The organism is Peribacillus frigoritolerans, from assembly GCF_001636405.1.
Taxonomy (GTDB): domain Bacteria; phylum Bacillota; class Bacilli; order Bacillales; family DSM-1321; genus Peribacillus; species Peribacillus frigoritolerans.
This window is the reverse complement of record NZ_KV440950.1, coordinates 5,286,262-5,343,932: the sequence shown is the minus strand read 5'-3', so window position 1 is coordinate 5,343,932 and position 57,671 is coordinate 5,286,262. Positions and strand designations below refer to the sequence as shown.

Annotated in this window: 40 protein-coding genes and 2 riboswitches (1 of these 42 running past the window's edge); of the genes, 29 read left to right on the top strand and 11 right to left on the bottom strand. The window is 41.1% G+C overall.

Going from position 1 to position 57,671, the window contains the following annotated elements:
• Nucleotides 1-259: 259 nt before the first annotated feature.
• Nucleotides 260-1,186 (bottom strand): cation diffusion facilitator family transporter, encoded by a 927-nt coding sequence (locus tag A6755_RS25110; RefSeq protein WP_063592320.1) that lies wholly within the window; start codon nt 1,184-1,186, stop codon nt 260-262.
• A 975-nt stretch (nt 1,187-2,161) separates the two neighbouring features.
• On the opposite strand from A6755_RS25110, the gene A6755_RS25105 reads away from it, so the two are divergent.
• Nucleotides 2,162-2,566, top strand: a complete 405-nt coding sequence (locus A6755_RS25105; RefSeq protein WP_244889715.1) for a hypothetical protein — start codon at nt 2,162-2,164, stop codon at nt 2,564-2,566.
• Between the two features lie 566 nt (nt 2,567-3,132).
• On the opposite strand, the gene A6755_RS25100 is transcribed toward A6755_RS25105, so the two are convergent.
• The 5 genes from A6755_RS25100 to A6755_RS25080 are packed head-to-tail and all read right to left on the bottom strand — an operon-like array spanning nt 3,133 to nt 8,062.
• A complete protein-coding gene (locus tag A6755_RS25100; protein ID WP_231688433.1) occupies nt 3,133-4,458 on the bottom strand; it encodes an MFS transporter in 1,326 nt (441 codons plus the stop codon).
• A gap of 31 nt (nt 4,459-4,489) precedes the next feature.
• Complete coding sequence (dgoD, locus tag A6755_RS25095; protein WP_063592319.1) at nt 4,490-5,638, bottom strand: galactonate dehydratase; 1,149 nt, start codon at nt 5,636-5,638, stop codon at nt 4,490-4,492.
• Between the two features lie 51 nt (nt 5,639-5,689).
• Nucleotides 5,690-6,316: a bifunctional 4-hydroxy-2-oxoglutarate aldolase/2-dehydro-3-deoxy-phosphogluconate aldolase gene (locus A6755_RS25090; RefSeq protein ID WP_063592318.1), complete on the bottom strand. Its 627-nt coding sequence runs from the start codon at nt 6,314-6,316 to the stop codon at nt 5,690-5,692.
• Between the two features lie 13 nt (nt 6,317-6,329).
• Nucleotides 6,330-7,283 (bottom strand): sugar kinase, encoded by a 954-nt coding sequence (locus tag A6755_RS25085; RefSeq protein ID WP_063592685.1) that lies wholly within the window; start codon nt 7,281-7,283, stop codon nt 6,330-6,332.
• Nucleotides 7,284-7,300: 17 nt separating this feature from the next.
• Nucleotides 7,301-8,062 carry an IclR family transcriptional regulator gene (locus A6755_RS25080; protein WP_063592317.1) on the bottom strand — a complete coding sequence of 254 codons (762 nt, stop codon included), beginning with the start codon at nt 8,060-8,062 and terminating at the stop codon, nt 7,301-7,303.
• A 593-nt stretch (nt 8,063-8,655) separates the two neighbouring features.
• Between A6755_RS25080 and A6755_RS25075 the strand changes: the two genes are divergently transcribed.
• The 7 genes from A6755_RS25075 to A6755_RS25050 all read left to right on the top strand — a co-directional run bounded on the left by A6755_RS25075 (nt 8,656) and on the right by A6755_RS25050 (nt 19,223).
• Nucleotides 8,656-9,387, top strand: a complete 732-nt coding sequence (locus tag A6755_RS25075) for a GntR family transcriptional regulator (protein ID WP_063592316.1) — start codon at nt 8,656-8,658, stop codon at nt 9,385-9,387.
• Nucleotides 9,380-10,924 carry a gluconokinase gene (gntK, locus tag A6755_RS25070; protein WP_063592315.1) on the top strand — a complete coding sequence of 515 codons (1,545 nt, stop codon included), beginning with the start codon at nt 9,380-9,382 and terminating at the stop codon, nt 10,922-10,924. Before A6755_RS25075 ends, gntK begins: the two co-directional genes overlap by 8 nt.
• An 18-nt stretch (nt 10,925-10,942) precedes the next feature.
• The gene (locus A6755_RS25065) at nt 10,943-12,289 is read left to right on the top strand and encodes a GntP family permease (RefSeq protein ID WP_063592314.1); all 1,347 of its coding nucleotides are present in this window, start codon (nt 10,943-10,945) and stop codon (nt 12,287-12,289) included.
• A 77-nt stretch (nt 12,290-12,366) separates the two neighbouring features.
• Nucleotides 12,367-13,770: a decarboxylating NADP(+)-dependent phosphogluconate dehydrogenase gene (gnd, locus tag A6755_RS25060; RefSeq protein WP_034306198.1), complete on the top strand. Its 1,404-nt coding sequence runs from the start codon at nt 12,367-12,369 to the stop codon at nt 13,768-13,770.
• A 6-nt stretch (nt 13,771-13,776) separates the two neighbouring features.
• Nucleotides 13,777-13,899, top strand: a complete 123-nt coding sequence (locus A6755_RS28050) for a hypothetical protein (protein ID WP_262871041.1) — start codon at nt 13,777-13,779, stop codon at nt 13,897-13,899.
• Between the two features lie 1,408 nt (nt 13,900-15,307).
• Complete coding sequence (locus tag A6755_RS25055) at nt 15,308-16,000, top strand: coiled-coil domain-containing protein (RefSeq protein ID WP_063592313.1); 693 nt, start codon at nt 15,308-15,310, stop codon at nt 15,998-16,000.
• A 37-nt stretch (nt 16,001-16,037) separates the two neighbouring features.
• The gene (locus A6755_RS25050) at nt 16,038-19,223 is read left to right on the top strand and encodes a biotin/lipoyl-containing protein (RefSeq protein ID WP_063592312.1); all 3,186 of its coding nucleotides are present in this window, start codon (nt 16,038-16,040) and stop codon (nt 19,221-19,223) included.
• A 118-nt stretch (nt 19,224-19,341) separates the two neighbouring features.
• Here A6755_RS25050 and A6755_RS25045 read toward each other — a convergent pair whose 3' ends face one another.
• From A6755_RS25045 to A6755_RS25035, 3 genes are read right to left on the bottom strand one after another with little or no spacing between them, the layout of a single operon-like run.
• Nucleotides 19,342-20,556, bottom strand: coding sequence for a Ger(x)C family spore germination protein (locus A6755_RS25045; RefSeq protein WP_063592311.1), 1,215 nt, complete (start codon nt 20,554-20,556; stop codon nt 19,342-19,344).
• A complete protein-coding gene (locus A6755_RS25040) occupies nt 20,540-21,646 on the bottom strand; it encodes a spore germination protein (RefSeq protein WP_063592310.1) in 1,107 nt (368 codons plus the stop codon). Before A6755_RS25040 ends, A6755_RS25045 begins: the two co-directional genes overlap by 17 nt.
• Before the next feature lie 26 nt (nt 21,647-21,672).
• Nucleotides 21,673-23,238: a spore germination protein gene (locus A6755_RS25035; protein WP_376708711.1), complete on the bottom strand. Its 1,566-nt coding sequence runs from the start codon at nt 23,236-23,238 to the stop codon at nt 21,673-21,675.
• A gap of 684 nt (nt 23,239-23,922) precedes the next feature.
• Here A6755_RS25035 and pbp4b point away from each other — a divergent pair.
• Entirely contained in the window at nt 23,923-25,296 is a 1,374-nt protein-coding gene (gene pbp4b, locus A6755_RS25030; protein ID WP_063592308.1) for a penicillin binding protein PBP4B, read from the top strand.
• A 32-nt stretch (nt 25,297-25,328) separates the two neighbouring features.
• Here the strand turns inward: pbp4b and A6755_RS25025 are convergent, their stop codons facing one another.
• Complete coding sequence (locus A6755_RS25025; RefSeq protein WP_063592307.1) at nt 25,329-25,511, bottom strand: hypothetical protein; 183 nt, start codon at nt 25,509-25,511, stop codon at nt 25,329-25,331.
• Between A6755_RS25025 and A6755_RS27830 the strand changes: the two genes are divergently transcribed.
• The 6 genes from A6755_RS27830 (at nt 25,505) to A6755_RS28045 (ending at nt 33,936) form a co-directional block, all read left to right on the top strand.
• On the top strand, nt 25,505-25,795 hold the full coding sequence (locus A6755_RS27830) for an iron chelate uptake ABC transporter family permease subunit (RefSeq protein WP_063592306.1): 291 nt from the start codon (nt 25,505-25,507) through the stop codon (nt 25,793-25,795). The two genes, A6755_RS25025 and A6755_RS27830, sit on opposite strands and share 7 nt — an antisense overlap.
• Before the next feature lie 407 nt (nt 25,796-26,202).
• Nucleotides 26,203-26,652, top strand: a complete 450-nt coding sequence (gene hutP, locus A6755_RS25015) for a histidine utilization transcription antiterminator HutP (protein WP_034306183.1) — start codon at nt 26,203-26,205, stop codon at nt 26,650-26,652.
• 114 nt (nt 26,653-26,766) lie between these two features.
• On the top strand, nt 26,767-28,284 hold the full coding sequence (hutH, locus tag A6755_RS25010; protein WP_034306584.1) for a histidine ammonia-lyase: 1,518 nt from the start codon (nt 26,767-26,769) through the stop codon (nt 28,282-28,284).
• Between the two features lie 321 nt (nt 28,285-28,605).
• Complete coding sequence (locus A6755_RS25005) at nt 28,606-30,003, top strand: amino acid permease (protein ID WP_082196652.1); 1,398 nt, start codon at nt 28,606-28,608, stop codon at nt 30,001-30,003.
• Between the two features lie 992 nt (nt 30,004-30,995).
• A complete protein-coding gene (locus A6755_RS25000; protein WP_034306177.1) occupies nt 30,996-32,201 on the top strand; it encodes a quaternary amine ABC transporter ATP-binding protein in 1,206 nt (401 codons plus the stop codon).
• Nucleotides 32,202-32,205: 4 nt separating this feature from the next.
• On the top strand, nt 32,206-33,936 hold the full coding sequence (locus A6755_RS28045) for a glycine betaine ABC transporter substrate-binding protein (protein ID WP_034306175.1): 1,731 nt from the start codon (nt 32,206-32,208) through the stop codon (nt 33,934-33,936).
• Between the two features lie 79 nt (nt 33,937-34,015).
• On the opposite strand, the gene A6755_RS24990 is transcribed toward A6755_RS28045, so the two are convergent.
• The gene (locus A6755_RS24990; RefSeq protein ID WP_034306173.1) at nt 34,016-34,198 is read right to left on the bottom strand and encodes a hypothetical protein; all 183 of its coding nucleotides are present in this window, start codon (nt 34,196-34,198) and stop codon (nt 34,016-34,018) included.
• A gap of 311 nt (nt 34,199-34,509) precedes the next feature.
• Between A6755_RS24990 and A6755_RS24985 the strand changes: the two genes are divergently transcribed.
• The 14 genes from A6755_RS24985 to ptsG all read left to right on the top strand — a co-directional run.
• Nucleotides 34,510-35,424: a nucleoside hydrolase gene (locus A6755_RS24985; RefSeq protein ID WP_063592684.1), complete on the top strand. Its 915-nt coding sequence runs from the start codon at nt 34,510-34,512 to the stop codon at nt 35,422-35,424.
• A gap of 541 nt (nt 35,425-35,965) precedes the next feature.
• Entirely contained in the window at nt 35,966-36,256 is a 291-nt protein-coding gene (locus A6755_RS24980; protein WP_034306171.1) for a WXG100 family type VII secretion target, read from the top strand.
• Nucleotides 36,257-36,351: 95 nt separating this feature from the next.
• Nucleotides 36,352-36,591 (top strand): ESX secretion system protein YukD, encoded by a 240-nt coding sequence (gene yukD / locus A6755_RS24975; protein WP_053537134.1) that lies wholly within the window; start codon nt 36,352-36,354, stop codon nt 36,589-36,591.
• Between the two features lie 70 nt (nt 36,592-36,661).
• Nucleotides 36,662-38,005 carry a type VII secretion protein EssB gene (gene essB / locus A6755_RS24970; RefSeq protein ID WP_063592305.1) on the top strand — a complete coding sequence of 448 codons (1,344 nt, stop codon included), beginning with the start codon at nt 36,662-36,664 and terminating at the stop codon, nt 38,003-38,005.
• 30 nt (nt 38,006-38,035) lie between these two features.
• The gene (essC, locus tag A6755_RS24965) at nt 38,036-42,517 is read left to right on the top strand and encodes a type VII secretion protein EssC (RefSeq protein WP_063592304.1); all 4,482 of its coding nucleotides are present in this window, start codon (nt 38,036-38,038) and stop codon (nt 42,515-42,517) included.
• Entirely contained in the window at nt 42,510-45,437 is a 2,928-nt protein-coding gene (gene esaA, locus A6755_RS24960; protein WP_063592303.1) for a type VII secretion protein EsaA, read from the top strand. Before essC ends, esaA begins: the two co-directional genes overlap by 8 nt.
• Nucleotides 45,424-45,906 carry a type VII secretion protein EssA gene (gene essA, locus A6755_RS24955; RefSeq protein WP_084738118.1) on the top strand — a complete coding sequence of 161 codons (483 nt, stop codon included), beginning with the start codon at nt 45,424-45,426 and terminating at the stop codon, nt 45,904-45,906. The genes esaA and essA overlap by 14 nt, the downstream gene beginning before the upstream one ends.
• Before the next feature lie 803 nt (nt 45,907-46,709).
• Nucleotides 46,710-47,666 carry an AAA family ATPase gene (locus A6755_RS24950; RefSeq protein ID WP_063592302.1) on the top strand — a complete coding sequence of 319 codons (957 nt, stop codon included), beginning with the start codon at nt 46,710-46,712 and terminating at the stop codon, nt 47,664-47,666.
• A gap of 38 nt (nt 47,667-47,704) precedes the next feature.
• Complete coding sequence (locus A6755_RS24945; protein ID WP_174878770.1) at nt 47,705-48,859, top strand: DUF58 domain-containing protein; 1,155 nt, start codon at nt 47,705-47,707, stop codon at nt 48,857-48,859.
• Nucleotides 48,856-51,057, top strand: coding sequence for a DUF4129 domain-containing transglutaminase family protein (locus tag A6755_RS24940; RefSeq protein ID WP_063592300.1), 2,202 nt, complete (start codon nt 48,856-48,858; stop codon nt 51,055-51,057). Before A6755_RS24945 ends, A6755_RS24940 begins: the two co-directional genes overlap by 4 nt.
• A 36-nt stretch (nt 51,058-51,093) precedes the next feature.
• Nucleotides 51,094-51,195: riboswitch (purine riboswitch) on the top strand.
• A 141-nt stretch (nt 51,196-51,336) separates the two neighbouring features.
• On the top strand, nt 51,337-52,893 hold the full coding sequence (gene guaA, locus A6755_RS24935) for a glutamine-hydrolyzing GMP synthase (RefSeq protein WP_034306157.1): 1,557 nt from the start codon (nt 51,337-51,339) through the stop codon (nt 52,891-52,893).
• A gap of 224 nt (nt 52,894-53,117) precedes the next feature.
• Nucleotides 53,118-53,219, top strand: a riboswitch (purine riboswitch).
• Between the two features lie 104 nt (nt 53,220-53,323).
• Entirely contained in the window at nt 53,324-54,655 is a 1,332-nt protein-coding gene (locus tag A6755_RS24930) for an NCS2 family permease (RefSeq protein ID WP_034306155.1), read from the top strand.
• 153 nt (nt 54,656-54,808) lie between these two features.
• Nucleotides 54,809-55,651, top strand: coding sequence for a glucose PTS transporter transcription antiterminator GlcT (gene glcT / locus A6755_RS24925; protein ID WP_034306152.1), 843 nt, complete (start codon nt 54,809-54,811; stop codon nt 55,649-55,651).
• A 213-nt stretch (nt 55,652-55,864) separates the two neighbouring features.
• Nucleotides 55,865-57,671: the 5' portion of a glucose-specific PTS transporter subunit IIBC gene (gene ptsG / locus A6755_RS24920; RefSeq protein WP_063592299.1), read on the top strand. Its footprint extends 263 nt past the window's final position; the window shows 1,807 of its 2,070 coding nt (coding positions 1-1,807); it begins with the start codon at nt 55,865-55,867; its stop codon lies off the right edge, out of view.

The following is a 57,671-nucleotide window of genomic DNA, read 5'->3' as shown; positions in this document are numbered from 1 at the left end:
ATGGAGCATAAATTAGAAAAAAACTAAACATGTTACAGCTAAGATAAGTAAAATGTTTATTCAAGTATTTGGTGCGATTCTGTAATGCGTTAGCCGATGATTGAAGCAGTCTTTAAGGCAGCATTTTTTATGCAACTATCGGGGCAGTTAGTTTAAAAAGAGACGCGTTTTTGCTGGTGGTTACCCCTAATGCACATGAGGTCCGTGGCTCTTTAAACAAACATACTGCCGCCGTACGAGCCTGCTTACTACCTTGTTTTTAGTCCGCCCATTCAACATCGGTCGTGAACACAATTGTTAACCATCGATCAGTACTTTCCTCGCCGATGGCATTACCGATTTCATCACGGATTGCGTCCCACTCTTCAAGGCATTTAGCCGGCCACCCGCCAGGCACAATAAAGTATAGTTCAATTTGTTTTCCCCGGCCAACCTTTGCGACGTAAGCTCGGTAAGAAACGAAGTCGTAGCGCTTCACAAAGTCCTGTGCGACCTCGTCCACATGCTGCTTGAGTGATTGAGGGGTGATCAGCAGGACATCCGCCAAGGCCCGCTTTACCGTTGAAATCGGCAGCGGAATAATTACCAAACAGATCAGTACAAGTACTGCCGGATCAATATAGGGTGTAAGCCATTCCAAATTCGTTCCTTCAAAAGCGTATCCGATGCAAAACGCGATCAAGAGCGCAGCGGTTATGCCACCGGTCATCATCCAGGCCTTAGCGTCAAGGGCAACAAAATCCGAGCTAAGTGTCTTGTTTAAGCGTGTTTCGAAAATCGCCATGGAACAGCAAGCGATCATCGTCACAACGGCATAGACGATGGCGAAACCGAACTCGAGATTGCGGCCGCCCGTCAGAAGACTACCAATTGCATTAATCAACGCATAAACGGCCGCCCCCATGAGCATGACACCGTTGAGACCAAGGACGATTGGCTCCAAGTGCCAAAATCCCATTGTGAAGCGTTCACTCAATTTACCATTCTGCCTATTCGGTGCAGTGGACGAGGTAATCAACTTTGAGACAATGAGCGCCAAGACGCTCATGATTGCATCGGTCAGAGAATAGAACCCATCAAAGGTGATAGAGAACGACCCTGATAGCAGGCCGAAAATGATCCCAAAGCAAGCAACGAAGATAGTAACGCCAATGGAGACGCGAAGTATTCTTTGTTCGGTATTCATTTTTTTTCCCCCTAGGATTGCAGCCAGAATAGCCGTAGTAGCGTTTCCTCTACTGGACGCCTACTTTAAGTGAAAACATCGCCATTATCTGCTCTTTAATATAATCTCCCAACCTTTCAAGTATCATTTTTGTCTTAAGGTTCAGAGTTTATACACCCTAAAACTTTCGTGTTCTTGACTGGTTTTTGGTTTGTAAAAATCGATTAGTCTAATTTGCCTCGAACAGAGATAACTTAAAACTACTTTAAATATGTTAAACGATGTGCAACCATTGATTTAACAGTGATTGTCAATTTGTCATATACAAATTATTACATAAGTGGACATAGAGTGGAAGAGTTGGTTGACTAAAAGGTACATGGTATGCAAAAAGTGCCTTGGGGCATTGAATTAGCTGAGCCTATGAAATTAAAAAGACGAATTAATAAAAGGAGTTAAGGTATCATGAAAGGAGTTTGATTTAACTCAAACTCCAGTTATGGATCGTCAAGATTGCAATCTTGAAGTTGGCAATGAAATTAAAATACATTTAACTAAAACTAAGTAGACGCGTGTTTCCTTGATTCTTTAGTAAAAAGCTTCATTTTACTAACTGTTCAAATTAGCGGTGCTGGTGCAAAGGGGCGAAAAACATTTGACTCGATGATAAACAGAAAATGTGTATGAAAATGGTAACGAAGCCACAATTAAATGGGATATTTGGACATAGCAGACCATAATAGGTAACATCAAGCTGGTATTAGCCAATCGCGTATGGTTAAGCCAAAGTTGAGGTGTCGTATCTTGTAGATAGGGTCTATGCAAGAAAAGGAAGGTAAGCGAATAGATGATCTAATCCTATATGGAAACAGAAGAATGGAAAAGGAAATCTTATCGCTATCCCTAACAACTTCAGGATAGGTTATACTTATCTAAACACAAAATTTTAGGTCAGGTAGACTACAGATACAACGAGTTATAGAAAAAAGGCCCGATATGCGACGTGGTATACAACTGAATGAACGAGCTTTCTCTTCCAAGAAAGTGGCAGAAGAAGTGGGGATTGCAACTCCCACTGTTCGAAAGTATGGTCAAATCTTGGAGCGGAATGGATATGAGTTTTTGAAGGATGGAGATCGACGTATCTTTGTTCAATCTGACATCGTAGCGCTTATAGCGCTACGCGATACGGACAAACCCCTAGACGATACAGCTAAAGACCTTGTATATCAACAAAAAGAAAGATTAGAAGGATCGAATGAAACACAGATAGCGATACCCGATACATATGAAAAAAATTCATTTGCAAGTTATATCGTCCAGCGATATGAAACAAAAAAAGTACCGATCAATCCCTGTTCTGGAGGAACTCTAGTAAGGATGACTCTTGTTTTTGAGTAAAAGTTCTTATCCTTCTCAACTCGCATTAACCCATGTTCTCATTCAATTAAAAGAGAGCTGGATTATTAACCCAATAAACTTGCAGCTACGTGTGAAATGAGCATCTACCTGACAAACGATATGTCACATTCAAATTTCAACAATTTCCCGAGAAATAACTACAAATTCTGAGCGGATATCGACAAAATTAGAACGCTTATTGAGTAAATTTGATATCTATGGAGTTTTTTTAAAAACTTATATACATGTTGCAAAAGAGGATTCCTTTATCGAGCATAACGTAGAGCTTACTATTAATGAAGTTAATGCATTGGTGAAAATCATTACCAAATGAGGCCGGTTTTTTCATTAATACTGTGGGATAACGGTTGTGGAAATGGAAAAAATTGATGGTGATTCGTTTTACATAATACTCCTTATCGGATTTTTGCAAAAAGCTAGTCTTAGCAATAATTACTGCATTTAGCTTCTATATTATTTAGCTTATCTGACAAACAACAAAGCAGTGATCCCAATTTTCGGGTGCACTGCTTTGTTGTTTGTTTAGGTATTCTACGCATTCATCATTAGCTTGATAACTTGTTATCATTCGTTAAATCAAAATCCACATAATCCTGAACCCTTTCGATTTTGCCAACCAAGAAAATGTAGGACAGGGCTCCAGCAAAGGTTATACAAGCAATAAAGGTAAGTGCAGGAGCAAAATCACCGCCCTTTGCCAGGAAGCCAATCACAATCGGTATAATGATGGATGCTGTACCACCAATGAAGTTGAAGGTACCTCCAGCAATCCCAATCAGCCTTTTTGGGGCAAGCAATGAAACAAACACCCAGGTGATTGAAGCGAAACCGTTTCCAAAAAAGGCGATACACATGAATAAAATAACTAGATTAGTATTGTCAACGAAATTCGCTCCAATGATTGAAGTGGAAAGCAATAATCCTGATATTACAGGAACTTTCCTTGCAATATCTGCCGATACTCCTTTTTTAACAAGGAAATCGGATAGGAAGCCTGCTAGTAAAACTCCGACAAATGCCGCTAAGAATGGTAAGGAAGCCAGAAGACCAGACTTAATGAATGTTAAGCCTCTGTATTCAACAAGGTAAGTAGGGAACCATGTTAAGAAAAACCATAATGTGGAGGCTACTGCAAACTGTCCTATATATATTCCCCATAGTTTTCTGCTTGTCAGAACAGCCAAGAAATCTTTTTTACCTATTTTTCTAACAGGTGAATCATCATTTCGAGAAGAAGATTCAATGATAGCTCCACCTTTTTTGATATAATCCATTTCAGCCTTGTTTATGCTCTTACTATGCTGTGGATCTCTATATAAAACATACCATAAAATGGACCAAGCCACCCCTATGATCCCTGTTATAATAAAAAGCCCACGCCAGCCTACGGACTGCTGGAGAAACACTAATGTTGGAGTTAAGAAAGCCAGGCCTACAAATTGACCGGATGTGTAGATGGAGATGGCTCTTGCTCGTTCATTTTCTGGAAACCAGCTTGCCGCAACCTTACTGTTGGTCGGGAAGGCAGGAGCTTCGAACGCTCCAAGTCCGACCCGTAACAAGAAAAATCCTGAAAACCCGCTTGCAAATCCCTGTAGAAGCGTTGCGATGGAAAATCCCGCAATTCCGTATGCGTGAGTTCTGCGGTTCCCTAGTTTTTCTAAAATCCACCCGCCTGGAATCTGCAAAGCACAATAAGTCCAGCCGAACGCAGAAAAGATTAACCCCATACTTACGGAATCCAATCCTAGTTCTTTTGAAATAAAAGGTGCTGCTATGGAAATATTGCTTCGATCCATGTAGTTAATAATTACGGTGAAAAATAGCATCATTACAATTCCGTAACGAACTTTTGTCATTTTCTTATTCACTGTACTCACCTTTTTCATTTGGGATTTTCTTTTACCACTCCGCGATACTACCGTCCTTGTGTCTCCAAACAGGGTTTCTCCAATTATGACCAATCTCCGTCATTTTTCTCACATGGTCCTCATTTATCTCAATTCCCAGTCCTGCCCCATCCGGAATTTTCACATAGCCTTCCTCGTATTTGAACACTTGATTATCAACTATGTAATCCAGCAAATCACTACCTTGGTTATAATGAATGCCTAGGCTTTGTTCTTGGATAAATGCGTTATGGCAAGTAGCATCCACTTGTAGACAGGCTGCCAAAGCAATCGGTCCTAATGGACAATGAGGAGCGGCTGCCACATCAAAAGCCTCAGCCATCGAGATGATTTTCTTACATTCTGTTATTCCCCCAGCGTGCGATAAGTCAGGCTGAATAATATCAGCATATCCATCTGTCAGCAGCTTTTTAAAATCCCACTTAGAGTACATTCTTTCACCGGTTGCAATCGGAATCGCAGTATGATTCACAATATCCCGCAAAGCTTCATTATTCTCTGGTAATACAGGTTCTTCAATGAACATCGGTCTGTATGCTTCCAGCTCTTTTACAAGGATTTTGGCCATTGGTTTATGGACCCTTCCGTGAAAGTCAATTCCGATTCCAATATGTGGGCCTACCGATTCACGTACAGCAGCAATTCGCTCCATCACCTGATCGATTTTTTCATAAGAGTCAACATATTGTAGTTCTTCAGTCCCATTCATTTTAACCGCTGTGAATCCCTTAGATACAACTTCCTTAGCTGCTTCACCAACATCGGAAGGGCGGTCTCCGCCAATCCAAGAATAAACCTTAATAGAATCTCTGGCTTTTCCTCCAAGTAGCTGGTGGACCGGGGCGTTATAATATTTCCCTTTGATATCCCAAAGAGCTTGATCAATCCCGGAAATCGCACTCATTAAGATTGGGCCTCCACGATAGAATCCTGCTCTGTACATGAGATTCCAATGGTCTTCAATATTAAGTGGATCTTTACCAATTAGATTTTCCATTAATTCATCAACTGCAGCTTTTACAGTTGCCGCTTTTCCCTCAATTACGGGTTCTCCCCAGCCAACAATGCCTTCATCTGTTTCAATTTTTAAAAATAACCAACGAGGTGGTACTTGGAATAATTCATAGCTTTTAATTTTCATTGTTAATCTCTCCCTAGTAGTTTTTGCGGTGATTGATAGACATCTATGATTTTAAGATCGAATAGCAGAAACAAATGATTTAGCTTTTTGCGTCAATGCCGCTAAATACTTTTCGTTTACTTCCTGTTTTGCGTCGACAAGCGAGCTGCCAATTCCGAAACCAACAACTCCAGCTTTTTGGAACTCGGTTATATTGTCTAAAGTAACTCCCCCTGTAGGTAAAAGAGGGATATGAGATAACGGACCCCGAATATCTTTAAAATAATTGGGACCGACACTTGCCGGGAAAACCTTGATAATATCTCCTCCATTTTCATATGCTGTTAGAATTTCCGTAGGGGTGAAAGCCCCTGGTATACTAACTGCACCATATCTTTTCGTCATTTTAATGGTTTCTAGATGTACGGTTGGAGATAAGATGAATTTTGAACCTGCGAGTAGGGCTGCCCGGGCTGTTTCAGGGTCTAATACCGTACCAGCACCCACCACCATTTCCTCGCCAAGCTCTTGAGAAATTAGTTCAATAGATTCTAGTGCATTAGGGGAGTTAAGAGTGATCTCAATTAATCTGACACCACCATCCCGTAAGGCCTTTGCAATTTTTAATGTATCCTCTGGCATTGCCCCTCGGACAATGGATATGATTTTATTTTCAAAAATTTGAGTAAGCGTATTCATTCTGAACACTCCTTTAACGGATTACATCCTCTTTATTGGTTAGGTTCATATATTCTTCAAGTGTTTCTTTATCTGGAAGCCCTTCAATGTCACCATCTACAGATGTAACAATTGCTCCTATCGCACAACCACGTTTTACCGCTTCGTGAATGGGGATTTCATCCAATATTCCCGATAATACGCCGGCAGCGAATCCATCGCCAGCTCCAATGGGATCGATTACCCTTTCGACTTGATAAGGCTGAACATAACCAGAAGTATCAGAAGTGGAATAGTATGCTCCCTTTTCTCCCAGTTTCACTATTGCCATTTCGGCACCTAATTGTTTACATTCTTTCGCTATCTCTTCACAATCTGTTGACTTGAATAAGTAGTATCCTTCCGAGATTCCTGGAAGAATGATATCGGACTTTGCTGCTATTTCCAATAACGTTTCTCTCCCAGTTTTATCATCAAGAAGCGTCTTCCGTACATTGGGGTCAAATACGATTTTTTGACCATTTTTCTTGGCAAGCTCTATTGCATGTAAAACGGTGTTTTTACAAGAATCACTAAGTGCAGGTGTTATTCCAGTAAGATATAGGAATTTTGCTTTGGCTAAATAGCTTTCTTCCATATCTGCAGGGACCATTTTACTGGCAGCAGATTGATTTCGGTAATAGAAGACTCTTGAACTATTGATAGTCGTTCTTTCTCTTAAAAACAAACCCGTGGGTGCGCTTTCATCTTCTTTTACAAAAGAAGTGTCTACGCCTTCCCCCCGTATTTTTGAAAGGATACGTTTTCCAAGCTCATCCTTGCCTACTCTGCTCATCCATCCCGTTTGATAGCCAAGTTTCGCTAATCCAATAAGTGTATTTGTTTCAGCACCGGCAACTCTCGAAGTGAAATTCCGGTTGTATCGTAATTGACCTGTTTCTTCAGCAGAAAATATGATCATCGTTTCCCCTAAACTTACAACATCCATATGAACACCTCGTTTCATTAAAACTGACTATTCCCTGCATTTCCAATACTGGTTGCAATGTCTTTTGCCGTGGTAATCAATTTTTCTACGATAAAATCCTTTTGCTTAATCATCCTATCCTTTGGACCTGCAACACTGACGGCTGCTTGAATGGTATGGTTGCTTCCGTAAATCGGAGCGGCAAGGCAAAATAAACCATCTTCATTTTCCTCATCATCTATTGAATAACCAAGCTCATTAAACAATGTTAGCTGCTGCTCAAGCCTCTTTTTGTCTGTGATGGTATGCTCGGTGATAGGGCGTAATTCAAGATTATCCAGGATAGTAGTCCTTTGTTGCTGAGGTAAAAAGGCCAAAAAAGCCTTTCCGAGACCTGTGCAATATAAGGGTTTTTGACTTCCAGGCTGTGCAGTAGTACGAATAGAACGGTTGTTATCAATTTTCGCAACATATACCAGTTCATTCTCTGATAACACGGCCATGAACACCGTTTCTTGAACATCCTCCATCAATTTTTTTAAATAAGGCATCCCTTGTGAGGAAATATCCAACGAATCCATGGCAGCGCTGCCAATTTGAATCAGCTTTGGTCCTAACTTATATTTATTAAAGGAATCGAGAGAGAGATACCCTTCATTTAACAACGTTCTAATGAGACCAGAAGTACTGCTTTGTGGAAAAGATAAGGATTCACTAATTTCCTTGATTGTTAAACCATGCTGATTCTGGCTTAATAATTCAAACACTCTTAAAACTCTTTCTGCAGATTTAACGGACATTTGTTTACTCTCCTTTAAATCACATATATGATTTGGTATCCTGTATGTGATTTGATGATTTAATATTATCATAGGGAAGCTAAATATCAAGATTTAAATTTACAATTTTCTAAAAATAATAAATTTTAAGAATTAAAATAATTTAAGTAATAGGTTAACACGGATGCTTTGATCCCGAGGGGCAACGGAAGAAGCTAAGACCGTAGGTCCAAGCTTTTTTTAGTGAGATAAAAATGGGGGCATTGAAAAGCTTCAATAAATAGACTGGTCAGTTGATTGTTTATGAGATGGAGTCTATGAAAAGCAGTATTAAACCTCGAGTTGAAGGAACCTACATCTCTTTTGATGTATCAGAGGGAAGGCTTTAAAAAATTTCTGGAAAAGGAGTGAAGCGCTTGGTGGGAATGCAGTGAAAAAAATAATACCAGGTATTCATTTATAAGTTATTTTGCCCCAGAACCTTCTAAACTCCCAACAAACTTGGAGTATATTGGCAAGAACCCGGTTGAATTCAAAAAGCTTGCATTATTTATTATGATTATTATAAAATACTTGTATACAAGTGTACTTGAACTCTATAAGAAGGTGAATTTATGGCTGAATCAAAGGAATTTCTTTATCCTGTAAAATGGCTTTCAAAAGCTTCAGCTGGCGATCGCGTTACATCCGAGCTTAGAATGCGTATTATTTCGGGGATGATTGAAAGCGGTGCCATCCTTTCTGAAAATAAATTAGCTGCTGATTTCGGCGTAAGCCGCTCACCCGTTCGTGAAGCGTTAAAAATACTGGCCTCTGAAAATATCATCCGATTAGAAAGAATGGGTGCGGTTGTCATTGGTTTAACAGAAAAAAAGTATGCAGAAATTTATGATGTACGTATTCTCATTGAAACGTTTGTATTTGAACGTCTAGTGAGGATGAACACGAATGAATTAGTAATGGAACTTAGTAAAATATTGGGAATGATGAAAGTGTCCATAAAATACCTGGATGCGGATGAGTTTTCCTATCAGGATGTTCTATTCCACGAAACGATCATTCGCTCCATCGATCATTCCTACATCCTGATGATCTGGGATAATTTAAAACCTGTAATGGAAAGTTTGATTCTTCTATCCATGCGCAGCCGTTTTAAAGAAAAGTATGAAGACTTTACACGGATCATAAATAATCATCAGCTGTATATTGATGCGATCAAAACAAAAGATCGAGACATCATGATTAAGTCGTTACATGAAAACTTTGATGATGTTCAAGGAAAAGTTGAAGACTTATGGATGGCTCAACAGATGCTTTCAAAAGGAGTCGAACAAGAAAATGACTAGCTATATGTTAGGAGTAGACATCGGTACAACAAGTACAAAAGCTGTATTATTCACGAAAAAAGGCGATGTCATCCAGCAAGAGAATATTGGCTATCCTCTTTACACACCGGATATGACAACGGCGGAACAAGACCCTGAGGAGATTTTCCAGGCTGTTCTGAAAGCCTTTTCAAATATAACGAAGCAGCATCCAGATAAAAAACCATCATTTATTTCATTTAGCAGTGCGATGCATAGTGTTATAGCTATGGATGAAAACGACCAGCCGCTAACCTCTTGCATCACTTGGGCAGATAATCGCAGTGAAGCTTGGGCCCATAAAATAAAGGATGAATTAGATGGGCATGAAGTTTACAAGCGAACCGGAACACCGATTCACCCGATGTCACCATTATCCAAGATTACCTGGATCGTGAATGATCACCCGGAGATCGCAACCAATGTTAAAAAGTATATCGGGATTAAAGAATATATCTTTAAAAAGTTCTTTGATCAATACGTTGTCGATTATTCCCTTGCTTCATCCATGGGCATGTTGAATCTCAAAAACTTGGATTGGGATGAGGAAGCCCTAAGAATTGCTGGAGTAACGCGTGATCAATTATCTGAACTCGTACCAACAACAAAGACCTTTAACAACTGTGACGCGGATTTAGCCAAACAGATCGGGATTGACCCACAAACACCATTTGTCATTGGGGCAAGTGATGGTGTCCTTTCAAATCTAGGTGTAAACGCTATCCGGAAAGGTGAAATCGCTGTCACGATCGGGACAAGCGGTGCGATTCGGACAATTATTGACGAACCGAAAACAGACGAAAAAGGAAGAATCTTTTGCTATGCCTTAACGGAAAAGCATTGGGTGATTGGCGGGCCGGTAAACAATGGGGGGATGGTCCTTCGCTGGATTCGCGATGAATTTGCTTCTTCCGAGGTGGAAACAGCTAAAAGACTCGGAATCGACGCTTATGAAGTCTTGACCAAGATTGCCGAACGGGTAAGACCGGGCGCTGATGGATTGTTATTCCATCCATATCTTGCAGGTGAACGTGCACCATTATGGAATCCGGACGTAAGGGGTTCATTTTTCGGATTAACGCTGTCGCATAAGAAAGAACATATGATTCGAGCGGCGCTAGAGGGAGTCATTTACAATTTATACACCGTATTTTTGGCCTTAACCGAATGCATGGACGGTCCCGTGACCCGAATTCAAGCTACGGGAGGATTCGCAAGGTCGGATGTTTGGCGACAAATGATGTCCGATATCTTCGAATCGGAAGTCGTGGTTCCAGAAAGCTACGAAAGTTCGTGCCTTGGTGCTTGTATATTAGGGTTATATGCAACTGGGGAAATTGATTCCTTCGAAGTGGTTTCTGAAATGATAGGCAATACCCACAAGCACACACCGAAAGCTGATTCTGTAAATGAATACAGGCAGCTGCTGCCGATTTTCATTAACCTATCAAGGGTATTGGAAAACGAATATACACAGATTGCGAATTACCAAAGAAACTTAATAAATGCTGCAAAGTAAAGACATGGGGGGATTACAATGCCATTAGTCATTGTCGCTTTAGGAATTGTCGCTTTATTAATTTTAATAATGGGCTTAAAATTAAACACCTTTATTTCCTTGATCATTGTATCGTTTGGAGTGGCTTTAGCACTTGGGATGCCGCTTGACGGAATTGTCAAAACCATTGAAGCTGGATTAGGCGGAACACTCGGCCACTTAGCGTTAATCTTTGGACTTGGGGCGATGTTAGGTAAGTTGATCGCAGATTCGGGCGGAGCGCAACGCATTGCCATGACCCTTGTTAAGAAATTCGGTGAAAAGAATATTCAATGGGCAGTCGTGGCAGCATCATTCATTATCGGTATCGCATTATTTTTTGAAGTGGGATTAGTATTATTGATTCCAATCGTATTTGCGATTTCAAGAGAATTAAAAGTTTCGATATTGTATCTTGGCATTCCAATGGTGGCGGCATTATCCGTAACACACGGTTTCTTACCGCCGCACCCAGGACCAACCGTCATCGCTGGTGAATATGGCGCAGACATTGGTCAAGTTTTACTTTACGGCTTCATCATTGCAGTTCCAACCGTTATTTTAGCTGGACCAGTATTTACGAAGATAGCGAAAAGATTAGTACCTGAATCATTTACGAAAACAGGCAGCATTGCCTCATTAGGGGAACAAAAATCTTTTAAACTTGAAGAAACACCTGGATTTGGAATCAGTGTATTTACTGCATTACTTCCGGTTATATTAATGTCAATTGCTACAATCATCACTTTGATGCAAAAAACGATGGGATTTGAAGATAATGGTTTACTGGCCGCTATCCGTTTTATTGGTGAAGCCGGTACTTCCATGTTGCTTTCCTTATTATTTGCGGTCTATTCAATGGGAGTGGCAAGAAAGATTCCAATGAAGGATATTATGGAATCTTGTACATCAGCGATCCTGCATATCGGAATGATGCTCTTGATCATTGGGGGCGGAGGAGCCTTCAAACAAGTATTGATCGATGGCGGTGTAGGTGACTATGTAGCTGAATTATTCAAAGGAACATCATTATCACCAATCCTGCTTGCCTGGATCATCGCGGCAATCCTGCGTATTTCATTGGGATCTGCTACAGTTGCTGCCTTGACGACAGCTGGTTTGGTTATTCCGATGTTAGGTCAGACGGACGTTAACCTTGCTCTGGTCGTACTTGCTACAGGAGCGGGAAGTTTAATCGCTTCACACGTTAACGATGCTGGTTTCTGGATGTTTAAAGAGTATTTTGGCTTAAGCATGAAAGAAACATTCGCAACATGGACTTTGCTTGAGACGATCATATCAGTGGCTGGATTAGGATTCATTCTATTACTAAGCTTATTTGTATAGGCTTTCCCGGCAGTAAATCCCCGACTTATGGCAGGGATTTACTGCCTATTATTCTTACATAAGAAGGAGCAGAAATAATGTTCAATACAATTGGTGTCATTGGTTTAGGGGTAATGGGCAGTAATATCGCGTTAAATATGGCTAATAAAGGAGAAAAAGTAGCTGTCTATAATTACACAAGAGATTTAACGGATCAGCTTGTTGCTGAATTGGACGGTCAGTCAATCCATCCGTATTACGAAATCCAAGATTTCGTTCAGTCTCTGGAAACGCCAAGAAAGATTTTTCTGATGGTGACAGCGGGTAAAGCGATCGACTCGGTGATCACTTCATTACTGCCTCATCTTGAATCAGGCGATATTATCATGGACGGCGGTAACTCCCATTACGAAGATACTGAACGCAGATATGATGAATTGAAATCTAAAGGATTCAGTTATGTAGGAATTGGTATTTCCGGTGGGGAAGTCGGTGCGTTAAAAGGACCTTCAATCATGCCAGGAGGAGATAAGGACGCCTATGAAAAAGTAGCTCCAATCCTGACAAAAATCGCAGCCAAAGTAAATGATGCTCCTTGCTGTACCTATATCGGTCCAAAAGGGGCAGGTCATTTTGTGAAAATGGTACATAACGGGATTGAGTATGCAGATATGCAATTAATCGCCGAAGCATATACATTTTTAAGAGAAAAATTGCATTTAGAGGTTAATGAAATTGCTGACATCTTTGAAACATGGAATCAAGGCGAACTGAAAAGTTATTTAATCGAAATCACGGCCGAAATCTTAAGGAAAAAAGATGAAGTAACGGGCTTACCATTGATCGATGTGATTCTCGATAAAGCAGGGCAAAAAGGCACAGGAAAATGGACCAGCATGCAAGCGATTGATAACGGAATACCAGCATCGATCATTACAGAGTCTTTGTTTGCGCGCTACATTTCCGCTCTAAAAGAAGAACGGGTTCATGCGGAAAACATTCTAACAGGGCCTGAGAACGTTCAGCAAAAATTAGATAAAAATGAGTGGATTGACTATATTAGGCAAGCATTATATATGGGAAAGGTTTGTGCATACGCGCAAGGTTTCACTCAATATAAAATGAGTTCTGAACTTAACGGCTGGGATTTGCCTTTGAAGGATATTGCGCTTATTTTCCGCGGCGGCTGCATCATTCGGGCAGAATTTTTAAACGTCATTAGCGAAGCCTATCAAGAGCAGCCAAATCTGGCCAATTTATTGATTTCACCATATTTCGCTGAAAAGGTAGCAAAGTACCAGGCGGGATTGCGAAAGGTAGTCTGTGAGGGAATAAATTCCGGCATCTCGTTTCCATGTTTAGGCTCTTCACTTACTTATTACGATAGTTATCGAACAGGCATCTCAAATGCTAACCTTTTGCAAGCACAACGTGATTATTTTGGTGCGCATACCTATGAACGACGTGATTTAGCAGGGGTTTTCCACACGAACTGGCAGTGATGGAAAGTGACAAAAGAAATAGTCATTTGTAATACCGTCCATGAAGTTGAAACAGGTATTTTACTTCAAAAAAGAGTTGCTTTGGCAGCTCTTTTTTCTTATGTAACAAAAGGTGCAGCTAGTGGATAAAGGAATTTTTCAGTGAAAAAAGATTGATTGCGTTATTTCGAACCATGGGTGAACTTCAAAATGGAAAAAGTCTTGGTGGAAAAGATTGAGGGGCAACGAATAATATTTATGGGGGAGGTTTAATACTCAGGTTGAGTGGTATATAAATGATATCGGTTTATAGCATTTAATCCCCTATCTACCTTAATTTTACAGTCGGGGTTCACAAACGTTTCTTGAATAATGTCGGCAAGTGGCACATATTCTTCTTTTGGATATTACCAAATTATTTCCGCGTGGAAAAGGAGTGATATATCATGAGGCAAATGTGTATTTACTGTTTTAAATGGGCTGACATAGATACGATGACACCAATTTTTGAACAAGGTAGAGAGTTCGTCAATTATTATTGTGAAGATTGTGTTAATGCTGTTATGGATAATTTGTTTAAACTTCCATACAAACATGCATGCGAACCATCAAGAATCCACTAGCATCAAGATGTGCGATTTAATAGTTAAGCGAGTGTGCTGGAACAGCATAACGAAAGGCCATCTCAAACGAGAAGGGCTTTTTTGTTCGGGTTTTTATTGAAAGATGAATGGGGAGCATGTGTAATCATTTCAAGTTGATCTCGTTGAATAGAATGATGTTTCGAAAGCATCCTCATCACCTCAAGTTTTAATAGATCTATTTTAAAACAAAAAAGACTGTAGGCAAAAGGAGTTCTATCCAAATTTTTAAACATAGTTGATTGGAGCGAGTGCCTACGTTCCAATCAACGTCTAAATTTGTACAAGCAAAAAAACTGTAGACAAACTCGATTTTCATCGAGTTTGTCTACAGTCTGAGGCCTCCCACAGTTTACTGAGGGGAGGCCTTTTCTTATCAAGGAATCCGGAGGTTTACCCTAGTCATTTCAACCCACTTAAACAACATGATCATACCGAATATTATTAAGTGGTACTCATAAGGTAGTATATCGGATTGAGGAAAAATATGAATTCGGATTAGATATAAACAATAAAAACAGTTAAAGAAACTAAGCATTTAAGGGGAAGATTAACCTGTTAAAGGAATTCTATGTTTGTTATACTCTTGACGCTGATGTTAAGTGGGAGAAAATAAAAAAAGGATTGAGCAGTAAAAAAGAGGATGTTTTACAAGAAGTCTTAAAAAGGATGGAACACTGTGAGTATTTAATAGTGAAAAGTGAAAGTAAGCATCATATTATTCATACATCTTTAATACGTTATATACGTATTTTTGATAAGAAATAAGTAATCTCACCACTGATATCTTGGTATATAAGTTATGGTTGTATTCTCCTAACAGTCTATCTGGGAGGGGATTTTTCTATGGCGAAAAAAGGGAACTCTTTCATGCATATACAGAGCGATTGGTTAACACTTTTGAAAGGAGTGTAAAGATGAATAAGGAATGGGATGATGGTTTTATTGAGGCATTAATGGTTTCCCTACAAGACGAAAGAGTCATTGAAAAGATACAAGCAATAGCAGATGCGGGCTCGTATAGTCAGTCGGGGGAGCATAAGGAACTGCTGAAAGAAAAAGAAAATGAAATAGCAAAACTTCAACAAGAGCTTGCCTCGAAAAAAGCAGAAATTAGTGAGTACCAAATAATGATCCACCATCTGAATGAGAAAATGGAATCCTATTATAATGAATTGCAAAAGAGAAGAGCGGACTATCGGGAAGCAGAAAAACTTTACGAAGCTGTTCAACAATTATCCGAAACCACTAAAAGTTCCTTGAAAGGAATCTTCAAGGGCGGTTCCGTGCAGGAATTTATAGTCTGTGGCGTACAATATGAAAACATTTCATCTTTGTGGGATTTTATCAAAAACGAGATTATGGAAGGACGGGAGCAGGAAAGAGAGACTTTGCTCGCCCTTTTTCTGTATTTCTTTCAAGAGTACAGTAAAACATACGATACCCCTTTATATAAAATACAGGAAGTGAAAATGAATGAGGTCTTCAGGGAGGACTTGTACATAAGGGCCCTCAATAGCAAAATATCCGGGAACATCATGGAAGTCCTGCTGCCAGGATATATAAGCATTAATGGTAAAACCATTAAAAAAACCGTTGTGAGAATCTAGCAGGCGAAACAGAGAATGATAGTAAAGGAGAAATACAATGACATCGATTATTATCCCAGAGATTGAAGAAGGCATTGAAAAAATCCTTCTTGTGCAATGGTATAAACAGCCAGGCGAGTATATTACGGTGGGCGAAAGCTTAGCCAAATTCAGCTGTGAGGGCATCGAATTTGACCTCTTTTCAGAAAAAGAAGGTACCCTTAAAGAATTGAACGTAGCGGAGGACACTATAGTCAAGATTGGTGACCTGATATGTTATTTGGATTCTGGTGATGCAATTTCTGAAGAATTATTAAAAGAAGTTGAAAAACAAGAAACGAAGGAAGATAAAGAGTCGATTGAGAACGTAACAAGCTTAGCTGAAAAAAATAACATAGACAGTTCCATATACTTAATGAATAAGAACGAAGAGCAGGTTCTATTCTCAACGGATTCCCAAACCGTTCCGGTCTCTGCCATTTCAATGACTTATAAAGAAGTGAGATCGTTGATCAGCCATTTATATCAGAGTGCAGAAGAAACCTTCTTCAAGGATGAAGCGAGCTTCTTTCAAGACATTAAAAAGATGCTCCGTTCCAGATGGGTTTACATGAATAATGGGAATATTATATATGATCACAACATCGCAGCGGTATTTCCTTATAGAAAATACTATGAATTAATGGACGAGGATTTTGACTACAAAAAGCATCTGGACGTTTCCGGTTTTAAAGGTGATGCCATGACGAGGGAAGAGGCTGCGAAAAGTTTCAATACAACCGATCACCCTGTATATAAGAGAATATTAACTTTAGACGATTATTCCGCGAATAAAAATCCTTCCATTTCAAGGATATTTGCCAATCAAACGGCTAACTCTTCTAAATCGATAGCGTTTAAATCCAACGGGTACGACATTCAAAGCTACGATGTAGTAAATCAAAAAAACAATTTGCTGGGAAAAGGATTTTTCGTTCCCGTCTTCCGTTTAAATGGGGAAAATGCTTTTGAAATCAATGACCGAAAGGCTCTCCATCTTTGGCTGGAAAACCGGTTAGTTCCAAGCGGATTAAGCGCAGAACGCCAGAAGGAGTATGATTATTTGCTGGAATTGTATCAATTAAAGGAATTAGATCATGAAAGTTTTCTTAAAGAATTGCCATCGATCGCTATCGATTCCAACACGTTTTATGAGAAGCTTTTAAACTCTGAAAAAGTAAGGGCTGATATTGATACATATGATGATAAGATGCTAACAGATCCAAACCGGGGACATTGGGATTTATGGCCTGTCACCTCTGATGAAAAACCTTTAACGATAAAGCTGAACGAAGAAATAATGGCCAGAAACCCTAAAATGGATATTAGGGAGGACGGTATAGTCGGCATAGATTTTGGAACGAAAAGTACAGTTGTCGTTCATCAAGAAGAAAGTGATGTTACTCTTCCCATGCGTATTGGGGTTGGCTACCTAAACACGGAAGTACAAGACTGGCATTATGAAAATCCAACTGTGATTGAATTTATTGATTTAGAACATTTCCTGGAGCTATATCAAGAAAAAAAAGGAAGACCGGATACAAGGTGGCAGGATGTGACGGTTTCCCACAATGCACTTAACAACTTGATGAATGGAAAGAGTGACCATTATTATTCCATATTGAATAATCTAAAGCAGTGGGCTGGGGAAAAGAATAACGAACTCCGATTAAAAGACAAGAGGGGATATGCCGTTGTACTGCGTTCCTTTTTGGACTTAACCGATCAGGAAATCAACCCAATCGAGTTGTACGCCTATTACCTCGGTTTGTATATCAATAACCAGAACAATGGAATTTACCTCGATTACACCTTATCTTTCCCGGTGACGTATGAAAAAGAGGTAAGGGAAAAAATTCTAACGTGTTTTGAATGTGGTTTAAAAAAGACACTTCCTATGCCGATTCAGCAGGATGAAGAATTAATGAAAAAGTTTCGTGTCACCGCTGGGGCGAGTGAACCTGCTGCCTATGCCGTTTGTGCGTTACAGGAATACGGATTTGAACCGGAAGAGGGTGAAAAAACGTACTACGGTGTGTTTGACTTTGGTGGAGGAACGACAGATTTTGATTTTGGGATTTGGCGTGAAGCGGGCTTGAAAGAAAGCAGATACGATTATGTCATTGAGCATTTTGCAGCGGGCGGGGATCGGTATTTAGGCGGTGAGAACATGCTGGAGCTTTTGGCGTTCCAAGTGTTTAAAAACAACCAAAGAACAATGCGTGAGCTAAACATTCCTTTTACCCTCCCAGCGGAATGTGTGAAATTTCCCGGAAGTGAAACATTGATTAATGAGTCACAAGAATCCTATTTAAATACGAAACAATTGGTGGAAAAATTAAGGCCGCTTTGGGAAAGACATGAACGGTATGAAGAACAGTTTGGAAAAGGCATGATCCGGGCAGATTTATTTGACAAAGCCGGCCGCGCCAAACTCAATGTGGAACTATTGATCGATCAAGATGAAATGGAACAGTTGATTGAGGAAAGAATCGACAAAGGCATTAAAAATTTCTTTGAGTCTCTACGGCGCGCTTTTGCCCGGTCAGTACACAGTAAAATTAATAAAGTGAATATACTGCTTGCGGGTAATTCAAGTAAATCCCCGGTTGTCATGAGTCTATTTAATAAATGGATTGAAAGGGAAGTGCAGAACACTCAAAATTGGGGAGAAGTGTCTAGTGACCTTTTTGAGATTCTCCCGCCACTGGGGACAGAAGGCGCTTATTTAAAGCAAGAAGAGAGAAACAGAGTGGTTAACCGGGATATAATAACAGCCCCTACAGGAAAAACAGGCGTTGCCTTTGGGCTTGTACAAAGCAGAAAAGGCGGAAGTATAAAAGTTATTGACCGCGATATGGTGAATGGGGAATCAAAGTTCAAGTATTTTCTTGGCATCGGGAGAAAAGGGAAATTAAAAACAATGATTGATCAAGAAGAAGAGTATAACAAATGGCATCTTTTCATTGATGCATCAGAAGAAGATTTTGAAATTTATTACACAAGCCTGCCGGAAGCTAGTACCAACCAGCTTGACATTAAGCAGGCACAGAGGAAAAAGCTTCGAATTGAGCATGTAGATGATTCAGCTTTTGTTTATATTCGGACCATAAGCCCGACTGTCATCGAATATGTTGTTGCAGACGAAGAGTCGATTTTAAATGAGGTCCATTTAAGTAAAATTACTAAAGTGGAATTAAGCTGATCTTTGGATGGAAAATCAAAAGGCCTCCCGCAGTTTACTGTGGGAGGCCTTTTCATGCTCATCGTATATGTATAAATAGTTTTCATTTCCAACATTTAATGCTAGAAGCTCAGAGGATTCACTTCTTTGATCCTCCTGTAGTTCCATAATCATTAATAGTTAATTTTACATCGTAATTGATTGGAGCCTCACTAAATCTTTGGTCCCAATCCTTTTTGACCTTATTCCATACTTTGGGGTGCTCAATTCTCAAACGATTTCCGAAGCCAGCAACGTCCGCTTTATATTCTTTTTGCATTTTTTCCAATACATTTCCCACCAAGCGTTTTACTTCTTCTTCAGATGATTTTTCTGCATTTTTTAGAAATTCATTTTTAAAAGTACCTGCTGAAACTACCCAGTTTTCAGACAGTCTCCCCACTGATTCAATGTTTACATCAAAGGAAATGCTGTCTCTTTTAACATGTGGTATTATACTGCTTTTCATGGTCTCTATTTCATATACAATCGGCTGACCGGTTTCTTTATCAAAGCTTTTCACTACACCGCCTTTTCCCTTACCTGTTATCCATGTTACGCCCTCCAGTTCCTCCTCATTCAAAGTACCAGTCATTTTGTGCGTCTTTCCATCGATTACGGCAGCTCCGGCAAATTTGACTTGCCCATCTGCTGATAGAACTTTTTGCATCAGAAAACTAGACCCTGATTTGATCTTGCTTTCTACTTTAATATGTGACATGGGGGGCAATATCCTCGTTGTCCGATAGGCATTTTCTACAATGCCAGCCAGACGGAACGCTGGAATTTCTCCTGCTTTCTTTGTTTCCAGTGTATTGCTTGCTCTTCCTTTACTGATGAGCACAAGGCAGCTTGGTCTAAGCTCACTTTCCCGTAGATTTTGATCAAGTAATTGTTCCAACTTATACGATCTTGCAAGATTTTCACCGATAACAACCACTTTCATATGGTGAGCGGTTACGGGTTGTTCACTCCTCAATGATAATTCACGAACCATTTGATGCATGGAGTCTCCAGTTTCAGAAACATTAACATAAGATTTTTGTTGTGGTCCGGATTGTTTCGTTGTCGAACTCGCTACCTGTGGAGTGATAAATTGATAGGTTGTAGTAATCAGGTTCCTTTTTGAATAAGCTCCCCCTTGTTCGTTTAACTTTTTCTCGATGGAGGATTGCTTGGCTTTATCAAATGCCAAACCTATGCCTAAACTTTGCTCTTCAATTTCATGACTGCTCCAGCATCCTGTTAGGGATAAGAACAAAAGAACGGAGAGGGAAATGAAGAGGGGGTGTGTATTGCTATGTGATTGTTTCATGTTTTTTCCCTCCCTTTATTCTTGAGATGATAAGCAGTAGAAGCGGGAGTAAACCAAATAAAAACATTGCGACATTGCCGACGAAATCCCCTACTTTAAATAGGTCATTCATATTTTTCGGAACCATGGCAATGATGTATAGAACCGGAAGCAAGCCAAACATGAAGGGGTGAATGCTCTTTTTCGAAAGTTGAGCTAGCCCTAAAGCGGCTGCAAAGTAGGTTATGGTAAATGTGGCGAATATTTGCATGATCCAGACAACGAGCAATAAAGATTCAAACCGTTCAAAGATCAACCCGGCAACTTCAAAACTTCGGATAAGATCAAGTGTCGGCCATGTTCTCAGGACCACTCCATCAATAGATAATGCCCCGATAACCATTACGACCGTTATCACGTAAAAAATCAATGGAATGGAAACTCCAACAAGCAGGGCTTTTCCTGCTTTTTTTGGTGAATTCATAAATGGAATAAGCAGTAACATGATTTCAGGCCCTGAAAAAGCGAGAGCCGTTGTTTTTACTCCTTTTAGTACAGGGACGATTCCTTCTCCTAATACCGGACGCAGATTATCGATCTCGAATATTTTAAAGCTCATGAAGGTAACAACCAAAAAAAGGATAACTGTCAAAGGTAAGATAATTTCAAATAGACGGGCGATCGGGTTAATGCCGCCGATGATAAGATAAAGACCTACCCACATGAAAATCATAATAATTGCCCAAGTAGGCGTACCCTCCAGAAGTAAATACCTTATTACTTCCGCCATTGCACGGATCTGAAAACTGGAAGTTGTAAGAAAGTAACAGATTACAACTAAACTCAGTAACCCGCCCACCCATTTTCCAACAATATCATTGATGTATTGATAGAAGGTCTTTTCGGAAAACTGTTGGCTTAATTTGACCATGATCAGCCCAGCGGTTATAGTGATAACTCCGCCTAAAATGACGCTTATCCATGCATCTGGTGTTTGTACCTTCTCCGTAGATGATCTGGGTAGGGTGAGCAATCCTGTGCCGAGTATGAAGTTGATGACAATGACAGCTGCTTGAGGAGTTGTAATTTTGTCTTTCGGACTGAGAATCATTCTTTAACCACCCTTTCACCGATAGGTTATCCTTTACGTATGGGGTTTTTTGTATGCAACATCTTTGGACGGCGTTTCATCATCATAAGCGGCATGCGGACCATCAGGTCTTTCCACTCACTTAAGCGATAAGGAACGGCTGGACTCAAGTAAGGCACACCAAAGCTTTTTAATTTCACTAAATGGCTGGTCATTAAAAGGAAAAAGAGAATGACCCCGTATAATCCAAAAGTGGCAGCACATATCATTGCGGGAAAACGAAGCATCCGTAATGTAATCCCAATACTATAGTGCGGAATGGAAAATGATGAAATGGCGGTTAACGCTACCACAATCACCAAAACAGGACTAACGATCCCTGCCTGAACAGCAGCTTCCCCAATGATTAAACCGCCGACAATTCCCATTGCTGGACCGATTGGCTTAGGCAATCGCAGTCCTGCTTCCCGCAAAATTTCAATGGCTATTTCCATGAATAATGCTTCGATAAGTGCCGGAAACGGAACACCGGACCTGGTTCCGATAATGGAGATGGCCAGTTTGGTCGGAATCAATCCTGAATGAAATGAGATGAAAGCTATATACAACGACGGTGTAAAAAGGGCCAGAATAGCTGCGAGGTAACGAAGCATACGGATGAATGTTCCCGGAATCCACCTTTCATAATAATCTTCCGGTGATTGTAGCATCATGCTTAAGGTAACAGGAACGATCAAAACGAAAGGGGTCCCATCTAACAAGATGGCCACTCGCCCTTCCATCAAAGCAGCGACCACGCGATCAGGACGCTCTGTATTCTGTACCTGCGGAAAAGGACTAAGGTAATTATCTTCAATAAGCTGCTCTACATAACCTGATTCAGGAACACTATCAATATCAATTTTCTTAATTCGATTTTCCACCTCTTGAACTAATTCGGGATCAACAATATCCTTTATGTATGCGACAACCAAATCCTTTTTTGAACGCTTTCCTACTTGGAATTTTACTAACGATAAATTCTCGATTTCACCACTGCATCTTAAAAAAGATGTATTATCACTCAATGATTCAGTGAAACCGACACGGGGACCTCTGACTAGTGCCTCTGATACCGGCTCTTCAATTGCCCTTGTTTTATGTTTGGCAGTTCCAAGGAGCAGTGCATCCAAAGACCCATCAATTAAAAGGGCGGTAGAACCTGTTAGTACTTTAGATGCTAACTCTTTAATGGAGCGGACAGCTTCTATTTCACTAATGGATAACACTTCATTTTTTATGAATTCTTTTGAAATGCTCCCTTTGAGGTAGGGAAGGTTCTGTTTATATTCTGCTGAAAAATCAACCATCAATGATGGCATAATATGCTTATCAATGAGATCTTTATCCGATAGTCCATCCACAAAAATGATAACCGAGCGTATACCGGTACGCCCAAGATTAAATTCCCGAAAATGGACATCCCAATTATGGCCGATTTCTTGCTTAAGACATTCAAGATTAAAATGAAGATTATCTGTAAACGGACACGTTGTATCTTGTGAGGCAGGTGCTTGTTTGTCTTTATCGGGATCTTTTCCTTTATTGCCAATCTTTGATAGCCACTCTTTCATCATCATCACTCATCCTTTGAGGTGCGAAGCACTTTAAACAATTTGCCGATTAGATACGGAATTACAAACACAATGAAAGCCTGTATAAAAACCTGCCATTTTGGTAGGTAGGAAACAATCGTTTGCCACATTTTCATCACCCTATACTTGTCTCAGATAGCAACTGATATTCCTTTATTTCTCAAATAGTATTAATATCTTCTGTGTTTCTTATGCAATGAACTTAAAAGCCATTAGCCAAATTTAGCATCAATTCATACTTCACATTAGCCTTGTGGAAAAAGTGATTTTGAATCTGGTAGAGGAGAAATCGATGTCTGGGACTTATCCGAATGACTCATTGATTAAAGTAGTGAGCTTTAATGAACATAGGCTTTACTTCTTAGAACGGGGGATGACTTAAGCTCAAGATTTGAAATATAATTTTAAAAATATCAAGATGAAATTGAAATGATGTTAGAAATAACATATACTGAAAATTGAGAATTATTTGTAAATATAACCCTCCTTTGGGAAATTTCCGCATTAATCAATTTGGAATAAAAGATCCAAATCACAATCCGGAACATATTATCGAATTGTAAAGCCACGTGAAAAAAGGACGGAATGAATGAGAATATTATCTTTTGGTTAAGTTGTTCTTTGTTCTTTATTTTTAAAGTGATTTCAAAGGAGTGGAAAATGATGAATATATGGACAAGCTGCACACTGAGTTCAATTCTGGCACTTTCCTTATTAGCACCTTCCGTGTCTTTTGCTAATGAAAACTCAAATCATGAAGCCGCTGTGAGTAAGGAGACTGCCAGTCAGTATCCAATATTAAAGAAAGTAAATAAGCCGGAAGAAGCGGGATTTTCGTCTGAAAAGCTGGAAAAAGTGGATCAGCTCATTGAAATGGAAGTGGCGGCCGGTTTCCCCGGTGCTGCCTTGATTGTCATAAAGGACGGAAAGATCGTTAAAAATGAAAGCTACGGGTACAAACAGAAGTTTAATGAACATAAAGCTCTTAAGAAGTTTCAAAAAATGGGAAATGACACGTTATTTGACCTTGCTTCAAACACGAAGATGTATGCAACCAATTTTGCCATTCAGAAATTAGTCAGCGAAGGCAAGCTGAATATCCAGGCAAGAGTGCAGCAATACATTCCTGAATTCAAAGACACGGAGGAGGATGTGATCAAAGGAAAGGACAATCTGAGGGTTATTGATGTTCTACATCATACTGCAGGGTTTAGACCCGACCCGCAATACCATAATCCAAAGGTTTCGAAAGAACTTTATTCCCAGGAGCGGGATAAAACCATCGAGTTCATTTCCAAGACACCGCTCACATATGTACCTGGAACACAGAATGTCTACAGTGATGTCGATTATATGCTGCTTGGTGCCATTGTTGAAGAAATAACGGGTCAGCAGCTTGATGTCTATGTTGAAAATGAATTGTACAAGCCGCTTGGGTTGAAAAATACTAAGTTCAATCCTCTGCGAAAGGGCTTTAAGCCAAGGGATTTTGCCGCAACCGAATTGCTTGGCAACACCCGGGATGGCGTGATAGATTTCCCTAACATTCGTACATACACACTTCAAGGGGAAGTGCATGATGAAAAAGCCTTTTATTCGATGGGGGGCGTTTCAGGGCATGCCGGCCTTTTCTCCAATACGAAAGATATGGCCGTCCTTCTGCAGGTGATGCTGAATGGCGGGGGATACGGTAAACATACGTTGTTTTATCAAGAAACAATCGATGAATTCGTCGCACCTTCCGAGATGAATCCTACATATGGTCTTGGTTGGAGACGAAATGGCGATGCTAGCATGGAGTGGATGTTCAGTCCTCTTGCAAGCGACAGTGCCTATGGTCATACTGGATGGACAGGGACGGTCACGATCATTGATCCGGAAATGGATTTAGGGATCGTTTTACTTACTAATAAAAAGCACTCTCCGCTCGTCAATCCTGTAGCCAATTCCAATCAGTTTTTTGGCGACCTCTTCAAAACAGGAAGCTATGGAAGTGTTGTAACTGCGATTTATGAAGCATTGGAAACGAATGAATAAACGGAAATCTCCATAAAGTTTAAGACCTCCCATTAATGTCGGGAGGCCTTTTTTCTTGTTCCATCAGAATTTCTGGAAGCTTTATTCCATACAGTTTGGGCAAGGATCAGGTTTTTATATGCTCCGTCTTGATGGAGCAAATCATCATGGGCACCTTGTTCGATGATTTCCCCATTTTGTACAACGATGATGCGATCGGCATGTTTAATTGTCACTAATCTATGGAACCGAACAATTTCATGAAGGCATTAATCTGTTATCCGGGATGATCTGGGGGACGAATTGGACCTTTGTATGGGCGTTATTGCCGTGGTTGGTCGTATCGATTACTTTAGCGATTTATAAATCCAAAGTATTGGATGTTTTGCGCTTGGGTGACCCGATTGCCATTGGATTTGGTGTACAGATAGAAAAGGAACGCAGGCCTTTATTGCTGATTTCAGTCGCATTGGCAGGTGTATGCGTTTCGGTGGGCGGAGGCATTACGTTCTTAGGCTGATCGCCCCGCATATAGCCAGGAGATTAGTGGGGTGAGACATGCAAAAACCAATCTTAGGTTCCTTATTGCTGTTATCTGCCAATACATTAGGAAGAGCCATCTGGCTCCGATGGAATTGCCGGTGGGGATTATCCTTTCGATAATAGGTATTTTATCTACTTACTCGTGAAAAACATGTAATCAGAAAAAAGCCCATTTTCAAGGACACTAGTGAAGATGGGCTATTTTGCAGGCATGGTCGTTTTCTAGAAAGGATTTAGATGATGGTTGTTCGACTGCTTTCGGGAGTGATGATTCATCCCCCTAAAAGAACTATTTTAAAAAATATATTGACCGAACAGCCTGTATCCGCTTACAATAATATTTAGTTATTAGTGTATTTAGAAAATTGTAAAAGAGGTACCTGCATGACAAAGGAATTCGACAAAAGAATTGGGCGCCATGCAATCATGTACGCATTTGCGGACGAAGAGGAAGAAGTCATATTGACGAATGAACTTAAGCGGATGGATTGGCTTTATGGAAAAGGTAAAGTCGGTTCAATGGAGCTGCAGAAAATAGTTGCGGCCATTGAGACATCTGCGAAAAGACTTGGATTGGTCAATCCCGATATGTATCGTGAAATGCATGCGCTGTATCATGCGATCATCGAAGCACTCCAAGGAGTGACACGCGGCCAAGTCGAGCTTGGCGGTCTTTTGAGGACTGCGGGCCTTCGGTTTGCAATCGTTCGGGGCAGGCCGTTTAAAAACGGTGCCGAAGGTGAATGGATTGCTGTCGCCGTGTATGGAACGATTGGAGCACCGGTTCGGGGATTTGAACATGAAGCCGTCGGTTTGGGAATTAACCACATTTAAATAATTAAAAGCCTATAGTTATTTAGTGAAATAGGGGGCTGTATTGATAGACTGGATAAGTCTGTCAATATGGCCTCCTTTTGTTTGTTCAAAAAAAGAATAGGGGTGCAGGAAATGATTATGTTAACGGGCCAAACTTTAACGATTGAAGAAGCGAAAAAAGTATTGTATGGAGAAGCATTTGTCTCTGCTTCAGCCGAAAGTGTAAAGAAAGTGGAAAAAAGCCGCGAAGCGGTTGAAAATATCGTGAAACAAAAGAAAGTCGTCTATGGCATCACAACAGGTTTTGGAAAGTTCAGCGATGTTTTGATTGATGCAGAGGACGCTGAGCAGCTACAGTGGAATTTGATTCATTCCCATGCGTGCGGAGTCGGGGAACCATTTCCAGAGGTGGTTTCGAGAGCTATGGTCCTTCTCCGTGCCAACGCGCTATTAAAAGGGTTCTCCGGCGTCCGTCCTATCGTCATTGAACGTTTGATCGATCTTTTGAATGCTCATATCCACCCGGTCATCCCTCAGCAAGGTTCTCTTGGGGCAAGCGGGGACTTGGCGCCGCTTTCGCATTTGGCGCTAGTATTGATGGGAGAAGGGGAAGTGTTTTATAAAGGAGAGCGAATGGAGGCCATCGCAGCTTTATCGAAAGAAGGCATTCTTCCAGTGACACTTAAAGCAAAAGAAGGTCTTGCATTAATTAACGGAACACAGGCCATGACGGGGATGGGCCTCGTAAATTACATTGAAGCCGAACAGCTGGCCCATCAAACTGAAGCGATTGCTTCACTGACTTTAGAGGGATTACGCGGCATTGAAGATGCCTTTGATCCGGATGTTCATCTAGCACGCGGTTACCGCCAGCAAACAGAGGTCGCTGAACGGATTAGCCGCATGATCAGCGGCAGCCAGCTCATCACCAAGCAAGGAGAACTGCGGGTTCAGGATGCTTATTCCCTTCGCTGCATCCCGCAAGTGCATGGGGCATCATGGCAAACTCTTGATTATGTAAAAGAAAAATTGGAAATTGAAATGAATGCAGCGACGGATAATCCGCTTATTTTTGACGATGGGGAAAAGGTTATTTCAGGAGGGAACTTCCATGGACAGCCGATTGCATTTGCGATGGACTTCATGAAAATCGCTGTTGCAGAGCTTGCAAATATTTCAGAGCGCCGGATTGAGCGACTCGTCAATCCTCAGCTGAATGATTTACCGCCATTCTTGAGCCCTTCACCTGGCTTGCAGTCGGGAGCGATGATCATGCAATATTGTGCAGCTTCCCTAGTCTCTGAGAATAAAACACTCGCACATCCTGCAAGTGTTGATTCCATTCCATCTTCAGCGAATCAGGAAGATCATGTAAGCATGGGAACGATTGGCTCCCGGCACGCACATCAAATCATCCAAAACGTTCGCCGTGTTTTGGCGATTGAGCTCATTTGTGCCTTACAAGCGGTTGAATACCGTGGAATAGAGAAGATGGCCCCGTTTACAAAAGAGTTTTATACGGAAGCAAGAAAGCTCATTCCAAGCATTACACAAGATCGTATCTTTTCAAAGGATATTGAAGCAACGGCAAGCTGGTTACTGCAAATTGACTGGAATTCATTTATTCATAGGAGTTTACCTACAACATAATATGAAGCTCGGAATATCCGAATGAACGTTAGGCTTATAGCCCTTTGACTTGGGCTTTAAGCCTAACACCTTTATGTAAATGCTACAAAGATCCCAGAAATCCAAAAAAGGTCTATTAGAGAAAATGACCTTGAAATAGTAATAAATGCAGGAAATGACTATTGATGGAATGATCGACTTTACCTATTCGTGCTAGATTAAACATGCATTTTTGGAGGGGAATCTAATTTGGAAAATCGGCAATTGCAACCACCTGTCATAAATGAAAAAAACCAGCCGTCAAATACATTACAAAGGAAGCTAAAAGCACGCCACCTTACGATGATTTCGCTGGGCGGTGCAATTGGAACAGGGCTGTTTCTCGGAAGCGGGCCAGCCATTCACTCTGCGGGGCCTGGCGGTGCTTTGGTCGCTTACACCGTAATTGGCATAATGGTTTATTTTATTATGACAAGCCTTGGAGAACTGGCGTCATTTATGCCGGTCAGCGGCGCTTTCAGTACCTATGCTTCGCGTTTCATCGACCCAGCATTAGGGTTTGCACTTGGTTGGAACTATTGGTTCACTTGGGCAATGACTCTTGCTGCGGAACTATCTGCCGCAACGATGGTTATGAAGTTTTGGTTTCCTGACAGCTCGTCTTTTTTATGGAGTTCATTGTTTTTAGTTTTGATATTCTTATTGAATTACGTATCCGTTAAAGGGTATGGCGAAGGGGAGTATTGGTTCTCCCTCATCAAAGTGGCGACCATCATCATTTTCATAGTTGTCGGAATATTGATGATATTCGGGATCATGAACGGAGAGGCGATTGGTTTTAAAAACTTCACAGTTGGTGACGCTCCGTTTGCCGGTGGTTTTTTGGCAACATTGGGTATTTTCATTGCTGCTGGATTTTCTTTTCAAGGTACAGAAATAGTCGGTGTTGCAGCCGGTGAAAGTGAAGACCCGGCAAAAAATGTACCACGTGCAGTTCGCAGCATTTTTTGGAGAATCTTCCTCTTTTATATCCTGGCCATATTGGTTATCGGATTGATCGTTCCTTATACGAATGGCAGTCTGCAGGGACACACGATCATGGTTAGCCCATTTACGATGGTGTTTGAAAAAGTGGGACTGGCATTCGCTGCTTCCGTGATGAATGCCATCATTTTGACAGCCGTATTATCCGCAGGTAATTCGAGTCTTTACGTGACAAGCCGAATGTTATACTCCATGGCAAAAGAAGGGCTGGCACCGCGCATTTTTGGCAAACTTAACAAACGCGGCGTTCCCATTTGGGGATTGGTTGTCACTTCACTTGTAGGGATGTTGGCCTTTTTTGCTTCCATTTTCGGTGATGGAGTCATTTATATTTGGCTTATGAATGCGGTTGGAGTCACTGGATTTATATTTTGGCTCGGTATAGCGGCAAGCCATTACCGCTTTAGAAAAGCTTATATTGCTCAAGGGTATTCACTGGACGATCTCCCCTATAAATCCAAATGGTTTCCTTTCGGCCCGATATTTTCCTTTGCTCTTTGTTTCTTCGTATTATTGGCGCAAAACTATCAAGCCTTTATTGGCGATGACATTAACTGGGCCAGTGTGTTCGCTGCCTATCTTGGCATCCCATTCTTTCTGGTGATGTGGCTTGGTTATAAATTCATAAAGAAAACGAAAGTAACTCCGCTAGAGGAATGCCAAATTGATTTTGATGAACATCGGAATGCTAAATAGTTTGTATCGATAATATGCATGAACCTTGAAATGAAATGTTTGTTTCAAGGTTTTTCTCTGTATATATGACACATTTCCTTATATGGCTGCATAAAACATAACCATTAAAAAAAATGTGTGAAATCCCAATCTTGCCATGTGATTTTTAATTCTAAAATCACCTTTCCCACTTTTTGGATGATTTTAGAATTAAAAAAACTGAAAAAAAATTGTGGCCGATGTTGGGAGTTTATGATTATAGGAAGCCGAAGTGTTGGTATATCAAGGTTTTTGGTGTCTTCCATAACCTTTAGAATCGATGGCGTAAATGGGCTTTTTAGGCAAGAATTCCGTCCCGCATCATTTGAACTTATATTCATTCTTTGTTAAGGTAATGAAGTACTTTAGGGATACAGGTTCATTCCAAGTGTTGGGACTGAACAGAACCCTAAAATAAAAAACCATAATATTTCAGTTGGTATATGCTGTGTGCCTGTTAGTTTCCTCAGTTGTATTGCACCTCTTTTCCCTGCAAAGCTTTAAAATAGACCATTGGGAATCCCATAATCATATTTCTATGCGTTTTGGTGTTATACTGCACTGCAAGTATCATTCCACCTGGTAAAGGAAATGAAGTACTTTAGAGGGTAGTCGTAAGTCCATCATCAGGACAAAACTCTAAGTGGAAATCGTTTATATTACAGTTGGTATATGTTGTGCCTGCTAGTTTCCTCAGTTGTGATTGCACCTCTTTTTTTCTACTTGAAATGCTCAATTTATCACACAAAATATAATCCAAGTAAAGAATTGCTTCTTGGAAATAATAAATATAGATTATTTTTCTATACACGTAACCCCTGTGCCACTAAATAAGTGTCACTTCCGCATTTTTGAAGGGGTAGAATTTCGGTTATTTCAAGATACTTGTGCATTAATAATCATCACTCGCATAAAACGGGGGAATTCAGCAAAACTGAATATCATATGGGCAACTATTAGAATGAGGTGACTTGATGAAGCCGTATGTAGAAGTCAGAAATGTCTCGAAAATTTTTGGCAAATCTCCAAAAGCAGCAACAGACTTATTGAAGCAAGGCAAAACGAAAAAGGAAATCTTGAAAGAAACGGGACAAACGGTCGGAGTGAATAATGTTAATTTCGAGATTTATCCTGGCGAGATTTTTGTCATCATGGGCCTATCCGGAAGCGGGAAATCAACTTTGATCCGCATGTTCAATCGTTTGATCGATCCCACTTTGGGTGAAATCTTAATTGATGACGAGGATATCGTGAAGATGAACGCTGCCCGGTTAAGGGAAGTCAGACAAAAGAAAATAAGCATGGTATTTCAGAACTTTGCTTTATTCCCGCATAAAACGATATTGGAAAACGCTGAATTTGGGCTCGAAATTCAAAAAGTAGATCCAGCGAAACGTCATGAAAATGCGATGAAGGCTCTTGAGGCCGTTGGATTGAAAGGCTACGAAAATCAGCTGCCATCACAGCTTAGCGGCGGTATGCAGCAGAGGGTTGGGTTAGCCCGGGCACTCGCCAGTGATACAGATATCCTACTGATGGATGAAGCCTTCAGTGCCCTTGATCCATTGATTCGTAAGGATATGCAGGATGAACTGATTCAAATCCAAGATCAGTACAAAAAAACGATCATTTTCATTACCCATGATCTTGATGAAGCCTTAAGAATCGGGGATAGAATTGCCCTTATGAAAGATGGAAGCGTCATTCAATTGGGTACCCCTGAACAAATCATGATGAATCCAGCCAATGAATTCGTCGAGAAGTTTGTGGAAGATGTTGATCTGTCAAAAGTATTGACAGCGTCTCATGTGATGATACGCCCAGAGAAGATTGCGGTGGACAGAGGCCCGAGGGTTGCCTTGGAAATCATGCGCAAACAAGGGTATTCCAGCATTTTCGTTGTGGATAGGAAGCAGAAGTTATTGGGGGCCGTGACTGCTGAACAGGCACGTCAGGCAATGAGCAATGATCAATCGATTTCTGAAGTGATGACAACTGATATCCCAACTGTAAAAGAGGATGAATTACTTGGAAACCTCATGGATGTGATGGCGACTTCAAGCTTGCCGATCTCAGTGATCGATGATCAGAACAGAATTAAAGGAATTCTTCTTCGCGGTGCCGTCATCGGTGCTTTGGCCGGAAATAAAGATTCCTTGAATGAAATGGAGAGTGAATAATTCAATGAATATGCCGAAAATCCCACTAGGAGCATGGGTCGATTCTTTAGTGGATTGGATTACCATTGTATTTGCTGGATTATTTACACTTATTACGAATGTGATCGAGGGACTACTGGATATCCTGGTCGATGTAATGAGTGCAGGACCTTCGATCATTTTAATCATCGTCCTGACCCTTTTGGTTACCTATACAAGCAAATGGACATTGGGGTTATTTACATTAATCAGCTTACTATTGATTGATAATCTTGGTTATTGGGAATCAAGCATCCAAACACTGGCGATCGTTATTTTGTCAGGATTCCTCACCATATTGATCGGGATACCAATCGGAATATGGTGTGCCCAAAATAAAACCGTGCGCAATATCGTTACCCCGATCTTGGATTTCATGCAAACGATGCCTGCCTTCGTTTATTTGATTCCTTCGATTTTATTCTTTGGAATAGGGGTAGTGCCTGGAATCATCGCGTCATTCATTTTCGCGATTGCACCGACAATCCGTATGACCAATCTTGGGATTCAGGAAGTGCCTAATGATTTGATCGAAGCATCGGATGCTTTTGGTTCAACCACCAGCCAAAAGTTATTCAAGGTACAAATACCGTTGGCTACTCCGACGATTATGGCAGGAGTTAACCAAAGCATCATGCTGGCACTATCCATGGTAGTTACAGCTTCATTGGTTGGAGCACCCGGACTTGGGGCGGATGTCTACAGGGCAGTCAGCCAAATTAATGTGGGGCAAGGATTTGAAGCAGGATTATCCATCGTAATCATTGCAATCATACTCGATCGTATCACTCAAAACCTTCGTAAACCAGCTTACGAGCATATCGTTAGCAGGAAAATCATTTTTACAATATTGGCCTTACTAGTTGTGGGTACTGCGCTATTCGGTACTTTTACAAAAGAAAAAGCAGAAAATGGGGATGAAAACAGTTTTGCTGCCAAAGCCAATTTTGAAATCATCGGAATTGAACCTGGAGCAGGAATAATGAAGCTGACTAAATCGGCTATAGATGATTATAAGCTGGATGATTGGAACGTGGTTGAAGGGTCATCGGCAGCGATGGTTGCAGAATTGAAAAAAGCAATTGATAAAAAAGAACCAATCGTCGTTACTGGCTGGTCACCGCATTGGATGTTCTCGACATATGACTTGAAATATCTCGAAGATCCGAATGGATCCTTCGGCAAGGCTGAAAACATCAATTCCATTGCCAGAAAAGGACTTGAACAGGATGCGCCAGGTGCCTATAAAATTCTTGATCAATTCTACTGGGAAACAAAAGATATGGAAGATGTAATGGTCAAGGTTGCTGATGGGATGTCTCCTTCAGAAGCAGCAGAAGAATGGATAAAGAAAAATCAGGACAAAGTGTCCAAATGGACCCAAGGAGCACAATCAGGAAATGGTGAAAAGATCAAACTGGTTTATGTTGCCTGGGACACTGAAATTGCCAGTACAAATGTGATTAGCAAGGTACTGGAGCAGAATGGCTATGATGTAACATTAAGCCAGGTTGAAGTGGGGCCAATGTTTGCTGGCGTTGCAAACGGAAGTGCGGACGCTATGGTGGCTGCATGGCTTCCGGGAACACATCTTGAATACTATAATAAGTATAAAGATGACATGGTTGACCTTGGACCAAACTTAAAAGGAACAAAACTTGGTCTGGTCGTACCGGATTACGTCGATATTGATTCAATTGAAGATTTAAAACAATAAGAAAAAACGAGGGAATTTCTGAAATGAAATTCCCTCGTTTTTAATTTTGATGGGGTGCTGAGCTTTATAATACTAAACATCAATGGATGGTAACGAATTTACTCCTCAATTCCTCTTCCGTTACTTCGATCTTTCCTTTTAAATCTTCTGCCAGTAATACATAACTTTTCACGCCAATGAATTCAGAATGCGATATTAAAAAGAATTTTGTCCCTTTTTTATACGCAGATGGAACATCTTCAATCAACTTAAACATTTTCATCCTTTTTCCACCTTGGATATCATAAATTCGTAACGCATGTATTCATAACTAATTCGTGGCACAACTTCTTCTTTTCACTTTTTATATCATTGATATTTATGGGCGGTCAACTATTTTTACTGGTAGATACAAGTTCCGACTGTACTTGTCATTTGTTTGTGAATTACGAGTATTCTTAAATTTCTGTGGAACTGGGCTATCGTTGAATGTTAAAATTCAGTTGGAAAACAGTGTTTCTTTATAAATAAGGAAGAGATAAGAGAAGCAATGAGTTGTTAAAGCAAAAAGTGATTTTGGAAGGTGTGGAAATATTGAAACCAATCATATTTGATGTAGATACGGGGATAGATGATGCCATGGCGATGGCATATGCTTTAAATTCCCCTGAATTGGAAGTGCTCGGATTCACCACTTGCTTTGGTAACGTGCCCGTTGTTGATTCGACCCGTAATACACTTGCCGTCTTGGAGAAATTAAATAGGCGCATACCGGTATATGAAGGTGCTGACCAAACTTTGGTACGCGGAAGGAAGAAGCGGTATCCCAAGCATGTTCATGGGGAAGACGGGTTAGGAAATACCCTTCGGTTTAAACCAACCATCAAAGCATCACAAGGAAATGCAGCAGATTTCATTATCGATCAAGTGCAAAGCCGACCGCATGAAATTACGATCATTGCAGTTGGACCACTGACTAACATCGCATTGGCGATCAATAAAGCTCCGATGATCATGTCGCTTGTAAAAGAGGTCGTAATTATGGGCGGTGCCGTAAACGTACCAGGAAATGTAACCCCTTATGCTGAAGCGAACATAATATCAGATCCTGAAGCGGCACATCAGGTATTGACTTCAGGACTGCCGATTACCCTAGTGGGACTTGATGTGACGCTGCAAACATACCTACTGAAATCGAAGCTTGATGATTGGCGTGCCACTGGTAAGGAAAGCGCCGAATTTTTAGCGGAAATGACCGATTATTATATGAAAGCATATGAAAACTCCCATCCAGGTTTGGGTGGTTGCGCCCTTCATGATCCACTTGCAGTCGGGGTTGCGATTGATTCAAGTTTTGTCAGGACAGAATGGATGAACGTCAAGGTGGTGACCGAGGGTGAAGAAGCAGGCAGGACAATCGGTCAAAAGGATGGCGAACCTAGAATCCGTGTCTGTACGAATGTGGAAAGTGAGCGGTTTTTGAAACACTTTTTGGAACGGGTTATATGATTAAGCAACGTAATTGAATCATGAATGTAACATAAAGGATATTCCAAAAAAATCATTGGCAAGAGCTGGCCTGTTTCTGTTGGATATATCGATTCCCGCTATATGACAAGGATACCTGTCCAATTAAAGTTGAAAGTAGCATGGTAAAAAAGGTCCTCCATTCATTATGTTTTGTAAATGGTTTATATTCAATCAATCATAAAAATTGCTTTTCAGACTTTAATCAAACGTTTGATTAATTCCGTAGAAAAGAAATTCGAAAGTCACTAATATTATGGTGAAAGCCATATTAATGGATAATGGTTCAAAAATATTGGGTATAAAGTACTTTTTTTACCATAAAAAAGTAAAATATTAAAATTTAATTAAAAAATGGGTTTAAAGGTTTGGGAAAACAGGTACATAGACTTTCATAATGCCATATTTAGGTTTTTTTGCATAATTATAATTTACCATTTTTCGACTTTGCGCTTATTTATATGGCAGAAAATGTATGGTTCTATTAAAATGTACTATATAAGATAAAAGGAGGATTTTTTCTATGTCACAAATTCGCGTAACACCTTCGGAACTGAAAGATGTAGCTAGACAATATGATAATGAGAGCCAACAAGTAACTGATATGATTGGTCGTTTAGATAGAATGAGAGATCATTTAACTGGTATTTGGGAAGGTTCTTCCAGTGAGGCTTTCGTAGGTCAGTACGAAGAATTAAAGCCTTCATTCATGGATATGGCTCGCTTGTTGAATGAAGTTTCTCAACAATTGAATAAATCAGCTCAAATCCTTGAAGACACAGATAATCAGATTGCTAGTCAAATTCGCGGATAATCATTAGGTAAATGAGAAAAAGAATTTCTAGGAAAAAGCGCCGCGACTCTTTTTGAAGATCGTGGTGCTTTTTTGCTTTAAAAGAGGTGGATTCCATATATATTCAACTAACGATCGATTTAAACAGGTATACAGGGGAAGTATTTGATTTGCAAGTGTCAAATTACCGCTCCATCAAGAAGGTTGTGGAGATAATATGGCAGGTAAAAGATATTGCCAGTGCACCTAAAGAAGGCTATTGGGTGCGGGTCCAGAATAAAGAGTTCGTATGTTCAGGTTATGAAACCCTGCTTGATAGCGGAATTACGACGGGGGACCGCCTTGAGATCCTCTAATGGATAGGTGTGGACTCTTTATAGGAAAAAAGTCTAAAGCCCTTTAGCAGGGGTAAAGGAGTTACATAAAATGGATGAGAAACCATATCTGGAGAAAAAAACAGAAGCTGCAATGATGAAGGATGATAAGGGGCATTCGTTCGTTTTCCAACGGGCAAAACTATCGATGCAGGACCCACTGGAATTACAGCTTATTCATGAAGCGGATGATGCTCTCCAGAAACATATAGAGGTGACAGAGGACGAGGTGAAGATCAGAGTAAATCCACCAGCCTCTTTTTTTGTTTTTTCCAAAGCTAAAGATAAAAATCCATTGAGTAAATGGTTATCGTCTTATCAAATCCAAAAGAAAATAAGGAATCATGAATTGAATCGCCTGCAACTAGTCGTTTGTCCGGAAAATATCGTTTTTGATTCAAGCTTGACCCCATATTTCCTGCATTATGGCGTAAAAGACAGTTTGCCTCCTTATGAGCATAATCAAGATGAGTTATTTAAAGAAACGAAGGCAACGATTTCGGCGCTTGTGGATGGGCAGCATACATTCGAAGAGTATCTGCTTTACCATAAAACACTGAAACTATCGAACGAATCACAAAGTATATTGTCATCGGGGACTTGGGATGAACTTTCCACGGTCATTCAAAACCGGATAGAAGCTTTAGAGAAGGAAGAAAAAGCATTTGTACATATCCCTGAAAAGAAATGGAAAACGGGCCGTTATACACTTTGGGGTACGGTGATCGTTCTCGTGCCACTGCTATTGTTTGCGATTTACACACTATTCTTCTCCCAACCTAAGCAGGATGCATATGTAGAAAGCGGTGAAAGCTTCTTAAAACAAAAATACAGTGAAGTCATTGACCGTTTGGAAAACTACGATCCGAAAAAGATGCCATATGTGGTTCAATATGAACTGGCGAAGTCCTACGTCACTTATGAACCGTTGGAGGGAGTAGCTAGGAAAAATGTGGAAAATGCAATCTCGTTGCAAACGGATAGTCAGTATCTCCTATATTGGATTTATATAGGCAGGGGAATGAGCGAGGAAGCGATCGATCTGGCGAGAATCATGGAGGATCGCGAATTGATTATGTACGGGCTGGTAAACCAGAAAGAACAGATTAAGTTGGACGATAGCCTATCTGGGGAAGAAAAGGAAACGCAAATTAAAGAAGTCGATACCGAGCTGTCCCAATATGAAAAGGAAAAAAAGGAATTGGATAAGCAAATGGAGGAACAGCAAGATCAGAACCCTGCTGCAACAGACCCGAATATAGAGGATAAAGGCGCAGAGGAAGCAAAACCTGCTGTAAAAGATGAAGCGGAAAACGAACCTGCTTCTGGGGGAAAAGAAGAAAGTAAGGATTCCTCCAAAAAATCAACTGAAGAAAAAGAGAAAAGCAAAGAGTGAGCAGTGGGCCTTTTGCGGAGGTGAGATTTAATGAGTTTATTATGGATTTATTCTAGTGGGACCTACCAATCCTTTACGATCAAGGATAATCATAACGGTCCAATTTCGATTGGGCCATCAAAACAGGATACGATTACCGTTTATTCCATTCCTTTTGAACAAGGTCCTATCAAGCTGAAAAAACATGAGGGACTTGATGAATATGAGGTGTTTAGAGAGGCCAAGAAGCTTGGCGATGTAAAGCCATTCCATAGCTTCACCTTTCAAGAAGGAGAAGAAACGGTCGAGATTTTTTATACGTCGGGGGAATTGGAAGAAAGCCTCTATTATATAGGCAACTTGAAAGAAATCACTTTATCGGCCAAGGCGGGAGCGACCATTCGTAAAGAAGGACCCGTTTCCGGCAATGACTTTTCCCTTGTGCTGCATAAAGGGCAGTGGCACCTCATGCCAGAGGGTAATGGCAGGATATTCCTGAATGGTGAAAGGGTAACGAAGGCTGTTCCCATCCAAAATGGTGATCTGGTTTGCTGGCCGCATATGGTGCTGAGGTTGATTGAAGGCGACTTATTGATGATTCATAGCGCCGAAAGTTATGAAACATCATTAGCTAAAATGAAGAAGCCAATCTCTGAAATGAAAAAAAACTATCCACAGTATCGCCGGACACCAAGGATGATCTACGAATTGCCGGATGAGAAAGTGACGATATCTTTTCCGAGCCAAGAAGCTGAAGATAATAATAGAGGGTTATGGTTAATCCTTATGCCGCCCTTAATGATGCTGATCGTCATGGGGGTCATCACGGTCATTCAGCCGCGGGGCATTTTCATCATCATATCTATTGTGATGTTCACGACGACTTTAGTTACCTCGACGGTACAATACTTTAAAGACAAAAAGAAGCAAAAATTCAGAGAAGAAAAACGCCAACGTGTATATACCAGGTATCTAGAGCAGAAGAGGGAAGAACTTCAAGAGCTGTCTGAAAAACAAAAGAATGTGCTGTTCTATCATTACCCCTCCTTTGAAAGGATGAAGCTTCTAACTGATAGTATTAGCGATCGTATATGGGAACGAACTCTGGAAAGTGAAGATGCCCTGCACTTTAAGATCGGAACGGCGACCATACCCTCAAGTTATCAGGTGTCGGTAAATAGCAGCGATATGTCCAATCGGGATATAGATGATTTACTTGAGCAGTCGCAGGAACTTGTGGATGTGTACAAAAACTTGGAAGATCTTCCATTATCGATCGATTTATCAAACGGATCGATGGGCCTGGTCGGAAAGGAATCGATTGTTAAACGGGAGCTGCAGCAATTGATTGGGCAACTGGCCTTTTTTCATAGTTATCATGATGTTCGATTTGTCGCCATCTTTCCGGAAAAGGATTATCAGGAATGGGAATGGATGAAATGGCTCCCTCATTTTCAATTGCCGCATGCCTATGCAAAAGGATTCATATATAATGAGCAATCACGTGACCAGCTCCTGACCTCGATTTATCAGCTATTGAGGGAAAGAGATTTGGATGAGAACAAAGGGAAAGTGAGATTCACTCCCCACTTTGTCTTTATTGTCACGGATCGTAATTTAATTGCTGAGCATGTCATATTGGAATATTTAGAAGGCAAAACGGACGATTTAGGCATCTCGACGATTTTTGCAGCGGATGCAAAAGAAAGTTTGACGGAAAATGTCCATACGCTTGTTAAGTACATCAATGATTTTGAGGGTGAGATTCTCATCCAGCAAACGAAGGCCGTTCATACTCCCTTTAAACTTGATGCACATTCAAAAGAAGGAAATGAGCGTTATGCACGTACGCTCCGTTCATTAGATCATCAAAAAGGCATGAACAATTCCATACCAGAAACCGTTTCATTCCTTGAATTATTGAAAGCTCGTGAAGTGGAAGAGCTGCCTATCAGCCAAAACTGGCGGACCAATCAGTCTTCCAAATCCTTGGCAGTTCCGATTGGATTGAAAGGGAAAACGGATAGGGTTGAATTGAACTTGCATGAAAAGGCGCATGGCCCCCATGGATTGGTTGCCGGAACGACAGGATCGGGGAAAAGTGAATTGCTGCAAACCTACATCCTATCATTAGCCGTTCATTATCATCCGCATGAAGTTGCCTTTTTGCTCATTGATTATAAAGGCGGGGGAATGGCACAGCCATTCAGGCAGATTCCGCATCTGCTGGGAGTCATTACGAATATTGAGGGAAGCAAGAACTTCAGTGCCAGGGCACTAGCATCCATCAATAGTGAATTGAAGAAGCGCCAGCGCATGTTTGATCGATACGAAGTCAATCATATCAACGATTACACGGACCTATACAAAGAAGGCAAAGCGGATGAACCGTTACCGCACCTATTTTTGATATCAGATGAGTTTGCGGAACTTAAAAATGAAGAACCCGATTTCATCCGCGAATTAGTGAGTACGGCGCGAATTGGACGGAGCTTGGGAGTTCATTTAATTCTTGCTACACAAAAGCCGGGCGGTGTAATTGATAACCAGATTTGGAGCAATGCCCGTTTTAAAATTTCTTTGAAAGTGCAGGATGCCAATGATAGTAAGGAAATTCTTAAAAATAGCGATGCGGCAAATATTACTGTCACTGGACGGGGATATTTGCAGGTTGGAAATAACGAAGTTTATGAATTGTTCCAGTCTGCATGGAGCGGTGCACCATATTTAGAGGATACGGTTGGATCTGAGGATGAAGTGGCACTTGTCACGGACCTCGGTCTTGTTCAAATCTCTAATGTATCGGAACAGGTCACTAATAAGAGGAAAGAAAAGATTAGTGAAATTGAAGCCGTGGCGGATCGAATTGTGGCGATACAGGAAGAAATGGAGATTAAGAAGTTGGCAAGCCCATGGCTGCCGCCTCTTTCAGATCGTTTATCAAGAAACCCTGAAAGAAGCCTGACGATGAATCAATTCCACCTGGGAATGAAAGATGAGCCCGAATTGCAAAGCCAGACCAATTATGTCTATAACTGGATTGATGATGGGAATATAGGGGTTTTTGGTTCTTCCGGGTACGGCAAGTCAACCACCGTTTTGACACTTCTCTTTAGTTTTGCAGATCAATTCAGTCCTGAAGAACTGCATTATTATATTTTTGACTTCGGGAATAGCGCTTTACTGCCAATGCGCCAGCTGCCTCATACTGGGGAATACTTTAGGTTTGATGAGTTAAGGAAAATCGAAAAATTCATGTTATTCATGAAGGTGGAAATGGAAAGGCGTAAGCAGCTTTTTTCAGAAAAGGAGCTTAGTAACATTAAGCTTTATAATGCATTGGTGGAAGATAAATTGCCGATTATTTATATCGTGGTCGACAATTTTGACATAGTGAAGGATGAGATGCAGGATCAGGAAGCCCAATTCGTTCAGTTTGCACGTGATGGACAATCACTTGGAATCTTCATGATTTTAACGGCAACGAGAATCAATGCGATTCGCCAGCCGTTAATGAATAGCCTTAAGACGAAGGTCGTCCATTACTTAATGGACAGTTCGGAAAAATATTCAGTTTTGGGGAGAACCCCTTATGAAAATGAACCTGTTCCTGGCAGGGCGTTGGTGAAAAAGGACCAAACCTATCTCACCCAGATTTACTTACCAGCCGATGGAGCGGATGATATAGCCGTTTTGGAAGAAATGAAACAATCTGTGGCAGAACATAAGGTTAAATATAAGGAAATGGACAAACCGCCGGCGATTCGGATGTTACCGGCACGTCTTGATTCCAGCAGCTTCCAGAGTTACTGCTCACAAACCATTAAGAAGGATACCATTCCAATCGGGCTTTCAGAGGAAAGCGTTACACCTGTATTCGTGGAGTTGAATGCCAATCCATTCCTGCTTGTCGTAGGACAGTCACGTAAAGGGAAAACGAATGTCCTTAAAGTGCTGCTGGAATCGTTGCTTACACAGGCGGTCGGCGAAATTGGATTATTTGACGGAGTGGATCGCGGCCTATCTTCTTATGCTTTTGAGGAGAAGGTGAGCTATGTGGAAACAAAAGAGCGGATAACCGAATGGCTCGATCATATCACTGGAATATTTGAAGAACGTGAGCGAAGTTATCTTGCGGCATTGGAATTGACACCGATGAAGCAACTGGAATTCCCACCGGTCATATTTGTCATAGATAGCATTTCAAGGATCCAACAAACGATAGACGGCAGGATTCAGGATAGGATCAGCAGTTTGATGAAACAATACAGCCATCTCGGGTTTAGTCTGATTGTCGCTGGAAATGCCAACGACTTCACGAAGGGGTATGATTCGTTGACAACCGAACTGAAACAAGTCAGACAGGCTGTTTTGCTTCTTAAAAAATCGGACCAAAGCTTGTACACCCTCTCCTATTCCAGAAAAGAAGAAGAAATACAGCCGGGTTACGGATACTTTGTGCTGAATGGCCAGGAGAGTAAAATCCAAATTCCGCTAAGTGAAGAAAGAAGGAGAGTGCAAGAGAGTGTCTGAAAAAATAAAACCGATGCTGTTAATCGGTAAAATACTGGTGATCTTAGCGCTGCCAATCTTGTTTTTTTCTTATATTGGCCAAAATCCAATGAAAAAGACGGAAACGGCTTCTCGCGAAATCGCCATTGTAAATGAAGATAATGGGACAGAATTTAACAATAACCCCATTTACATGGGCTCAGAGCTTGTTACTACACTGGACAAGGATTCTGAATATGAGTGGTTTGTGGTAAATAGAAGTACAGCGGAAAGTGGACTTGCAAATGAAAAGTATGATGCAGTCATATATTTTCCATCCGATTTTTCAGAGAATATTTATACGTTCGATGATGAACAGCCTGTCAAGGCGGGGATAAAGTACAAGGTACAACCCAGTTTGAATGCAGAGAACATGGAAAAGGTACAAAAGGAATTAGAGAAAACAAAGAGCAAAATGAATAAGCATATTTCAACACAGTATTGGAGCTATGTTTCCCAATCAGTCGAGGACATCCGTAAGAAGTTCGATAATGTCCTTGCTAAAGAAATCGCTTTTCAAAACACGATGTATGAGTTTTATACTCCAAGCTCGGAAAGTCTTGCAGGCGAAATCAAGCAGCATAAGGACATGCTTGAAGGAGTTTTTGCCGAGACGAAAGATGCTGGCAAAACAAGTACTGAAACAATTGATGAAATAGGGAACACGAAGACTCAAATGGCTTCATTTGTGAAAGATGTTGTTTCTTTTGAGGAATATCAAAAAGCTCAAAGTATCCTTTTTGAGAAGGCCTCTGCCCAAAATCAGCAGCTTGTCATGGAGAGTGTGCAGTCATACGACAAGGTGCTGAATGAGGGGAATCAATCTATACCAGAGATTCAGCAAGGGATGAATACGAAATACAGCCTTAATGATCAAGGCATTAGAGAAAATGTTGGAATCATGCAGCAGAAACTTGATTCCAGCAGTAATGAATTGGAACAATTTTCAACAAGCATGAAAGACAAACAAGTAGAACAAATTACGAAAATCACCCAAGATCAACAAAGCTCGATTGAACAATTGAAACAATCGGAAGAGGCGGGTCTTGATAACCTTCAGTCAACCTTGCTTATGCAAAGAGGAAATCTTGCAAGCAGCTCTGGTGATGGGGAGGATATAGGTGAAGGAACGACGCCTATAGAGGATATTGAAACGGAAACGGGAAAAGGTGAATCAGCTGCTGCACCTGACAAGAAGGACCCGATTGATGAACTGTCTCTGCAGGTACTGCTGGATCAAATCAATGGGATCAACACGGCACTTGAAAGTTTGGTGCCGGCAGAAGGAAGTGAAGGAGCTGCTGAACAAATCAACATCCTTACAGCGGAACTCCAAACGGAAATCAATAATCTCAGCGGAACGGTAAGCGGCAGAACGGGGAATTATAACCAAGTGATAACGGAGTTTAATACACTGGTAGATTCATATAATGACCTGCTGGCGCAGTTTACGGAATTACAAGCTGATTATAATGAACTCGGCACGAATTATAAGGATTTAGGTGACCAATGGAAAAAGTCACAGGAAGATATTCAAAAATTACAGGACATCCAGAGTATGACAATCGAAGAGGCCATCGCAGAAATCAAGACTCTCGAACAGTCACTTCTGGAAAAAGTGGGGGGTGAAAGGCGAGCGGTGCTTGTGAAGGCCTTCGAGAATCCTATCACCAATCGGGATTCAACTACCCTTCTTGCCTATTACGGTTCACTCTCATCTTATGGTGAATTGGCTGAAAGAGTCACCGAAGCAAATGTAGATAAGATATTTGCAGCCAATATAAAAGAATTGGAAAACTTGAAAAATGGGGTTTCCGGAAATGTAGATGAAGAAGCGAAACTCGTTAAAGCCAGTTTAGCAGGAGTCAATGAGAACTTCGGGATGTTCTCGGAATCCATTATGGGTTATATGGAAGAATATGATGCTAACGTCGAAACGGGGCAGAAAGCCACTTTAGCTGAATTGGCGGCAATTACCGGCAAGGCTCAAGAAGTGTCTGCCAATTTGTCGGATGATATGGAAGTTCCTGAGATGGAGGCCGAACCGCCAGTTAACCTTGATGGAGAAATGTTTGTATCACTTCAAGACAATACGGCAACAACTGTCGGCTTCATTTCCGAGCTTGTCAATTCTGTAGCGGAAAGACAGGAAACGGTCACGAAGGATACAGCAGACCTGCAAGCAAAAGTGGGGTCCGTACAGGAAAGGGCCGATCAGCTTAATGATAATTGGTCCCAAAATGTTGACTCAACTGAAAAAATCAAGACGGATGTATATAGCGTCTTGAACAATACTCTAGTCGATGATCAGGAGAACGGGTATGTGTACGAATATTTAGCGAATCCCGTACAAATCAGCGGGGAAGTCCTTCATCAGGAAAAGGTTAATATCCCACCGATCGTCATGTTGGTGATCATACTCATTTCTGGGATATTGATCGGTTTCTTCCTGCATCATTATGAAGCCATTCCAATGATGGTCCATGCGGCCTTGTTTACCTTATTGAATCTGATCGTAGGTTTAATCATCAGCATGTATGGCTTGAAGATCTATCCACTGGGAGATATGCAGGAGATTAAATGGACCGTCTTCACCGTCCTGCTTTTATTCTTCTGTTCAGCGTTTACCAGACTTGCCTTCTCGATTGGGCCGTTTGTCGGTGCTATCCTGGTGATTGGTTTGATCAGTTTCTTTACCATTCCATTATTGGATTTAATCATGCCTAATTTCAATGTAGACCACCCTGTTGCGGACGTATACATGTCCATTCAATTCGGTAATCAGTCGGCATTCATTCCGGCTAGTATCATCTTGATTGTACTGACGCTTATCGCAACGGTCATTCCATATATAATGAAGCGTCTTGCAGAAAGAAGAGCAATGGCCCATGAAGTGGAATAAATACGTAATGCCTGTCTTGCTCATCCTGTTTTTTAGCCATGCACCTCATGGCGGGGCGGAAGAGGAACCGATGGTGGAGCCCAATGAATATCAAGAAAACGATATTGATATTCAAACGGAGTTTTTCCATGAAGAAGGATTGTTGGAACAGAAGCGGAAATTGCCTGAAGAACAAAAAGACCTCACTTTTGAAAGAGGGAAATATGATGCCATTGACTCGGTGAAGGACTCACTGTTTCAGTCTCCTGTAATGGAGAATCAAAATAATACCATCGCTTCAAAATCAGAACAGCTTGGATTATTCTCGGAGGTCCGCATTCCAACGAGAAACGAAGAAGAAACAGAGCCTTCGCTTAATTTTGACCTGACGATATTGCTCGGCATCGTTTTGGCACTTTTGGTCGTTTGTTTGTTTTTTATCCTTATCCCGAAAATGGGGAAGCTGAATGGAGAGGTTAAACGAAAATGAAAACAGCCCGATTCCCCTCAGGAATCGGGCTGTTTTCACTACATATCCATAACGGTTTTAATAAGCCCTAAAAGTAGGGCGGCTGCGAAGATCAAAATGAAGAATTTTTTATACATGATCAGTACCTCTTATATCTTAGGAGTGGATTGCATTCATTTTAGCATAAACAAGATAGAAAAGAAGTTTACTCAGAATATACAGATCGGAAGGGCGTGGCTTCATTGCCCTGATGACAGGAGCGGGAAATTATGAAAAGGTGGACGATTTATTGGAGTTTGCCTGCCGTTTATTTATGGCTTGTACAATTTGGACGTTGATCTCCGCTCCAGGCACTCGCTTTCCGCGGGCGGGCGCCTGCGGGGTCTTCCTGAACGCGCTTTTCCCGGCCCAATTCTCATAACTGCCAAAAGTGGAATTTCAAAAGGGTTTCGGAATTTTTTAATTCCGAAACCCTTTTGTCTACAAACTGCGATGTGCAGATTTATTGGCGCATCCTATCAGTTATTTGAACAAGTCAGGATGAACAGTCTGCGAGTTCAACAGCTTCCCCAATCCTTGGTCCATGGCGTGACAGGACATTTTCATTAAACAAATGGATGTCATCATTGGTATATTCACTTAGTAAACCGTTAACCCTGCCTTTTTCAGTAAGCCACTATAATATTTTTAGAACAAATTCGTTTATGGTTTTCCGGTTATCTAGTAAACTTACAATGTAAGGTTCAATTGGGTCTTAATGTAAAATGCGTGATATAGAGAAGACATGAAATAATAGTGATAATGTGAATCCCGGGAGGTAGAGAATGAATTATAAGCAGGTCAATCAAAAACTGGAAATGGTTCTGGGGAATATCGAAAAGGTGATTATCGGAAAACGGGATATAGCAGAACTAAGCATCGTAGCACTCCTTTCCGGCGGACATGTCTTATTGGAGGATGTTCCGGGTGTGGGAAAGACAGTCATGGTAAGGGCATTGGCAAAATCAATAGGTGCAAGCTTCAAGCGAATTCAATTCACGCCCGATTTACTTCCTTCGGATGTTACTGGCGTTTCGATCTTCAATCCTAAGGAACAAGAATTCATCTTTAGGCCAGGTCCGATAATGGGCCATATTATTTTAGCCGATGAAATAAACCGGACCTCGCCGAAAACCCAGTCTGCATTGCTTGAAGCGATGGAAGAGGCAAGTGTGACGATTGATGGTGTCACAAGAGGATTGGAGAAACCCTTTTTTGTCATGGCGACACAAAATCCAATCGAGTACGAGGGAACATATCCGCTGCCGGAGGCTCAATTGGATAGATTCCTATTAAAAATGAAAATGGGCTATCCAGGTATGGAAGAAGAGATAGAGGTTCTTCATAGGGCTCAATACACGGCACCGCTAGAGGAATTGGAATCCGTCATCACCTTGGATGAATTGATAGAATTACAGGCTGAGGTAAAAGCGGTGATAGTGGATGACACAATAAAACGATACATTGTTGAATTGGCGAATCAAACACGTTCACATGAAGGGGTCTATTTAGGGGTGAGCCCTCGTGGATCGATAGCATTGATGAAGGCAGCCCAGGCTTACGCGCTGATCCAGGGCAGGGACTATGTCCTGCCTGACGATGTTCAATATTTAGTGCCATTCGTATTTTCCCATCGGCTTATTTTGAAGCCGGAAGCGAATTATGAGGGCTTAGATGCAGGAATGGTGATACATGAAATTGTCGCGATAACAAAAGTGCCTGTGAAGCGGGCTGTAACCTAATGCGAAGATTCATCAACATTCTAAGGGGAAATATGAGTGTGATCGGACTTGTATTACTCATGATCGTTTCCTTTTGCTATGCAATGTTTCAAGGCGGTTTTGTCAGTTGGTTCATTTTTTATTCATTTTTGCCGTTTTCTGTGTACGCTTTGATCCTGCTGTTTTATCCGCTGCATGATTTTACCGTTGAGAGAAAGGTCAATAAAAGGGAATGCCAAGCTGGTGAATCCGTTGAGATAGCATTGACGTTTACGCGTAAAAACCGGCTGCCCCTATTATTTATGGTGGTAGAGGAGGAATTGCCTCAGGAGATGGAAGATAGGGGACTACAAAGGAAAGTAATTATCTTTCCGGGGTTCAAGCGTACCTTCAGCATGTCATATACCTTGGAAAACTTGCAGCGGGGAGAGCATTCGTTTCAATCGATCCGCTTTTGGATTGGGGACTTTTTCGGGCTGGTCGAAAAGGAAGCGATTTATAGCTCCCCTTTGAAAATAACCGTTTTTCCTCGTTATCACGAGCTTGCCTATAGTGATCTTGATCGAGTGTTCAATCAGGGGGCAGTGGTTTCAACAAAGAAAACACAAAGGGAACATTCAGTGGTCTCCGGTGTAAGGGAATATCAGCCAGGTGATCAATTGTCTTGGATTAACTGGAAGGCGACTGCCAGGACGAGTGAAATCATGACGAAGGAATTCGAGGTGCAGAAAAACCGGGATGTATTCATCATGCTTGATGAAAAGCCGTCGGATTTATTCGAAGAATCCATTGAAATGGCGGCTTCCCTTGCCCATGCCATGTTAAAGAAGGGCATGGAAATTGGGTATGTGAGTAGGGGCTCGAGGTTAATCATACCGGCAGCAGCAGGCAACAAACAGAAACGAAAGATTTTTTACCGGCTTGCTAAAGAAAAGCCGGGTGTTGTAAACGCATTGAACGAAAATGTCCGGAAGGGAATTCTTCCGGCAAACGCTGCTGTGATATTCATCGTTTCAGACTTAACCTTAGAAAAGGTGGACATATTGAGTGCTTTCCGGCCTAATCAGGGATTGATGTTATGCGTGAAGAAACAGGCAGATCTTACTGATGAGGAAAGGCTGTCAAGCTCTTCTGCTGTTTCGAGGGGGATAAAGGTTAGCTTTTTTGAACATGGCCAACTAAAGTTTGACAGATCGGAGGTGATGGCGAAATGAATGTCACTACCGAAAAATTGGAAAAGTTCATGCACGTCCTCATGTATGTATTTGGTCTGTTGTTGATTACTGAATGGTTAAGGCCTGTCGATAGACTCACCGATACAGGTAATATCATCATTTTTATCTTATTTTTGCTCTACTCCCTGCTACTGCATTATTTCAGCATACATTGGTCGATCCGATTTATTCTCATTAGTGCATATATAATGATTTCATTACAGTTCCTCCATTCAAAAGAGGCTTTATATCAATTGTCATGGCTGAAAGGGTTTCTAGCGGATTTTAAGGGCAATCTTGGTTTTATATATGATGGGAATTGGGAGTTGATCACAAATCCATTTCGAACGTATCTATTTTTTATCCTTCTTTGGCTTGTGACATATTTGATCCATTACTGGGTGATGGTGAGGCAAAGCATCTTTTTCTTTTTTATGTTAACGGTGATTTTTATATCTGTACTCGACACATTCACACCTTATGCGGGGGATAGTGCAATGATAAGAATCATCATCATCGGGTTTTTGATGCTCGGCTCGCTTTCCCTGCTGCGGCTAACGATACAGGAGAGGATTAAGTTTCCGAAGTCTTCCATCAATAAGTGGATCTTGATGCTGACCGGTATGGTATTGGTAAGTGTCCTTGTCGGTTTTGCTGCCCCAAAGCTCTCTCCGCAGTGGCCGGACCCGGTGCCTTATATTACTTCCTATTCTGATAAAGCTGTGAAAGAAGACGGTGATTCGAAGCGTAAAAGTGTCGGATATGATGAAGACGATTCGGATCTTGGCGGTTCGATAGAGCCGGATAGTTCCATCGTTTTTTATAATAATGCTACTGCAGGACATTACTGGAAAGTCGAGAACAAGAATATTTATACCGGTAAAGGGTGGGTTTCCATACCGGAAACAGAATTTCACACTTTTTCCAACAGGCAGGATATGGCAACGTTAGATATTTACGACGTTCCTGAATTGGTGAGGACTGAAGAAATGACCGCAAAAGTATCCATGACAGAATCATATTCACATATACTTCATCCGCAGTCCGGGTATGTAAAAAAGATCGAGGGCAAAAACGGGCAGGATTTCAAATATTATCAGGAGATGGACAAATTTATTTCCGAACAGGGTAATGGCGAACGACTTTCCATGAAAGAGTATGAACTGGTTTATGATATGCCAAGTTTTGATATAGCTGAGTTAAGGAAGGTGACGGAACCCGACGATTCCATGGATTTATTAATGGAAAAAAACACTCAGCTTCCAGAGGGATTGCCAAACCGGATATTTGAATTGGCCTCCCGGCTTACAAGCAATGAAACGAATTGGTACGATAAAGCAAAAGCCATTGAGGATTATTTTGACGGAGCTGAATTCATTTATTCCAAGGACGATATTCCGTATCCAGAGAGCAATCAAGATTATGTCGATCAATTTTTATTCGAGACACAGATAGGGTATTGCGATAATTTTTCAACTGCCATGGTCGTATTACTAAGGGCCGCCAATATACCTGCAAGATGGGTAAAGGGCTATACCGAAGGGGAAAAATCAATCCTTGATGGCGAATCCGTTTATAAGGTGACCAATAATAATGCACATTCCTGGGTCGAGGTTTATTTTTCAGGAATAGGCTGGATTCCCTTCGAGCCGACAAAGGGTTTCAATGGGGAAGTGGAATTTTACGATTCGGAATTGAAACAGGAAGCAATCAAGAACCCTGAGGAAGCCCCGACTAATGAAGAGCAAACAAAGAAAGAGGCCAGGGAACGCCAGGATACACCAGATAGGGAAACTCAATCCTCCGTGAAAACGGGTTTTGGGAACATGGAAGGGTTCTTAAAATGGTCTGCAATCACATTATCAGGTGGATTGATTTTTGCTTCTATCGGTTATTTCCTCAGAAGGAAGTGGATTCCTCTTCTGCAGATTCTTCGTTATAGAAAGAAAACCGATGCTCATTTCTCGACAGCTTATTTAATATTATTGAAACAATTAAAACGGGCTGGTTTAGTTCGGCCGGAGGGGCAAACCTTAAGGGAGTACGCCGCCTATGTGGATGCAGTGTACGCTACAGATGAGATGAGTGAATTGACGGCTGGATACGAGTTAATGATATATCGTGGAGACGCGGAAGATGGGGAATGGAAACACTTTCAAAAGGGTTGGGAAAGCTTAATGAGAAAAACTAGCTCTTGACCAGGTTTTTATTATATTGATACAATAACAAAAACTAACTTAAACTAATATATCCTTCATATATCCTCGATAATATGGATCGAAAGTTTCTACCGAATCACCGTAAATGATTTGACTATGAAGGCGGATTTTAACAGGAAAGCTGAAAATCTGCCTTCGTCTGTACTTTTTCTGTATTTTTGAGGGTGGGTTTTTAGTTTTTCTTTTTTTATGATAATATTTTTTATAAGAATTATCACTCGATTTTATGAGTGAATTACATTGATAGAGGTGACGTTTGTGCCGGGGAAAACAGAATTGCAAAAAAACCAGGAAATGATCGTAGTACTTGATTTCGGAAGCCAATATAATCAATTGATCACTCGTCGTATCCGTGAATTTGGTGTGTACAGTGAGCTTCATCCTCATACAATCACTGTAGAAGAAATTGAGAAAATGAACCCGACGGGAATCATTTTCTCAGGGGGCCCGAACAGTGTTTATGATGCAAATGCTTTTGGTTGTGATGAACGCATATTCGAAATGGGTCTTCCGATTTTTGGTATTTGTTATGGCATGCAGCTTATGACCAAACATTTTGGCGGTAAGGTGGAACCAGCGAAGAACCGTGAATACGGGAAAGCGACACTTGCCATCCAAAATGAGTCGAAGTTATTCAGTGACCTGCCAAAAGAACAAATCGTCTGGATGAGCCATGGTGATTTAGTGGTGGAAACGCCTGAAGGTTTCCAAATTGACGGGACGAACCCGTCTTGCCCAATTTCGGCTATGAGTGACGAGTCACGTAAATTGTATGCCGTGCAATTCCATCCAGAAGTCCGTCATTCCGTATACGGTAATGACATTTTGAAAAATTTCGTATTCGGCGTTTGTGGCTGTAAAGGTGACTGGTCAATGGAGAACTTCATTGAAATCGAGATGGAGAAAATCCGCCAAACGGTCGGAGATAAAAAAGTGTTATGCGCATTGAGCGGCGGGGTGGATTCATCCGTTGTTGCTGTATTGATCCATAAAGCGATCGGCGATCAGCTGACATGTATTTTCGTTGATCATGGATTACTTCGTAAAGGCGAAGCCGAAGGTGTAATGGAAACATTCAGGGAAGGTTTCAATATGAACGTAATCAAGGTCGATGCAAAAGAACGTTTCCTATCGAAGCTTGCTGGCGTTTCAGATCCGGAACAAAAACGGAAAATCATCGGTAACGAGTTCATCTACGTATTCGATGACGAAGCAACGAAGCTCGAAGGAATTGATTTCCTTGCACAGGGTACACTTTACACAGACATTATTGAAAGTGGCACGGCCACTGCACAAACAATTAAATCGCATCACAATGTTGGCGGTCTGCCGGAAGATATGCAATTTAAATTGATTGAGCCTTTGAACACTCTATTCAAGGATGAAGTGCGTGCACTTGGAAGTGAAATGGGCATTCCGGACGAAATCGTTTGGCGTCAACCATTCCCTGGTCCAGGTTTAGGTATTCGTGTATTAGGCGAAATTTCAGATGAAAAACTTGAAATCGTTCGTGAGTCTGACCATATTTTACGTGAAGAAATTAGAAAAAATGGTTTGGAACGCGAAATTTGGCAGTACTTTACGGTGCTTCCTAACATTCGTAGCGTAGGGGTAATGGGCGATGCACGTACGTATGACTATACAATCGGAATCCGTGCGGTTACGTCCATTGACGGAATGACATCCGATTGGGCAAGAATCCCATGGGATGTACTTGAAATCATCTCAACGAGAATCGTTAATGAAGTAAATCATGTAAACCGCGTCGTTTATGACATTACGTCTAAGCCGCCTGCAACGATCGAGTGGGAATAGTAGATTGAAACCATCCAATCAGTGAAGGAATTAACCTTCACTGATTTTTTTGTTGAAATAGTATTTGAATATGTAGATTACTTACATTTTACGTATGTTGGCGAAGATATAGCCATGATAATTAAGGAATATATAGCGAAACGCGAACGTTGCCTAAAATTACATAAAAAATATTCGTTTGGTATATTGACGATTATTTTGGTGACTGATACACTATACCTATAATAATAAAAAAACATAATTGTCGTATAATATTGGGGATATGGCCCAAAAGTTTCTACCAAGCTGCCGTGAACGGCTTGACTACGATGTGGAAGGATTGGCGTGTATAAATAAACCGCCACTTCTTTACATGACCGCAGTCAAGCCCCGTTCGAAAGCGAATGGGGCATTTTCTGTTGGCACGATTTTATGATGGGGGAGACTCATAATGAAAAATTATTTTCGGTTTAACGAGCTGGGAACTAATTATCGCCGTGAAATACTTGGTGGACTAACTACTTTCCTTTCAATGGCATATATCCTGGTTGTAAACCCTGTAATGCTGACTTTACAAAGCATCGAGGACTATCCGGATGAATTGAGAATGGACTACGGAGCGGTTTTTGCCGCAACCGCATTGTCAGCCGCAATCGGCTCGATATTAATGGGACTCATAGCCAGATATCCAATCTCGCTCGCGCCGGGTATGGGGTTGAATGCTTTCTTCGCTTTTACCGTTGTGCTTGGCTTTGGAATTCCTTGGCAGACGGCTTTAACAGGAGTATTGATTTCAGGTATTATCTTCGTTTTACTTTCCCTATCGGGAATACGTGAAAAAATCATTAATGCAATTCCAGTCGAATTGAAATACGCAGTTGGAGCCGGTATCGGTTTATTCATTACTTTTGTAGGGTTTCAGAATGCCGGTATCATCACGAATGATGACAGCGTTCTTGTCGGACTGGGCGATTTGACATCAGGAAATACTTTATTGGCTGTGTTTGGAATTGTCGTAACCGTCATTTTGATGACGAGAGGCGTCAAAAGCGGCGTGTTCATAGGAATGGTCATTACAGCCATTGCAGGAATGATCTTTGGACAAGTTCCGGTGCCGGACAAAATAATCGGTGCCGTCCCTAGCATAGCGCCTACATTCGGGGTGGCGTTCGATGCCTTTGGAAATCCCGGTGATCTCTTCACTGGTCAAATGTTAATCGTGATACTGACCTTCTTGTTCGTAGCATTCTTTGATACAGCCGGTACGCTGGTGGCTGTCGCACAACAAGCTGGATTGATGAAGGATAATGTTCTTCCTAGAGTGGGTAAAGGATTGCTTGCTGATTCATTATCCATCGTTTCAGGTGCTATTCTTGGTACATCCACCACGACATCTTATGTAGAGTCCACATCGGGTGTTGCTGCTGGTGCTCGAAGCGGATTTGCGGCTGTAGTGACAGGGTTGCTGTTTGTCCTATCCCTTTTCTTCTTCCCGCTTCTATCAGTGGTGACATCTGCTGTGACTGCGCCGGCATTGGTTATAGTCGGAGTATTAATGGCATCATCACTTAAAAATATTGACTGGCAAAAGTTCGAAATTGCGGTTCCGGCATTCTTTACGGTCATCATGATGCCTATGACATATTCAATTGCGACAGGTATCGCTTGCGGATTCATCTTCTATCCAATCACTATGTCGATGAAAGGAAGAGCAAAAGAGGTTCATCCGATCATGTGGGGTCTTGGAGTCGTCTTCCTGCTATATTTCATTTTCTTGAAGTAATAATGCAAGTAAGTAAGGAGAGTCCTGATTTCGGGGCTCTTCTTTCATGTTGTAAGAGAAAGCTCATATCGTGTATAGTAAAAGTACTAAGTACTAAGTACTTTATCCTGTATGGGGCATAGGGATGACTTTGAGAAAAAAAGAGGGAGAAAAATGAATGGTTTTATCGTTGAAAAGGTTTTGAACAATAATGTGGTGATTGCCACGCATCCGTCGTATGGAGAAGTCGTTACTATTGGAAAGGGCTTAGGCTTCAACCGAAAGAAAGGCGAAGAGTTGAGTCCGGAACTAGCGGAGAAAACGTTTGTCCTGAAAAATGTTAAGGAACAGGAAAGTTACAAAAAACTCTTGCCGCAAATCGATCAAAATCTTCAAGCAGCCATTATAGAATCCATTCATCTCATTAATGACCGGGTTACTGGAAAGCTAAATGAACATATACATGTCGGTTTAACAGATCATTTATTGTTCGCCCTTCAGCGTGTTTCACAAGGAATGACTATCAAAAACCCATTCTTGAAAGAAACGATAACCCTTTATCCTTTTGAACATGATATTGCTGTCGATGTAGTAGAATTAATTCAAGATAAGACAGGCATAGGCCTTCCCCAAGGGGAAATCGGTTTTATTACGCTTCATATTCATAGCGCAATATCAAATAAAGACTTATCGGAAGTCAATCAGCATTCGCAGTTAATCTATCACCTTATCCAAGTTGTTGAAGAACAGCTCAATGTGAAAATTAATAAGGATAGCATAGACTATTCACGTTTGGTCCGTCATTTAAGATTCATGATAGACAGGGTGCTTGCTGGGGAAAAAGTAGAGGAACCTGAAAAAATAGCAATGCTATTGAAAGAAGAATATCCTTTGTGTTACAATATCTCTTGGAAGCTAATAAAAATTATGCAGCAGAAATTAGGCAAGCCGGTTTGTGATGCGGAAGCTGTCTATCTAACGATGCATATCCAACGATTACAAAAGAAAATTAAATAAACATACATTAACTTACGTGTTACTGATTCGATCAGGCATAAGTGAGGAGAATGATTGTTATGAAAGAGGGTATTATATACCTGAATTTTCATTTCAATCCTATCTTTGCTTATGCCTTTTTTGTATTTGAATTCTGATGCGTGGGAAGATGAATACCATCGTGAATGTAACCGTTTTATTAGCATGGAAAAACAGTAAAGAGGAGGAAAACCTATGTTTAAGAAGTTGTTTGGTGTTTTGCAAAAAATCGGTAAAGCTTTGATGCTTCCTGTAGCCATTTTACCAGCGGCCGGAATTTTGCTTGCGTTTGGTAATGCATTGCAAAACGAAACTTTGTTGGATATCGCCCCGTTTCTTGCGAGTGGCGGAGTGGAAATGGTCGCATCGGTAATGGAGAATGCCGGAAATATTATTTTTGGAAATCTTCCCTTGTTGTTTGCTGTGGGGGTCGCAATTGGGTTAGCTGGTGGAGATGGTGTTGCCGGCCTTGCGGCGATTATCGGTTTCTTGATTATGAATGTCACGATGGGAACTGTTCTTGGCATTGACGCTGCCGACATTGAGAACAATAGTGCGGTTTATACCAATGTTCTGGGAATCCCGACGTTGGGAACAGGTGTGTTCGGCGGTATTATCGTCGGTGTCATGGCTGCTGTTATGTATAATAAGTTTTATGAAATTGAACTGCCTTCTTATTTAGGATTCTTTGCAGGTAAACGTTTTGTACCCATAGTAACAGCTGCAAGCGCAGTTATTCTTGGGTTGTTGATGATTTTGATTTGGCCGACGATTCAATCGGGGTTAAATTCATTTTCCGAAAATATGTTGGGTGCTAACCTGACACTTGGAGCTTTCGTTTTTGGGGTTGTAGAACGTGCGCTGATTCCTTTTGGATTGCACCATATCTTCTATTCTCCATTCTGGTTCGAATTTGGCAGCTATATCCCTCAAGGAGGGGGAACGCCAGTCAGAGGAGACCAGGCCATCTTCATGGCACAAATTAAAGATGGCGTACAGAATTTAACGGCCGGTACCTTCATGACTGGTAAATATCCATTCATGATGTTCGGGTTACCAGCTGCAGCTTTGGCCATTTATCATGAAGCAAGACCGGAAAGAAAGAAAATAGTCGGGGGATTGATGGCTTCTGCAGCACTTACATCATTCTTGACTGGGATTACTGAGCCACTTGAATTTGCATTCTTATTTGTTGCACCAGTACTTTTCGGGATTCACTGTCTGTTTGCCGGTCTATCATTCATGACCATGCATTTACTGGACGTGAAAATCGGGATGACGTTCTCGGGTGGTTTGATCGATTACGTACTGTTTGGTTTAATCAATCCGCAAACCAATGCATGGATTGTTATTCCGGTTGGTTTAGTCCTTGCGGTTATCTATTACTTTGGATTCCGATTTGCGATAAGGAAGTTTAACCTTAAAACTCCTGGTCGTGAAGTGGAAGAGGATGAGGAAGCGGAAGGATCTGCAAGTACAGCTGGAAGTCTTCCAGGGGATATCTTGGATGCCATGGGCGGAAAAGAAAATATTTCTCACTTGGATGCTTGCATTACCCGTCTTCGTGTATCGGTCAATGACATCGGTAACGTTGATAAAAATAGGCTGAAGAAACTTGGTGCCGCTGGAGTTCTGGAAGTGGGCAATAACATCCAGGCTATCTTCGGACCTCGTTCAGAAACGATCAAGGGGCAAATGAAAGATATCATTGATGGAAAAAGGCCTCGTAAAGTAGAAACGTCTCCTGAAGTAGGTGTGGAAAAGCAAATCGAGGATGTCGTCCCGAAACCTTTACGGACGGATGAAGTTTCCGAGCGCTTTGTTTCTCCTATTAAAGGGGAATTAAAACCGATCACGGAAGTGCCTGATGCAGTTTTTGCTGAAAAAATGATGGGCGATGGATTTGCAATTGTACCCGAGGAAGGGTTGGTTGTTTCTCCTGTGGACGGTACGATCGTTAATTTATTCCCGACTAAACATGCAATAGGTATCGTTTCCGAAG

What these genes read in the sequence shown, in the direction of transcription:
- A6755_RS25040 (WP_063592310.1), bottom strand. Translation starts at nt 21,646, where the DNA reads ATGATTCTCAGTCCGAAAGACAAAATTACAACTCCTCAAGCAGCTGTC.
- A6755_RS24940 (WP_063592300.1), top strand. Translation starts at nt 48,856, where the DNA reads ATGAATGTCACTACCGAAAAATTGGAAAAGTTCATGCACGTCCTCATG.
- A6755_RS25055 (WP_063592313.1), top strand. Translation starts at nt 15,308, where the DNA reads ATGAATAAGGAATGGGATGATGGTTTTATTGAGGCATTAATGGTTTCC.
- gnd (WP_034306198.1), top strand. Translation starts at nt 12,367, where the DNA reads ATGTTCAATACAATTGGTGTCATTGGTTTAGGGGTAATGGGCAGTAAT.
- A6755_RS25110 (WP_063592320.1), bottom strand. Translation starts at nt 1,186, where the DNA reads ATGAATACCGAACAAAGAATACTTCGCGTCTCCATTGGCGTTACTATC.
- gntK (WP_063592315.1), top strand. Translation starts at nt 9,380, where the DNA reads ATGACTAGCTATATGTTAGGAGTAGACATCGGTACAACAAGTACAAAA.
- glcT (WP_034306152.1), top strand. Translation starts at nt 54,809, where the DNA reads ATGAATGGTTTTATCGTTGAAAAGGTTTTGAACAATAATGTGGTGATT.
- A6755_RS25075 (WP_063592316.1), top strand. Translation starts at nt 8,656, where the DNA reads ATGGCTGAATCAAAGGAATTTCTTTATCCTGTAAAATGGCTTTCAAAA.
- A6755_RS25090 (WP_063592318.1), bottom strand. Translation starts at nt 6,316, where the DNA reads ATGAATACGCTTACTCAAATTTTTGAAAATAAAATCATATCCATTGTC.
- essB (WP_063592305.1), top strand. Translation starts at nt 36,662, where the DNA reads ATGGATGAGAAACCATATCTGGAGAAAAAAACAGAAGCTGCAATGATG.
- essC (WP_063592304.1), top strand. Translation starts at nt 38,036, where the DNA reads ATGAGTTTATTATGGATTTATTCTAGTGGGACCTACCAATCCTTTACG.
- hutH (WP_034306584.1), top strand. Translation starts at nt 26,767, where the DNA reads ATGATTATGTTAACGGGCCAAACTTTAACGATTGAAGAAGCGAAAAAA.
- A6755_RS25045 (WP_063592311.1), bottom strand. Translation starts at nt 20,556, where the DNA reads ATGAAACAATCACATAGCAATACACACCCCCTCTTCATTTCCCTCTCC.
- A6755_RS25005 (WP_082196652.1), top strand. Translation starts at nt 28,606, where the DNA reads ATGATTTCGCTGGGCGGTGCAATTGGAACAGGGCTGTTTCTCGGAAGC.
- A6755_RS24980 (WP_034306171.1), top strand. Translation starts at nt 35,966, where the DNA reads ATGTCACAAATTCGCGTAACACCTTCGGAACTGAAAGATGTAGCTAGA.
- essA (WP_084738118.1), top strand. Translation starts at nt 45,424, where the DNA reads ATGAAGTGGAATAAATACGTAATGCCTGTCTTGCTCATCCTGTTTTTT.
- A6755_RS28045 (WP_034306175.1), top strand. Translation starts at nt 32,206, where the DNA reads ATGAATATGCCGAAAATCCCACTAGGAGCATGGGTCGATTCTTTAGTG.
- A6755_RS24990 (WP_034306173.1), bottom strand. Translation starts at nt 34,198, where the DNA reads ATGAAAATGTTTAAGTTGATTGAAGATGTTCCATCTGCGTATAAAAAA.
- pbp4b (WP_063592308.1), top strand. Translation starts at nt 23,923, where the DNA reads ATGAATATATGGACAAGCTGCACACTGAGTTCAATTCTGGCACTTTCC.
- A6755_RS25080 (WP_063592317.1), bottom strand. Translation starts at nt 8,062, where the DNA reads ATGTCCGTTAAATCTGCAGAAAGAGTTTTAAGAGTGTTTGAATTATTA.
- A6755_RS25000 (WP_034306177.1), top strand. Translation starts at nt 30,996, where the DNA reads ATGAAGCCGTATGTAGAAGTCAGAAATGTCTCGAAAATTTTTGGCAAA.
- A6755_RS25085 (WP_063592685.1), bottom strand. Translation starts at nt 7,283, where the DNA reads ATGGATGTTGTAAGTTTAGGGGAAACGATGATCATATTTTCTGCTGAA.
- A6755_RS25035 (WP_376708711.1), bottom strand. Translation starts at nt 23,238, where the DNA reads ATGAAAGAGTGGCTATCAAAGATTGGCAATAAAGGAAAAGATCCCGAT.
- dgoD (WP_063592319.1), bottom strand. Translation starts at nt 5,638, where the DNA reads ATGAAAATTAAAAGCTATGAATTATTCCAAGTACCACCTCGTTGGTTA.
- hutP (WP_034306183.1), top strand. Translation starts at nt 26,203, where the DNA reads ATGACAAAGGAATTCGACAAAAGAATTGGGCGCCATGCAATCATGTAC.
- A6755_RS25050 (WP_063592312.1), top strand. Translation starts at nt 16,038, where the DNA reads ATGACATCGATTATTATCCCAGAGATTGAAGAAGGCATTGAAAAAATC.
- A6755_RS25065 (WP_063592314.1), top strand. Translation starts at nt 10,943, where the DNA reads ATGCCATTAGTCATTGTCGCTTTAGGAATTGTCGCTTTATTAATTTTA.
- A6755_RS24930 (WP_034306155.1), top strand. Translation starts at nt 53,324, where the DNA reads ATGAAAAATTATTTTCGGTTTAACGAGCTGGGAACTAATTATCGCCGT.
- A6755_RS24950 (WP_063592302.1), top strand. Translation starts at nt 46,710, where the DNA reads ATGAATTATAAGCAGGTCAATCAAAAACTGGAAATGGTTCTGGGGAAT.
- A6755_RS25105 (WP_244889715.1), top strand. Translation starts at nt 2,162, where the DNA reads ATGCGACGTGGTATACAACTGAATGAACGAGCTTTCTCTTCCAAGAAA.